This is a genomic window from Serratia sp. KG1D (assembly GCF_037150675.1).
Lineage (GTDB): Bacteria > Pseudomonadota > Gammaproteobacteria > Enterobacterales > Enterobacteriaceae > Serratia > Serratia nematodiphila.
In genome coordinates this window covers 1-57,671 of the sequence record NZ_JBAGIH010000004.1, presented here as the reverse complement: position 1 = coordinate 57,671, position 57,671 = coordinate 1, and the positions used below count along the sequence as shown (strand labels likewise).

The 57,671-nt window shown below is 59.4% G+C and carries 42 protein-coding genes and 1 tRNA gene (1 of these 43 running past the window's edge); 14 read left to right on the top strand and 29 right to left on the bottom strand.

Going from position 1 to position 57,671, the window contains the following annotated elements:
* The 6 genes from aspA to WFM45_RS18305 form a co-directional block, all read left to right on the top strand.
* Positions 1-1,379 carry the 3' portion of an aspartate ammonia-lyase gene (gene aspA, locus WFM45_RS18330; RefSeq protein ID WP_085337532.1) on the top strand. Its footprint begins 58 nt before the window's first position, so 1,379 of the gene's 1,437 nt are visible here — the last part of the coding sequence; its start codon lies off the left edge, out of view; it ends in the stop codon at positions 1,377-1,379.
* Between the two features lie 125 nt (positions 1,380-1,504).
* Positions 1,505-2,806: an anaerobic C4-dicarboxylate transporter gene (locus tag WFM45_RS18325; RefSeq protein WP_076740826.1), complete on the top strand. Its 1,302-nt coding sequence runs from the start codon at positions 1,505-1,507 to the stop codon at positions 2,804-2,806.
* A gap of 109 nt (positions 2,807-2,915) precedes the next feature.
* Positions 2,916-3,239: a divalent cation tolerance protein CutA gene (gene cutA / locus WFM45_RS18320; RefSeq protein ID WP_085337533.1), complete on the top strand. Its 324-nt coding sequence runs from the start codon at positions 2,916-2,918 to the stop codon at positions 3,237-3,239.
* Complete coding sequence (locus WFM45_RS18315) at positions 3,215-4,933, top strand: protein-disulfide reductase DsbD (protein WP_336956747.1); 1,719 nt, start codon at positions 3,215-3,217, stop codon at positions 4,931-4,933. Before cutA ends, WFM45_RS18315 begins: the two co-directional genes overlap by 25 nt.
* 39 nt (positions 4,934-4,972) lie before the next feature.
* Complete coding sequence (gene dicD, locus WFM45_RS18310) at positions 4,973-5,548, top strand: division control transcriptional repressor DicD (protein WP_016929381.1); 576 nt, start codon at positions 4,973-4,975, stop codon at positions 5,546-5,548.
* Between the two features lie 160 nt (positions 5,549-5,708).
* Positions 5,709-5,784, top strand: a tRNA-Phe gene (locus WFM45_RS18305).
* A 234-nt stretch (positions 5,785-6,018) separates the two neighbouring features.
* Here WFM45_RS18305 and WFM45_RS18300 read toward each other — a convergent pair.
* Complete coding sequence (locus WFM45_RS18300; protein WP_060558254.1) at positions 6,019-7,347, bottom strand: MFS transporter; 1,329 nt, start codon at positions 7,345-7,347, stop codon at positions 6,019-6,021.
* Between the two features lie 252 nt (positions 7,348-7,599).
* Here WFM45_RS18300 and WFM45_RS18295 point away from each other — a divergent pair, with 252 nt between their 5' ends.
* Entirely contained in the window at positions 7,600-8,517 is a 918-nt protein-coding gene (locus tag WFM45_RS18295; protein ID WP_134942512.1) for a LysR family transcriptional regulator, read from the top strand.
* A 69-nt stretch (positions 8,518-8,586) separates the two neighbouring features.
* On the opposite strand, the gene WFM45_RS18290 is transcribed toward WFM45_RS18295, so the two are convergent.
* The 12 genes from WFM45_RS18290 to WFM45_RS18235 all read right to left on the bottom strand — a co-directional run bounded on the left by WFM45_RS18290 (position 8,587) and on the right by WFM45_RS18235 (position 19,298).
* Positions 8,587-8,898 (bottom strand): hypothetical protein, encoded by a 312-nt coding sequence (locus WFM45_RS18290; protein WP_336956741.1) that lies wholly within the window; start codon positions 8,896-8,898, stop codon positions 8,587-8,589.
* 478 nt (positions 8,899-9,376) lie between these two features.
* Positions 9,377-10,255 carry an MrpH family fimbial adhesin gene (locus WFM45_RS18285; RefSeq protein WP_139831036.1) on the bottom strand — a complete coding sequence of 293 codons (879 nt, stop codon included), beginning with the start codon at positions 10,253-10,255 and terminating at the stop codon, positions 9,377-9,379.
* 129 nt (positions 10,256-10,384) lie between these two features.
* Positions 10,385-10,936: a helix-turn-helix transcriptional regulator gene (locus tag WFM45_RS18280; protein ID WP_336956737.1), complete on the bottom strand. Its 552-nt coding sequence runs from the start codon at positions 10,934-10,936 to the stop codon at positions 10,385-10,387.
* Between the two features lie 124 nt (positions 10,937-11,060).
* On the bottom strand, positions 11,061-11,585 hold the full coding sequence (locus WFM45_RS18275) for a fimbrial protein (protein WP_060558248.1): 525 nt from the start codon (positions 11,583-11,585) through the stop codon (positions 11,061-11,063).
* A 437-nt stretch (positions 11,586-12,022) separates the two neighbouring features.
* The gene (locus WFM45_RS18270; protein WP_336956735.1) at positions 12,023-12,841 is read right to left on the bottom strand and encodes an MrpH family fimbial adhesin; all 819 of its coding nucleotides are present in this window, start codon (positions 12,839-12,841) and stop codon (positions 12,023-12,025) included.
* 150 nt (positions 12,842-12,991) lie between these two features.
* Entirely contained in the window at positions 12,992-13,480 is a 489-nt protein-coding gene (locus tag WFM45_RS18265; RefSeq protein ID WP_336956733.1) for a fimbrial protein, read from the bottom strand.
* Positions 13,481-13,493: 13 nt separating this feature from the next.
* Complete coding sequence (locus WFM45_RS18260; protein WP_336956731.1) at positions 13,494-14,009, bottom strand: fimbrial protein; 516 nt, start codon at positions 14,007-14,009, stop codon at positions 13,494-13,496.
* Positions 14,010-14,022: 13 nt separating this feature from the next.
* Positions 14,023-14,685: a fimbrial protein gene (locus WFM45_RS18255; RefSeq protein ID WP_336956729.1), complete on the bottom strand. Its 663-nt coding sequence runs from the start codon at positions 14,683-14,685 to the stop codon at positions 14,023-14,025.
* Positions 14,686-14,722: 37 nt separating this feature from the next.
* The gene (locus WFM45_RS18250; RefSeq protein WP_336956727.1) at positions 14,723-15,481 is read right to left on the bottom strand and encodes a fimbria/pilus periplasmic chaperone; all 759 of its coding nucleotides are present in this window, start codon (positions 15,479-15,481) and stop codon (positions 14,723-14,725) included.
* A 43-nt stretch (positions 15,482-15,524) separates the two neighbouring features.
* Positions 15,525-18,056 carry an outer membrane usher protein gene (locus WFM45_RS18245; protein ID WP_336956725.1) on the bottom strand — a complete coding sequence of 844 codons (2,532 nt, stop codon included), beginning with the start codon at positions 18,054-18,056 and terminating at the stop codon, positions 15,525-15,527.
* 47 nt (positions 18,057-18,103) lie between these two features.
* Positions 18,104-18,649, bottom strand: a complete 546-nt coding sequence (locus WFM45_RS18240) for a fimbrial protein (protein WP_033631559.1) — start codon at positions 18,647-18,649, stop codon at positions 18,104-18,106.
* 94 nt (positions 18,650-18,743) lie between these two features.
* Complete coding sequence (locus WFM45_RS18235; protein ID WP_085337544.1) at positions 18,744-19,298, bottom strand: fimbrial protein; 555 nt, start codon at positions 19,296-19,298, stop codon at positions 18,744-18,746.
* A gap of 432 nt (positions 19,299-19,730) precedes the next feature.
* Here WFM45_RS18235 and WFM45_RS18230 point away from each other — a divergent pair, with 432 nt between their 5' ends.
* On the top strand, positions 19,731-20,486 hold the full coding sequence (locus tag WFM45_RS18230) for a winged helix-turn-helix domain-containing protein (RefSeq protein WP_085337545.1): 756 nt from the start codon (positions 19,731-19,733) through the stop codon (positions 20,484-20,486).
* Positions 20,487-20,563: 77 nt separating this feature from the next.
* Here WFM45_RS18230 and WFM45_RS18225 read toward each other — a convergent pair whose 3' ends face one another.
* From WFM45_RS18225 to fes, 11 genes are all read right to left on the bottom strand, one after another.
* Positions 20,564-21,028: a hypothetical protein gene (locus tag WFM45_RS18225; RefSeq protein WP_060558240.1), complete on the bottom strand. Its 465-nt coding sequence runs from the start codon at positions 21,026-21,028 to the stop codon at positions 20,564-20,566.
* A 3-nt stretch (positions 21,029-21,031) separates the two neighbouring features.
* A complete protein-coding gene (locus WFM45_RS18220) occupies positions 21,032-21,772 on the bottom strand; it encodes a winged helix-turn-helix domain-containing protein (protein ID WP_250602497.1) in 741 nt (246 codons plus the stop codon).
* Between the two features lie 318 nt (positions 21,773-22,090).
* Positions 22,091-22,708, bottom strand: a complete 618-nt coding sequence (locus WFM45_RS18215) for a DUF2238 domain-containing protein (RefSeq protein ID WP_156866174.1) — start codon at positions 22,706-22,708, stop codon at positions 22,091-22,093.
* A gap of 121 nt (positions 22,709-22,829) precedes the next feature.
* Positions 22,830-23,849: a 7-bladed beta-propeller protein YncE gene (yncE, locus tag WFM45_RS18210; RefSeq protein ID WP_370456249.1), complete on the bottom strand. Its 1,020-nt coding sequence runs from the start codon at positions 23,847-23,849 to the stop codon at positions 22,830-22,832.
* A 243-nt stretch (positions 23,850-24,092) separates the two neighbouring features.
* Entirely contained in the window at positions 24,093-24,953 is an 861-nt protein-coding gene (locus WFM45_RS18205) for an isochorismatase (protein WP_085337549.1), read from the bottom strand.
* Positions 24,954-24,956: 3 nt separating this feature from the next.
* Positions 24,957-26,585: a (2,3-dihydroxybenzoyl)adenylate synthase gene (locus tag WFM45_RS18200; protein ID WP_085337550.1), complete on the bottom strand. Its 1,629-nt coding sequence runs from the start codon at positions 26,583-26,585 to the stop codon at positions 24,957-24,959.
* A 7-nt stretch (positions 26,586-26,592) separates the two neighbouring features.
* Positions 26,593-27,798: an isochorismate synthase gene (locus WFM45_RS18195; RefSeq protein WP_085337551.1), complete on the bottom strand. Its 1,206-nt coding sequence runs from the start codon at positions 27,796-27,798 to the stop codon at positions 26,593-26,595.
* 212 nt (positions 27,799-28,010) lie between these two features.
* Complete coding sequence (gene entS, locus WFM45_RS18190; protein ID WP_085337552.1) at positions 28,011-29,279, bottom strand: enterobactin transporter EntS; 1,269 nt, start codon at positions 29,277-29,279, stop codon at positions 28,011-28,013.
* A 175-nt stretch (positions 29,280-29,454) separates the two neighbouring features.
* The gene (locus WFM45_RS18185; protein ID WP_085337553.1) at positions 29,455-33,399 is read right to left on the bottom strand and encodes an enterobactin synthase subunit F; all 3,945 of its coding nucleotides are present in this window, start codon (positions 33,397-33,399) and stop codon (positions 29,455-29,457) included.
* Positions 33,400-33,431: 32 nt separating this feature from the next.
* Positions 33,432-33,638, bottom strand: a complete 207-nt coding sequence (locus WFM45_RS18180; RefSeq protein WP_004930023.1) for an MbtH family protein — start codon at positions 33,636-33,638, stop codon at positions 33,432-33,434.
* Positions 33,613-34,986: an enterochelin esterase gene (fes, locus tag WFM45_RS18175; protein ID WP_074469401.1), complete on the bottom strand. Its 1,374-nt coding sequence runs from the start codon at positions 34,984-34,986 to the stop codon at positions 33,613-33,615. Before fes ends, WFM45_RS18180 begins: the two co-directional genes overlap by 26 nt.
* Positions 34,987-35,270: 284 nt before the next feature.
* Here fes and WFM45_RS18170 point away from each other — a divergent pair, with 284 nt between their 5' ends.
* On the top strand, positions 35,271-37,565 hold the full coding sequence (locus WFM45_RS18170) for a TonB-dependent siderophore receptor (protein ID WP_085337554.1): 2,295 nt from the start codon (positions 35,271-35,273) through the stop codon (positions 37,563-37,565).
* A gap of 221 nt (positions 37,566-37,786) precedes the next feature.
* On the opposite strand, the gene WFM45_RS18165 is transcribed toward WFM45_RS18170, so the two are convergent.
* The 3 genes from WFM45_RS18165 to WFM45_RS18155 all read right to left on the bottom strand — a co-directional run bounded on the left by WFM45_RS18165 (position 37,787) and on the right by WFM45_RS18155 (position 44,147).
* On the bottom strand, positions 37,787-39,019 hold the full coding sequence (locus WFM45_RS18165) for a YncE family protein (protein WP_048325759.1): 1,233 nt from the start codon (positions 39,017-39,019) through the stop codon (positions 37,787-37,789).
* A 46-nt stretch (positions 39,020-39,065) separates the two neighbouring features.
* Complete coding sequence (locus tag WFM45_RS18160) at positions 39,066-41,975, bottom strand: condensation domain-containing protein (protein WP_336956707.1); 2,910 nt, start codon at positions 41,973-41,975, stop codon at positions 39,066-39,068.
* Positions 41,976-42,053: 78 nt separating this feature from the next.
* Positions 42,054-44,147, bottom strand: a complete 2,094-nt coding sequence (locus WFM45_RS18155) for a TonB-dependent receptor (RefSeq protein ID WP_015376338.1) — start codon at positions 44,145-44,147, stop codon at positions 42,054-42,056.
* A 533-nt stretch (positions 44,148-44,680) separates the two neighbouring features.
* On the opposite strand from WFM45_RS18155, the gene WFM45_RS18150 reads away from it, so the two are divergent.
* On the top strand, positions 44,681-46,291 hold the full coding sequence (locus tag WFM45_RS18150; RefSeq protein ID WP_103086350.1) for a condensation domain-containing protein: 1,611 nt from the start codon (positions 44,681-44,683) through the stop codon (positions 46,289-46,291).
* A gap of 64 nt (positions 46,292-46,355) precedes the next feature.
* Positions 46,356-49,451, top strand: coding sequence for an amino acid adenylation domain-containing protein (locus WFM45_RS18145; protein ID WP_336956702.1), 3,096 nt, complete (start codon positions 46,356-46,358; stop codon positions 49,449-49,451).
* Between the two features lie 43 nt (positions 49,452-49,494).
* Here WFM45_RS18145 and WFM45_RS18140 read toward each other — a convergent pair whose 3' ends face one another.
* Both WFM45_RS18140 and gltP read right to left on the bottom strand, forming a co-directional pair.
* Positions 49,495-50,838 carry a condensation domain-containing protein gene (locus WFM45_RS18140; RefSeq protein ID WP_336956700.1) on the bottom strand — a complete coding sequence of 448 codons (1,344 nt, stop codon included), beginning with the start codon at positions 50,836-50,838 and terminating at the stop codon, positions 49,495-49,497.
* Between the two features lie 273 nt (positions 50,839-51,111).
* The gene (gene gltP / locus WFM45_RS18135; protein ID WP_015376334.1) at positions 51,112-52,428 is read right to left on the bottom strand and encodes a glutamate/aspartate:proton symporter GltP; all 1,317 of its coding nucleotides are present in this window, start codon (positions 52,426-52,428) and stop codon (positions 51,112-51,114) included.
* A 901-nt stretch (positions 52,429-53,329) separates the two neighbouring features.
* Between gltP and acs the strand changes: the two genes are divergently transcribed.
* The 3 genes from acs to actP all read left to right on the top strand — a co-directional run bounded on the left by acs (position 53,330) and on the right by actP (position 57,340).
* On the top strand, positions 53,330-55,288 hold the full coding sequence (acs, locus tag WFM45_RS18130) for an acetate--CoA ligase (protein ID WP_004930044.1): 1,959 nt from the start codon (positions 53,330-53,332) through the stop codon (positions 55,286-55,288).
* A gap of 91 nt (positions 55,289-55,379) precedes the next feature.
* A complete protein-coding gene (locus WFM45_RS18125; RefSeq protein WP_004930047.1) occupies positions 55,380-55,691 on the top strand; it encodes a DUF485 domain-containing protein in 312 nt (103 codons plus the stop codon).
* On the top strand, positions 55,688-57,340 hold the full coding sequence (gene actP, locus WFM45_RS18120) for a cation/acetate symporter ActP (protein ID WP_033631542.1): 1,653 nt from the start codon (positions 55,688-55,690) through the stop codon (positions 57,338-57,340). Before WFM45_RS18125 ends, actP begins: the two co-directional genes overlap by 4 nt.
* Positions 57,341-57,671 lie beyond the last annotated feature (331 nt).

Genomic DNA, 57,671 nt, shown 5'->3' with positions numbered 1-57,671 from the left:
ACGCTTACTACGGAGTTCACACTCTGCGTGCGATTGAAAACTTCTACATCAGCAACAGCAAAATCAGCGATGTCCCCGAGTTCGTTCGCGGCATGGTGATGGTGAAAAAGGCCGCGGCGATGGCCAACAAAGAACTCAAAACCATCCCGCGCAAAATCGCCGACGTGATCATCCAGGCCTGCGACGAGGTGCTGGATAAAGGCAAGTGCATGGATCAGTTCCCGGTGGACGTATTCCAGGGCGGCGCGGGCACCTCGCTGAACATGAACACCAACGAAGTGCTGGCGAACATTGGCCTGGAGCTGATGGGCCACCAAAAAGGCGAATACCAGTACCTGAACCCGAACGATCACCTCAATAAATGCCAGTCCACCAACGACGCCTACCCGACCGGGTTCCGCATCGCGGTGTACGCCTCCAACCAGAAACTGATCGACGCCATCAACCAGCTGCGCGAAGGCTTCGATCGCAAGGCGAAAGAGTTCGAAACCATCCTGAAGATGGGCCGTACCCAGCTGCAGGACGCGGTGCCGATGACCCTCGGCCAGGAATTCCACGCCTTCAGCGTGCTGCTGAACGAAGAGACCCGCAACCTGCACCGCACCGCGGAGCTGCTGCTGGAAGTGAACCTGGGCGCCACCGCCATCGGCACCGCGCTCAACACCCCGGAAGGCTACCAGCCGCTGGCGGTGAAAAAACTGGCGGAAGTCAGCGGCCTGCCGGTGGTGCCGGCGGAAGACCTGATCGAAGCCACCTCCGACTGCGGCGCCTACGTGATGGTGCACAGCGCGCTCAAACGCCTGGCGGTGAAACTGTCCAAAATCTGTAACGACCTGCGCCTGCTCTCCTCCGGCCCGCGCGCCGGCCTGAACGAAATCAACCTGCCGGAGCTGCAGGCGGGATCGTCCATCATGCCGGCCAAAGTGAACCCGGTGGTGCCGGAAGTGGTCAATCAGGTGTGTTTCAAGGTGATTGGCAACGACACTTGCGTTACCATGGCGGCCGAAGCGGGCCAGCTGCAGTTGAACGTGATGGAGCCGGTGATCGGCCAGGCGATGTTCGAGTCGATCCACATCCTGACCAACGCTTGCTACAACCTGCTGGAAAAATGCATTAACGGCATCACCGCGAATAAAGAAGTCTGCGAACACTACGTCTTCAACTCGATCGGTATCGTCACCTATCTGAACCCGTTCATCGGCCACCACAACGGTGACATCGTCGGGAAGATCTGCGCCGAAACCGGCAAGAGCGTGCGTGAAGTGGTGCTGGAACGCGGCCTGCTGACCGAAGCCGAGCTGGATGACATCTTCTCCGTGGAGAACCTGATGCACCCGGCCTATAAAGCCAAACGCTATACGGATGAAAATGAACAATAACAGACCTACCCGGTAGCCCTGAAAGGCACGCTAAATCCTCTGGATAGCGTGCCTTTTTACTTTTAGGCGCCCACAAAATTTTAACGTTTGATTTTCAATTTCTCTCATTTTAAGGAGTAAACACTATGCTAGCCTTGGAATTGGTTATCGTTCTGCTGGCCATCTTTTTAGGGGCCAGGTTGGGCGGTATCGGTATCGGGTTCGCGGGGGGGTTGGGCGTTCTGGTCCTGGCGCTGATCGGCGTCAAGCCGGGCAGCATCCCTTTCGACGTGATTTCCATCATCATGGCGGTGATCGCGGCGATCTCCGCCATGCAGGTCGCCGGGGGGATGGACTACCTGGTGCAGCAGACTGAAAAACTGCTGCGCAAGAACCCCAAACATATCACCATTCTCGCCCCTATCGTCACCTACTTCCTGACCATCTTCGCCGGCACCGGCAACATCTCGCTCTCGGCGCTGCCGGTGATCGCCGAGGTGGCGAAAGAACAGGGCATCAAACCTTGCCGGCCGCTGTCGACCGCCGTGGTCTCCGCCCAGATCGCCATCACCGCCTCGCCGATCTCCGCCGCGGTGGTGTACATGTCTTCGGTGATGGAAGGCCACGGCGTCAGCTACCTGCATCTGCTGATGGTGGTGATCCCGTCCACCTTCTGCGCGGTGCTGGTGATGTCGCTGCTGGTGACCTGGCTGTTCGACTCCAAACTGTCTAACGACCCGGTGTACCTGAAACGCCTGGAAGAGGGCCTGATCACCCTGCGCGGCAACAACGCGCTGGCGATCAAACCGCGCGCCAAAACCTCGGTGCTGCTGTTCCTGCTGGGCGTGCTGTGCGTGGTGGCCTACGCCATCATCAACAGCCCGGGCCTGGGCCTGGTGGCCAAGCCGCTGATGAACACCACCAACGCCATCCTGATCATCATGCTGAGCGTCGCCACGCTGACCACCCTGCTGTGCCGCGTCGACACCGACATGGTGCTGAACTCCAGCACCTTCAAGGCCGGCATGAGCGCCTGTATCTGTATCCTCGGCGTCGCCTGGCTGGGCGACACCTTCGTGCAGGCCAATATCGATTGGATCAAAGAGACGGCCGGCAGCGTCATTCAGGCGCACCCGTGGCTGCTGGCGGTGATCTTCTTCTTCTGCTCGGCGCTGCTGTACTCGCAGGCCGCCACCGCCAAGGCGCTGATGCCGATGGCGCTGGCGCTGAACGTGTCGCCGCTGACCGCCGTCGCCTCCTTCGCCGCCGTTTCCGGCCTGTTCATCCTGCCGACCTACCCGACGCTGGTCGCCGCGGTGCAGATGGACGATACCGGCACCACGCGCATCGGCCGCTTCGTGTTCAACCATCCGTTCTTCATTCCCGGCACCATGGGCGTGATCTTCGCGGTGGTATTCGGCTTCCTGCTCGGCAGCGTCATGCTGTAACGCTTCGACCGGGGCTGCGGCCCCGGTTTTCCTTCTGGCGATAAACTCGCCTTCTAGCCAATCCGCCTTCAGGGTATAGTGCCCATTCGAACCGATGAGAGGGCTGAAGATGTCTGATTGCGAAGCTGTCGTCATACTCTGTACCGCACCCGATGAAGCCAGCGCCCAGGAATTGGCGGCGCGGGTCTTGGGCGATAAGCTGGCGGCCTGCGCCACGCTGCTGCCCGGCGCCACCTCGCTGTATTACTGGGAAGGGAAGCTGGAACAGGAATACGAGGTGCAGATGCTGTTCAAAAGCGATCGCCACCGTCAGCAGGCCCTGCTCGACACCCTGAAACAACATCACCCTTACCAGACGCCTGAGCTGCTGGTCTTGCCGGTGATAGCCGGAGATAAAGACTACCTGTCATGGATCAACGCTTCATTAAACTGATTTTGCTGCTGGGCAGCCTGTTCTTCCTGCCGCAGGCGGCGCAGGCTTCACTGTTCGCACCGACGGGCGGCAGCCAGTTCGTGCCCGTCGATCGGGCCTTCGCTTTCGATTTCAAACAGCAAGGCAACCAGGTAACGCTGAACTGGCAGATCCGCCCCGGCTATTACCTGTATCGTCAGCAGATCAAACTGGTGCCACAGCAGGCGACGCTCGGCGCCTTTACCCTGCCGGAAGGATTGAGCCACAAGGACGAGTTCTTCGGCGAAGTCGCCATCTTCAAGCAGCAGCTTAATCTGCAGGTGCCGCTGCAACAGGCGGCGGCCAACGCCAACCTCAGCGTCACCTATCAGGGTTGCGCCGAGGCCGGCTTCTGCTATCCGCCGGAAACCCGGGTCATCCCGCTGGATGCCGTCAGCGCAGGCGCTACCGCTCCGCTCCCGGCCGCAGCACCGGCTGAAGCGCCCGCCGCACCGGCCAGCCTGCCGTTTTCGCCGCTGTGGGCGCTGCTGATCGGCATCGGCATCGCCTTCACGCCGTGCGTGCTGCCGATGTACCCGCTGATCTCCGGCATCATTCTCGGCCGTGACCGGCCACAAAGCAGCGGCCGCATTCTGGCGCTGGCGGTGGTTTACGTGCAGGGCATGGCGCTGACCTATACCCTGCTCGGGTTGGTGGTGGCCGCCGCCGGCCTGCAGTTCCAGGCGGCGCTGCAACATCCTTATGTCTTGATCGGCCTGTCGGTGCTGTTCATCGCCCTGGCGCTGTCGATGTTCGGCCTCTATTCCCTGCAGCTGCCTTCCGCACTGCAAACCCGGCTGGCTAACTGGAGCAACACCCAGCGCGGCGGCTCGCTGACCGGCGTGTTCCTGATGGGCGCCCTGGCCGGGCTGATTTGCTCGCCCTGCACCACCGCGCCGCTCAGCGCCATCCTGCTGTATATCGCCCAGAGCGGCAATCTGTGGGCCGGCGGCGGCACGCTGTACCTGTACGCGCTGGGGATGGGCATTCCGCTGGTGATCGTCACCCTGTTCGGCAACCGCCTGCTGCCGCGCAGCGGCCCGTGGATGCAGTACGTGAAAGAGGCCTTCGGCTTCGTCATTCTGGCGCTGCCGGTGTTCCTGCTGGAGCGAGTGATCGGCGATCTGTGGGGCATGCGTTTGTGGAGCCTGCTCGGCCTGGCGTTCTTCGGCTGGGCCTTCGCCCTGAGCCTGAGAAGCGCGCGCGGCTGGGCTCGCGCCTTGCAACTGCTGCTGCTGGCGGCGGCGGTGATCGCCGCGCGGCCGCTGCAGGACTGGGCTTTCGGCGCAGACCAGGCGCAGCAGGCCGCTCAGCCGCACCTGGCCTTTACCCGCATCAACAACGTCGCACAGCTCGATCTGGCGCTGCAACAGGCGCGGGGCAAGCCGGTGATGCTCGATCTGTACGCCGACTGGTGCGTAGCCTGTAAAGAGTTCGAGAAATACACCTTCAGCGATGCGGCGGTGCAGGCGAGCCTGGGCAACGCGGTGCTGCTGCAGGCGGATGTGACCGCCAACAGCGCGGAACAGGCGGCGCTGCTGAAGCACCTGCAGGTGCTGGGGCTGCCGACGATCCTGTTCTTCGATCCGGCGGGCCAGGAACTGACGGCGCAGCGGGTCACCGGTTTTATGAAGGCGGAAGCCTTCAACGCGCATTTGCAGAAAGTGATGCGATAAATGACACTGAAGATCGGAAGCGAATGGGAGGAAGCACAAGTGCAACGTGAACACGTCCTTGATACCGCGCTGGGCCTGTTGGAACAACAGGGCCTGGCGACCGCCACATTAGAGATGCTGGCGGAAAAACTCGACGTTCAGCCCGGCGATCTCAAACGGTTCTGGCCGGATCGCGAAGCGCTGCTGTACGACTGCCTGCGCTACCACGGCCAACAGATCGACACCTGGCGCCGCCAGCTGCTGCTGGACGAAAATCTGAGCCCGCAGCAAAAGCTGCTGGCGCGCTATGACGTGCTGGCGGAATACGTGCAGCAAGACCGCTATCCCGGCTGCCTGTTTATCGCCGCCTGCAGCTTCTTCCCGGAAACGGACCACCCGATCCACCAGCTGGCGGAGCAGCAAAAGCTGACATCGCTGGAGCTGACCCGCGAATTGCTGCGTGAAATGGACGCCGACGACGCCGACATGGTGGCGCAGCAAATGGAGCTGATTCAGGAAGGCTGCCTGAGCAAACTGCTGGTAAAACGCCAGCTCCAGGACGTATCGGTCGCCAAACGGCTGGCGGAAGACATCTTGCAGGTGGCGCAGTGCCGCCGCAACGGGGCGCTGAGCTGAATCGGCAGAGTTGGTGAAGCCGCCACCCCGAGGCGATAGCCACAACAGGCGCATTTTTTGCGCCCTTTGCCTGAAAAGCCAGCAACCGGACGCATTTTAGCGTCTTTCACGCATAAAGCCGTTGACGGCTTTATGCCAATACGGTTTAATGCTGCCCGTTGCCCGGATAGCTCAGTCGGTAGAGCAGGGGATTGAAAATCCCCGTGTCCTTGGTTCGATTCCGAGTCCGGGCACCATCTTCAGAAGAACCCGCCTATGGCGGGTTTTTCGCTTTCTGGAGTACGGACTCTCCATCGAACTGCGTTCGATTATTCGGCCAAAGGCCTCACCCTGCGGGCCAGCGCTAAAGCGCTGTTCAACGCGGCGCCAGCGCCGGTTGTCCGAGCCCGGGCACCCTATTTAGAGAACCCAGCCTATGGCTGGGTTTTTGCTTTTCAGAGACAGAACTCTCCATCCCTCCCATGGCTTTTTCAGGATGCTGCCAGGCGCGGATTGACGAAAAGCAGGCAGACCGCTGCCAGCAGCGACGGCAGCGCGAAAGCCATAAAGTTTTGCTGCAGCGTCAATTCACTATCAATCAATACACCGCCCATGAAGGGCCCCAGAATCGCGCCAATGCGACCAATACCTAACCCCCACCCAAGACCCGTTGAAGTCATGGTTCCAGGATAGAAACGGGCGACATAGGAACTCATCGCGATTTGCGTACCAATAGTGCTTGCACCTGCAATAATCAGCAGCGAATACAGGATGTACACCGGCGTCTGAGTACCCAACAACACTAAAGTGGCGGCACCCAGCAAAAAATACCCAATAAGAATACGTCTTCCATTCATTCGGTCCATCAGCCAGCAACTGCTCAACGCCCCGACAATGGTGCCCAGATGCAGCGCAAACAGGAACGACAGGCTGGAGCCTAATGGATAGCCAGCCTGCAACATCAACTTAGGCAACCAGGAGGTCATGCCGTAGATGACAAACAGCGACATGAAGAAAACCAGCCAGAACATCAACGTACTTAAGCCTCTGCGTTCAGCAAACAGATCCTTCAGGGTCGCCTTTCCCGCTTTTATACCTGCCGAGGAAGAGCTGATAAACTTCGTACCGGGTTGATGGATATAGTCTGGCGCGATCTTTTCCAAAAGGCGTTTTAAACGGTCATGCTGTTCGGTTTTCACTAGAAATGCCGCCGATTCGGGCAGGTGGCTTAACATCCACGGCAAAACAATGAGTGGCAAAGCGGCAATATAAAATATAGATTGCCACCCCGCGACCGGGATCAAATAAATGCCTGACAGCGCCGCGAGCATGCCGCCGATGGAATAACCGCTAAACATCAGCCCAACCATCAGGCTCCGCTTACTTTTAGGTGAATATTCGCTGGTGAGGGCCGTAACGCTGGGCATAACGCCTCCCAGCCCCATGCCGGCGATAAAACGACACCAGCCGAATTGGCCGGCATTAACGCTAAAGCCGCAAAGAAAAGTAAATAAGCTAAAGGTGATAATACACAAACTAATGGTTTTCTTCCTTCCTATTTTATCTGAGAGCGGACCCAATAAAATCGCGCCGAGCATCATGCCTACTAAGGTATAACTGCCCAGCAGACCCGCCTGAGCCGCAGTGATGCCCCAGTTCACCATGAGCTCAGGCAGGACCACACCCAGTACAGCAAGATCGAAACCGTCAAAAACAATAATAAAAGCGCACCATAACACCGTAAGTCGGTGCATATTATTCAGTTTCGCATTATCTATTATTGGATTGATATCCACGACACAAATATTAGCCTGAGACATATGCCCTCCTGAAAATGAAATCAGCACCAACCATAAATATCAGAGCAAACAACCAATAACAGGTTGAGCTTATGTATTTCACTTATATAGACGAATTGAATTCAGCTAAAAAACTTATTCTTTAATAAAAAGAAAAAACCACCTATGATGAGTGGCCAATACATATTTTATTTTCATCCGCGACGATATCGCTCATGGGCGCGCTCGTCTAACACCCATTTTGCATCGTATTGATACCTTAAAGGCATAATCGTGGAGCTGCGTCATTTACGCTATTTTATCGCCGTCGCGGAAGAGCAGAATTTCAGCCGGGCGGCTGAGCGGCTGCATATCAGCCAACCGCCGCTCAGCCGGCAAATTCAGCAGTTGGAGGCGAGCCTGGGGGTGAGGCTGTTTAAACGCGGCTCGCGTCCGCTGGTGCTGACCGCGGCCGGGCGCTTTCTCTATGGGCACGCACTGCAATTCCTGGCGCAAAGTCTCGAATTGAAGACCATGACCCAGCGCGTGGGGCAAGTAGAGCGCCCGCTATCGCTCGGTTTTGTCGCCTCAACGCTCTATGACATCCTGCCGCAGCTGATTCGCCGTTTCCGAACCGCTCACCCCGAAGTGGGTCTGAGCCTGCATGAAATGACCACTCTGGAACAGACCCGGGCGCTCAAGGAAGGGAAAATCGATGTAGGATTCGGCCGCATTCGCCATGAAGACATGCATATACGCCGCATTATCCTGCGAGAAGAGCCTCTGATGGCGGCCTTAGCGGCCGATCACCCGCTGGCGCGTTCGGAGGGATTAACGCTGCGCGCCCTACAGGCGGAAACGCTGATCGTTTACCCGCAAACGCCGCGCCCAAGCTTTGCCGATCAGGTGCTGGCGACCTTTCGCGATCGTGCGTTAGTCCCCAGAAAAATCATGGAGGTGCGGGAACTGCAGGTCGCATTGGGGCTGGTCGCCGCAGGTGAAGGCATCGCGTTGGTTCCCCACTGCCTGCACAGCCTGAAGCGCCCAGACGTGGTCTACAACGTATTGAACGAACAGCGCCTGGTTTCCCCGATCATCATGAGCATCCGACAGTTGGATGAATCTGAAGATATCAAGACACTGTTGCGGATGATTTACACCCTGTATGACGAACAAGGCATTGCCTACATCAAGCCTGAACGGCAAGATTGAGATACCTATGGCGGGCAAAACGAAGAAAAAGCCCGCCATAGTCGTGGCGGGCTTGACTACATACACTCCTTATTGGCAAATCGAAGCGTATTTCTTCATAAACGGGCTGGCGCAAATTGACGCGTAAATGTCTTTTTGCAGTTGGCTGGCGCTAGAATCCGGCTTTTGCGAACCGCCAACGTTTACACCGGTGCCATTGTTGCCGTTAGTGCTGCCGTTAATGCTCACGTCAACGGAAGTTCCGCTGCCGCTATTGCCATTGAGACCGCCTTCAATCACCAGCCCTGCCTGCGCCAGCTGCGAACACATCAGCAGTGTGCAACCCAGCAATGCGATTTTTTTTCTCATAATGTCCTTCTCCTTGTTTATTGAATTATCCATTTGTATTTATTTCCCTGTGCTGCAGACCCTGTACCGATTTCCTGTTGCGGCTAACGCCCTCTTTCACCTATCGCCAATCGCCTTTTCTTCATTCGCTGATCGTGTTTGAAAAACGCATATAAACTCAGAAAAAACAAAAAAACCGCCAGATAAAAAAGATCCAATTTACCTTCCCTGGGTACATCTCGGCACCACACAAATATAATATTCACCTGATAAATGGCCTTTCAGAACTCATAAGCCATCTCGCGTTATGAGCCAAAAAAAGCAGGATTCACTCCTGCTTATCGATAAGAAATCATTAGAAAATCCCTAGCAGACTCGCCCACTGCCGGGTAGCAGTCTAATTAGAACTTGAAACAACAGAGAGCACTAGGGTAACAACAAATAAGCAATAGACCATCCCTAATCAAGGTTAGGAATACTCTTCCCTTCAGGATACTCTCTGTAAATTAGGTAAAGCATTAAGATTACTTTTTCATTGAATGGATACCACAATTGTAGCGCTCCCTTGAAAATCACCCACTTCACCAGAGTAATTAGCCAGCGTTGAGATTAAATTGACTTTCGTACCGGCCGGCCCGGCGTCAATAAGGGCACCTTTTGAAAAGGGTCGCCCGTTGATCGTTACGATGCTACGGAAGTTACTGGCTTTACTCAGGCTAATAAAGTCAGTGGCATTCGCTTCTGCTGCGACAATACGCACCGGAAAAGTTTCATTGCACCAAACGGTAATCTGTGCCGAAGCCTGGCTGCCGTTAACTTTGTCTGGCGCAACCAATCCATGTCGAATCTCTACCTGGGGTTCGCGAATATTACACTGAGTAGGGAGCACAACAGGCGCATCGCAAGCCGGATAGTGATTTGCATCTAAGGCGCCGCCAGGAATAGAACCTTTTATCACTGCATGGTCAGAGTATTGCAAGTAAGTACACAGTCCCCAACCGCTAGTTGAGTTAACGATATATCGAGGCGAATTCGGTCCGACCCACCCTTTTTGTTGAGCCCTCAGAGCCAATTCGCCAAGCGTTTTGCTGTCTCTAATCCAACCGTCCCCGTAATCACCAAATACATAAACATCATAGCCATCTCCCCACCAAGGCAACCTATACCGCAGATGGAGCGCGCAGCTGGTACAACCGTACATAGGGTTAGGCCTGAGATCATTGGTATCCCATTGCTTAATATAAACGCTCCAGATCCCCTGAACAGCCGGCCCCTGCCCTGGTGAATGTGTGGGTATAAGCTCCACTTCTGCCGCCGTTTTCCAATCAGCTACGGCGCTGATTGGAAAAAATAGCAAGGCTGCCACTTTCAGCGCCAGTATAAATCGCAACTTAATGCTGTCCTTTAACATCATCGTGCTCCAATATCAAAAACCAACCACCCCATGCGGTTATTAACAAGATATCTCAGATCGGTACTATTTCCCAATACCCGACCACAAATAGAAAGAGCCGCGGATGAAAAACAGAAATGAAAAATATCAACTTTCAGTATATTCATCACTATGAAGCAATAACCAATAAATAAACTCATGATGCCGAGTTAACATTAACTTTCTCATTATCGAGCGTTTATGGCTATGAATCGTCTTGACGCTTAACCCCAGCAACCTGGCAGTATGGGATTGATCGAATCCATTACGAAGATAACCGACCACCTGCCGCTCTCTGCCGGTTAAGATTTGCCGCTTAGCGGTAGCCGCGAACGCAGAACCGGACAATGCTTCAGACAATAACTCAAACAGCTTGCTCTGATTATCTGTTCGGTACAGCACGCCAGAGATCCCCCTCGCAGCTAAAACAGGCCGTTCCTTAACGGTAAGGATAAACGGTGCGCCTGAAAGATTCGCCCTGCGCCAGCGCTGCGCACGCCGCAGAGAAGAAGCAACAACCATGTCGGTATGCCCCTCACCGTCCGGTGATAAAAAATTGACGGATTTATTGCGATGCTGCGCATACTTTTCAATACTGAGTCGAAGCCCCTCAGCAAAATAGCGATTCTCATCATCTATTACGATATTAAATGTTCCCATGCAACACCTCTTGTCGGCCATGATAATTCTATTCCATACAGAATTGGCATTCTGCTCGGCCTGTTTTAAAGTTTTCCACCGGATATATTACGATAATTATTCTACTCGTATCGCTTACAGTCTATTATTCGTAATCAAGTAAAAATGTAGCCGTACTGACAAATTCTCCTCTGGCGATACTCTTGTTTTTAATAGCCTCAGGCTCACCACGCACATAAGCTTTAAGCGTAATTCTATTGCTCCCTTCCTGTAGTCGCAGTTTCCCCGAAGGCTGATTCAAGGGTAATAGCTCACCTGAAACATTCTCCAGGCCAATGGCGATGCCGCTCGCACCACCGCTACTGATAGCCAGCAACCCCGGCAGCGCAACGCTTTCCGTACCGCTGAAGGAAACGCTTACCGTTTCGCCAAGGCTGAGATCGCACTCCGTCAGCTGTATGGAAAACTCTTTCCCCGCCGTACGCTGATTGAGATAAAGATATTTATCAATCACCGTGCCAAAATCCAGCTCGATATTTTCCTCTCCAGGGGGAATCACGCAAGGCTCCGCCACCAGCTCGCCACGGTAGTTAACCGCCACCGTAGGCGGGGCTCCCCAACCGGTGTGGCTCATACACAGCAGAGCCATCGCTAACGCTGTCTTTTTCATCCCTTCCTCCTGGTTGATATCGTATAAAAACGCTTATATCCGCGATGTGCACAGTCATAATCAAGATCGAGTGATGCCCTCTCCTCCGTCACAAATGCTCATCACCAGCCATATATTTGTCCGATTCGCCAGGCAATTAATTAAAAAATCGGAAACATTACTACTCGCAAATGCCACTCTCAGATTTACAAGCACACTGTTGCTTCGCCACATATATCTGTTCAACCAGGTCGTCACGCAGTACCGCGATAACGACGCGGCACAGAGGGAGAGATATCTCGTTACCTATCGGTCTCCAAAATATTCTAGCCTATGGACACCTAACGTATTTATAGCAGCGCCTTGTGTGGCAAGGTAAGCAGCACCTTTAAACTCCATTATAGAAATATCAGTGCTTCTGTTTCTTATGAAAGTCACGCTAAAAATATCCATACCGATTACGGTAAAGAAACAATGATCGCTTTAGAGCCCTGAAATACCCCAATACTGCCATCATACCCCATCAGCGTGGAGCTTAAGGTTAACGTCACCCCTTGCGGCGTTGCCTGAACGACTTTCCCTTCACCTAAATCCTCGCCATCTATTTTCAGTTCACTCCGGAACTGTTTCCCACCATTAAAGTAAACGCTGCCGACTCTGTCTGCCGACATAATTCGCACCGGAAATTTGGAACTGCACGTCACATGCAGCGAGGTGCTGACAGTCTGACCATTCACCTCCTCGTCGCGCAGCACGCCATGGCGCAGCTCAATCTCTTTTTCCGCCAGGTCACAATAGGAGGGATCGACCACCGGCGGAACACATTGCATCCCTCCAGGAAAACGAGCTGGCCCATAGCTTCCGTTTCCGCCAGAAATCTTCCCCCAATAGCCAAAAAAGACACATACATCTCGGGCAGGAAAGCCTTGTCGACTATAGAACTCCCTATTAAAGAATCCTGAATTAGCAAAGCTTTGCGCCAGTTCCCCCATGGTCTTGCTGGTCGTGAGTCCTGGGAAACTCACTTCGTTCATGGGAGAACCCGTCGTCCCAGCGGCTACTACCCAAAAGGTGACGCTACATAGATAAGAGCAACCATACAGCGGATTCGGCGTGACATCGCCAATATCCCAGTAAGTGACTTTGGCAAAATACTGTTTTTCTCTGGGTGAATATCGAATGTCAGAACTCCACCCCGCCCAAGCGCCGGAAGTATATAAGAGCAGTAATATAAAAAAACTTCTTACTATATTTGATCTGGTTAACGTGTTAACCATGATATTGAGCCTCGTTCACTGAATCTATTAAGCATATGAGGCCTGAGTCCGCTACCGAGGATATCAATTTCAGGCAACCATAGTCACACCGGCACAAGCATCTTGCTCTCTTTCCCGTCATTTACCCTCGCGCAGTTAACAGCGGCGAACTCACTCATATTTAAGCAGGAACGATGCGGAAGCATTGAACGCACCCGGCACCAGCTCCGTATTCACTTTCCGGACAGGCACCACCTGGAAATTAAGATCCATATCAGCCAGACCGTTAATCGCACCGCCGACGCCAAGATCAACAAAAGCGCCATTTTTTTTCCACTGCGCCTTAATCCCCAACCCCTTGACGTTAGTGGCCAACGCCGCCGTATCAAAACTACTGGGTTGACCGACATAGTAAATCTTATAGGCAACATCGAATTCCGCCGGGCAACTCACCTTCACCGAAAACGACTTCTTGTAACGCTCCCCATCGATTTTATTAACGCCCACCGTTTCAAAATCCACGTTTATCGGTTGCCCATCATTGAGCTCACAGGGTACATCCTCGCGTAGCGTCCCTTTGAAACTCATGTTTTCCACTGCTATCCCCTCTCGAGCAGTGATACCCAATAGGATGAGGCAAACTATGCCAAGCTTTTTCATCGTTGCCTCTCCTCTATTGATAGGCTAGCAGCAGGGTGGCGCCGGCAGTAAAGTCACCGCCGGGCAGCTTCGCATTCGCTCTTTTTACCGGAACGGCCTCTAATGGCGGAGCCTGACTACCCGAGTAGGTGAACTTCAGCCAGCTATTAATGGGCAATGGCTTCCCATCAGAACGAAACGCCACCCCGAAGTCGCTGATATTAGTCCGCAGCGCGGAAGCATCGAACGCGGTCGCACCGCCTTGGATTTTCATCTGCATGGCATTGGACTTAATGCCCGAACATTTCAGCGTATAATCAACCGATTTCTTATAATTGTTGCCATCCACCTTGACCGTCAGGATCTCGCCGAAGTCCACTTCGATGGTTTTATTGTCGTTAATCACGCAAGACGGTGTTTCCAGTACGGTGACGCTGACCGTTACAGTGGTCGCCGCATTGGCCAATGGTGACATTCCCATACAGAGAAGACACATCGCCGCATTGCGCCAAAGGCTGCAACTACCGGCCGGGTTGAATATGTGCGCCATACTTCTCAACTCCTTAGTCATAGCTCAGGCTAAAATCCACCGTGGCGCGATAGGCTCCGGCCGCCAGACGGGCCGCCGTGCGTTCCGGCGCCACGCTATAGCTCAAGGTATTCTGCCCCGGCGTCAGCAGCAGCGGTTCCCCGCGGCTGCCCAGCCGCACATCCTGTCCACGGCTGTCGGTAAGACGCAATCCCAACCCGGCAACACCCTGAGCCCTGACCAGCTGCGGATTATCCGCATCCTGCCCGGCGCGGAAAGTGACCGTTACCGCCGGTTGATCATTGGCCCAGGTTAAGGCGCCGGTACGTGAATCCCGGCTGCCGGCCGGGCTGCGCAGGCAGTCTCTCAGCCGTAACTCAAAGGCTACCGGCGCGCCGCGGTCACCAATATTCTGCAGGTGCCCGGTGCCGATCTCCCCCAGGCTGATAACCTGCCAGGCGCTTTCCATCTCCAGCCGACAGGCGCTCTCCGTTAGCGCACCGCGCACCTGCAGCACGCCATTGGCGCCGTCTGTGTACCAGTTATCCGCCACCTGCCCTTGCGCAGCCGGCATCAGCCACAGCATCGCCCCGAGGGTGAGGGGCACCATCAGCGCCAGCCCGCCCAAGGTGCCGTAATACCGACAGTCGTGACGCTCCGGCAGGTGTTTTCTCAGTTTCTCGCTCATCCATTGCATCTTTATTCCTCCCGATGACCCGCCGCAGCCGGTGGTGTTACGACTTGCTCTTTTCCGGCACGACCTGGCAGGCGCTGCCGCTGCAGTTAAAGCTCAGCTGCGGGCGACCGCCGTAGTCGTTGATATAGGTCAACACCGGGCCGTTACCCAACGTGCTGGCGTTGACGCCGAGCGGCGCACTGCTCTTCGGCGGCACCATCAACGGCTCGAAACCTTGCACGCCAGCCACGCCTTTCCTGGCCCCTGCGTCCACCAAAGTGACGTAATAAGGCGTCGGGTTATTCACCACATACTTGTCGCCCTGTTTGCTCAGCGTCAGCTGCTCTTGCCATGGCGCGGCATTCTGCTGCGGTGCAATCGCCGACGGGCGATAGAACAGCTTGATGCGCGTCTGCAGCGCAATCTGCAGCGTATTCGGCTTGTCGCTCTTCGGCGGGATCTCACGCAGGTTGAAGTAGTAGAGCGATTCCCTGTCCTGCGGCAGCTGTTTGGTCGCCGGCAGCGCCTGGATCTTCACCTGGCTCGGCTTGCCCGGCTCCACGCGCTGCACCGGCGGCAACACGGCCAGAGGGCTCTGGATCTTGTTGCCCTTTTCGTCCTCCAGCCAGCCCTGCGCCAGGTATGGCAACTGCTTGTTCTGGTTGCTGATATTCAGGCTGACAGACTTTTCGCTGCCGTCGAAGATCACCCGGGTGCGATCCAGCGCGATAGCGGCCTGCGCCTGCGGCGCCAGCAGCGCGCCCAACAGCGCGGCGGCCAGCAATTGATGTTTGCTCATGGTAAAGTTCTTTTTCATACGTTTATCACTCTTACAGATTCAAATAGGGTGTTCGCGTTCATTACGCCTCTGGCTCATTGGCCGGCAACGCCCGGCACGGCAGCAGCAGGTTGCTCATCATGTCAGCCGGCAACGCTTGCGGCAGGCTGATGGCGCACTGCGCCGCGCCGTTCCAGTGCACGGTCATGCTTTCACCTGGCCGGATGCCGCTCAGGTAGACGCTGCCGCCGTCGTTCACAATCCCTGTATCCTGTTTGCTGGCGTTCATCACCGTGGCGCCGAACGGCGGCGTGCTGCCGTCCGCCAGCCGGATAACCGCCATCGCCTTCTCCCCGGCGAGCACATCAAACTTGCGATAACCGATTGCGCCTTCGGTCAGGGTGGCCTGCACCACCGATTTGGTGGCCTCGGCGTTATCCCCCAGTTGGTTCAGATCGATGCTGGCCTTGTTGCGGTAGTAGCTGTTAACGTCCGTCACCACCGCCTTGCCCCAGCGGTTGGTATCTACGGTGCTGCCGTAACCGCGCACCGGCACCCCGGCCACGCCGCCGGTATCCAGCAGCAGCCGGGTACTGCCCGACATGCCGATGCGGTGCAGCGCTCCGCCTTCTGCCGTTAAGGTCGCACCGCCCTGCGCGCTGAAGCCCAGCGCGCTGTAGCTGCCCTGCTGATAGCTGGCATTGGCGCTCAACTGGGCCACATCGCCCTCACGGCTGTAATAGCCGCTGAAGTTGGCGCCGTTTCTGGCGCTGCCGACGTTCAGCTGATAGTTGCTATGCTCATCCAACCGATCGTAATACCCCACTCGCTGGCTGCTGTCGTGACGGTTTACCGTCGCGCTGTAGCTAAGGTTGGCTCCCTGGCCCCACGGCAATGACAGCGACAGGTACATGCCGTCGTCGTTGGTGTTTTCGTACTTGTTGCGGTACCCGGTCAACGACAGGCTCAGGTTGCGGAAGCGGCCGATATCGAAATAGCGCGACAGCGTCAGGTTGTAACGGTCATTGGCCGGTCGATCCCAATAGGTCTGGTGGTCATAGTTCAGGTACAGGCTCAGGCCTATATCCCGGAACTGCTGATTAAAGGTGATGGTGTACATCTCCTTGTTGTTGCCCACCCGGCCGCCATAGTAACGCGCGTCCAAATACTCGCTCATGCTCATAAAGTCCTGCTCCGAGAAGCGGTAGCCGGCGAAGGTCACCTGGCTGTCGGTCTCGTCGAAGGTCTTCGAATAGCTCAGGCGGTATGAACCGCCGCTCAGCGTGCCGTCCTGCTGCGGCAGCCGCGCCCGCGACTGGGTGGCGTCGAACGACAGCGCGCCCAGCGCCATCAAATCGCGGCCGATACCCAGCGAAGCCGCGTTGTAATCGCCGCCAAACAGGCCGCCGCCGTACAGCGACCAACCGTTGCTCACCCCCCAGGAAAACTCGCCGGTGCCGAACAGCGGCCCATTGCTGTGGTGCTGCCAGTCTGAAGGCTTGCCCGCCGCCATTTTGAAGCGCCAAGAGCCGGGGCGCGTCAGGTATGGAATGCTGGCGGTGTTCATTTTGAACGCCTGCACGCTGCCGTCTTGCTCTTCCACCCGCACGTCCAGCTCGCCGGAGACCGCCTCGCTGATGTCCTGGATGCGGAACGGCCCCGCCGCCACCTGAGTCTCATAAATCACCCGCCCCTGCTGGCTGATGGTGACTTTGGCGTTGGTTTTCGCCACCCCGACCACTTCCGGGGCATAGCCGCGCAGGTTCGGCGGCAGCATGTTGTCGTCAGACACCAGGCTAACGCCGGTGAAACGGAAGCTGTCGAACAGGCCGGAGTTGAGGTAGTCCTCACCCAGCGTCAGGCGCGAGCGCAGCGCAGAAACGGCCCGATAGGCGTAGTAACGGCTCCAATCCAGCCGCTGATCGGTACCCTGGCCGCTGCCGGTTTGGTGATTAAGCTGCCCCTGCCAGTCAGCGCGCAATCGCCAGGCACCGACGTTGGCGCCGGCGGTGCCGTTGCCGCTCATGCTGTTACTCTGCCCACCGCTCCGCTCCTGGCGCTGAGTCTGGCCGTTAACGTTATAGTCAAACAGCAGGCCCGGAATGCCCTCATCCCAGCGCGACGGCGGATCCCAGTCAGGCGAGGAATATTCCAGATAGGCCTGCGGAATGCTCAAATACAGCGCCGCCGTGGCTAAATCGCCGCGCGCCTCCATGCCCTTCAGGCTGGCGATATCCAGACACTCGTCCTGATGCCACCAACGCAGTCCTTTTGATGCATCCGGTTTCAGCCCCAGCTGTTCCACCAGCGCCGGTGAAATACAGGCCTGGCTGCCCTGAGCATCGTCATCCGGCGGATAAAAACTGACGCTCTGTTCCGGCAATTCATTGTTATTAAGATGAATCACCATGGCATAGGCGCCCGGCATGATATAGCCGCTGCGTGAAAACTGGCTCAGGTCGATATTTTTTCTATCGTTCACGTCCAAGATATCGGTATTAAACTGAATGCCATCCTCGGCTTCTGCCTTTGGCGTTAAATGCGCCAACGCCAGAAATATACCGATACTTAGCGCATGAGGACGAAACAGCTTCCATGCAGGAGAAAAAAACATATCCACGACCCTGTTTATTTAATAGTATTTATCGGCAGAGCTCAGCCTCAGTAATAGTCCATTTTAAAACGCACCGCAGAATAATACTCCCCTGCCTGCAGTGGCTGATTATTAGCGACCAGCCGCATTTGGTAGTTAAGCAGCATTCTTTCCGGCAATATTTCTCGAATGGGCAATGGGTTTCCTGGGTGGGCAATATTTCCTTCTGCATCGACGATTTGCAATCCGATGCCTTTTGCCCCACCATGCATCTCAAATAACTCCCCGTCGGCATCCCCGTCAAAAGTCACCCGAAAACCACTCCAGTCCGGCAATTTACTCTCAGCCCGAGATAAAACACAGTTAATTAGCTCAATGGAGAAATAACGAGCGCCCCCGCTGCCGTCGCGAATAATATCTGCAACCGGTGTGACATCCATATCGATTAGCTGTTCCCGACTGCCGGCGGCAATAGCGCAGGCGGTATTGATAATGGCTCCTTGCATATTGACCTGCCCCCATCCTTGACTGGGGCGAGCGGCCTGAACGTTATCCGCGATTAACATTAAGGACAATAGGCAAGGAAGCATTAATTTTGCAGGAAAATAACTCATTGAATGTTCCCTATTCACAGAATTTCCACCGCTCGAATCCCGGGAAAAGCATGCGGGCAAGCCCGCATGCTGCATTATCACTGCACAACCGGACTTACTGGTAAGCCAAGGTGAAGTCAGCCACGGACTGGAAATCGCCCGGGGTGATAACAGCGTTAGAAGCCTTGTTACCCTGCAGGTAAGCGGAGAAGCTCAGGGTGTTATTGCCATTGCCCAGCGTTTGCGCTGAAGAAGCTTTACCCAGCTCGATCACCTTGCCGGAACCGTCGGTGATGGCAATGCCGGCGCCTTTAGCGGTACCAGTAATGCCCAGCAGCTTAGTGTCCTCTACTGAAGCTGCGCCGGTGAAGGTGATAGCTACAGCATTATTCTTGCCAACGCCATTTACATCGCCTGGGTTCAGGTCGCAGTTTTCCAGCTTAATCTGGAAGTTTTTCGGCGTGGACTGGCCACCGTTTTTCAGCGCCACGTTGGAAACCTGGCCCAGGTTAACGGTCTGGTCTACGGTTTCCGGGGTAATTGAGCAAGGTGCGTCAATGATCGCGCCTTTAAAGGTTACGGTGCCGTGGCCCTGGTCTTTTGCTGCGTGAGCCACAGACGCTACGCCGAAAGCCAATACTGCTGCCATCATGATTTTATTCAGTTTCATATTAAATCCCTTACATTCCTTAGTAAGAAAGAGGTACTCATTGACGTCAATTAGATCAACAATTCACTCTTGATGTTTAACGCGCCGCTTTATTTTGCCGAGCGCAGGTTCTTTCGCTGATACCTGCCTTTCAGCGTTCCGTATCAGTGGCAACAAATTTACCCCGTCCAAATCAAAAATAAAACGTTATATCGCAAAAAGACAAAAACACAGGATTTATTAATGAAAAATACACATTAAATAGATTTAAATACTAAAAAATAGAAATTAAATGACCTTATTTATTTTTTAATACTTATACACTTAGACCCTGGTTAATATAATTATATGGAAAGATGGAAAAATCCTATTGACCATTAATACCAAGGATTGAAAAAACAGCACACAGGTCTCAGAATAATCTCTCGACAGGTAAGTTGACAGGTTAAAAAAATGATTTTCCATATAAATAACAACGTTCTCTATGATGAAGATGAGAACACATTGTCGCATATTGATAATGCGGCGACTAAAATAGTCTTACTTAGACCCAGCGCCAGGCTGTTATCACTGTTCATCCGTAACAATAATGTGTTATTAATGCGTGAAAGGTTGCTTAATGATGTCTGGGTTGAGCATGGCCTTAAGGCCTCGAACAACAATCTGAATAACTATGTATCAGGGTTGCGCAAATCGCTGGCGCAGTTCGGCGAAGAGGCGCTTATTGTTACCTATCCGCGTCAGGGGTTTAAGTTCACCGCAGATATCATTCATGAAGTAAATAACAATGAGGAGGTGAAAAAACCGGAAAACAATCCAGAAGGAGATATTGAAGTCAGTAAGATGACTAAGAAAGAAGCGCGGCATAATGGCGTCAATAGCCCATTCAGGCGCCTTCTGCTGGCATTTTTAGCCTGCCTGGTGCCGTTTGCCGCTATCGTGCTTTATCAAAACGCCACCCGTATCAGCATGTATCCTTTGGGCGACTACGAGCGCTGCCAAATATACAGCATGAATTCGGGGAGCGGCCACTTATCCGAAATCAAGCGATTTATCCAGCGCGCTGGTTTTAATTGTAGAAGTAAAGCTGACGTGTATTACTATGATAACATTCGTGATGAAGCGTCGCAGAAGGGCAAAGAGCTGTTAACCTTCTGCCCGCGAGAAAAAAGCAGCCCGTGTATCTACAATTATATCGACAAAGAATAGCATTGGCATTGCAAGATGTTACCTTACCAGGCCATCTCACTCTCAGGATCCCCTTGCCCTAGCCAAGGGGATTCATCTTAGGGTGTAGCACACACAAATAACGGCGCATGGTTATCGGCAAACAAGAAATGCCGGCTATCAATTTGCTCGATACGCCAGTGTATTTGCATACCTTCCACCGGTAACCGCCGATTAAAATCCTCAAGCCTTATCGAGTCATGCGGTTTCTTGATATTTTCCTTCACCCACAGCGTATAGTTATTGCCCTGCCGCCGATAATCCATAACCAGAGTGCGTGAGATAACATAGTGATCCTTGCCATCATAGGCTCTGCCGTTCAACAATATGTTGATGCGCCGCGGGCCATCGGGAACCACATTTATCAGAACAATGCGTCCAATGCTGCGGCCGGCAATGTTGTCAGTTACATGTTCAACCGCCCGGCACTCCGGGATTTGCGGTCTGAAAAATAAAAAGTAACCGGCAACGGCGCAGCCCCCCATAGCCAGTAACGCCGCAATCGCGTAACCATATCGTTTCATCGTTTACAGGCCCCAGCTTTCATAGAAACTCTCGCATTGCACCTTGTTATCCGCCATTTGCGACTCTGGGCAGTAATAGAAATAGGACGTTCGGGTTCTCCCGGAACCGTTTGGCGCCAGTGTTTGCGTGTCGTAGTAGAGCAGCGTCGCCGGTTCGTTGCAGTGAATCTGCGGCCGCCGCTTCAGCATGTCGCGCAGATGATCCAAATCGACCTTGTTGATTGCCGGCTTATGATAAGTGGTGATAAGGCGCACGCTGCAGCTGTCGATGCGCCCCCCGTCGATCGTGCTGATCGGCTGATAACCTGCATCGCGCCACGCCCAAATACCGCTGCCCAACGCCAGAACCAGCAAAGCCGCCAGTGCGGCGGCTTTGAAACGCGTATAGCTGCGTACAGCGACGGAGCCTACCTCAGGGGGGGCGCCCACCTCCTGGCCCATCTCCGGGGCCGGCTCCTCTGCGGGCGCCTGGCTGTCCGCGGTTTTGATCGTAGCGGCGGTGAACATAAAACCTTGCCGCGGCAAGGTGACGATGATCTCCTCCTCGCCAAGCGAAGAGAACGCCTTGCGTAAAATTGAAATGGTGTTGTTGAGGTTGTTACCGGAAGCGACCTGGCCATGAGCCTCCCACACCTGCGTCAACAACGTCTCTCTGGATAACACCAGATTGTTGTTTCTGACTAATGTGGAGAGCAGGCGGTTCAGCGTGGCCGTCAGCGTAATCGGCGGGATATCGTCATTCACCGAGACCAATTCCGATCTATCTTCGTGATATTTAATATTATTATTAATTATGTATCTCATAATTCCCTGCGCTACAAACCATGTCAACGCCAATTCCCCACCAAACAACATGATATTAGCACAGCAATTCTAATAAGAAAATTCTTACGAATTAAATATAAATTCATATAAAACAATAGAATAAGAACAATAAATCATAGAGAATAGCGGAACCTTGGGCGCAGCTAAGGCTCCCTGCCTTCGCTTGATGCGACAACGTTCATTGCGATATATATAAAAAACCCGCCATAACGGCGGGCTAATTCGGTTTGAAATTTATCAAACTAAGCGAACGATTTGCCGCTCCTGCCAACGCCCGAACAGCAACAAGCCGCATATCGCCCCCAGCAGCGCGCAGAACATGTCGGACTGGGTGTCCCACGGGTCGCCCTGGGTGCCGAGAAACTCGTCGGCGCCCTGACCCAGCGCCAGCGCCGCCCACCATTCGATCAGCTCATACAGAGCACTGATGGCGAGCGCGATGCAGCACACCACGAAGCCCAGCATCTTGCGCCCCTGTACATAACCACCGCGCAGCAGGATTTCGCGCGCCGCCAGCGCCGGCACCAGCCCCTGGAAGAAGTGCCCCAGTTTGTCGTACGGGTTACGGCCAAGACCCAGCCACTGCTGCACCTCAAACCCCAGCGGCACGCGGGCATAGCTGTACATGCCGCCGAAAATCAGGATCAGCGCGTGGAAGAAAATCAGCGTGTAGAGCAGCGGCGTCAGCGGGTAACGGCGATGGGTCAGCCACAGCAGCGGCAAAACGATCAAGACCGGCGCCACCTCCATCAGCCAGGTGGTGCGATCGTAAGGGCTGATGCCGCTGTGGATCAGCGCGGCCAGCAGCAGCAGAGTGATAACGGACAACAACAGCGGAGAGCGTGAGACGGGCATAACCAACGTTCCTTCGGGTCAATAAGGCAATCCACACTTTATACCGCAGATCGCACGGCGAAAAAAAACAGGCGGAGCGTCGCCGCTTCGCCTGTTCGGTGTGCGCTTACCCAGCGTAGGATTATTTCAGCGCGACGCGGATCACGTCATCCGGCGCGGTCGCTTCTTTCTCGCGGCTGGAAGCCTGTTTGACGCTGACGTACAGCGTCTGGCCATCCGGCGACAGCGCCAGGCTGTTCGGGTGGGTCGGCGTCTTGATGGTGTTCAGCACCTTGTAGCTCTTGGCGTCGATCACGCTCACTTCGCCCGCCTGGCGGTGGGTGACGTAAACTTCATTGCGCGCCGGGTTGAACAGCACCGCCAGCGATTCCGGCACGTCGATCTTGCTCAGGATGTTGCCGTTGCGGGTATCCACCACCAGCACCTGCGGCTGCTTGGAATCGGTGATGAAGGCGCGGTGAGTGGCGGTATCCAGGCTGATGTTCAGGAAGAAGTGCTCTTTAGACTCATCCAGCTTCTTGCGCGACAGTACCTTGTTGCTCTGGGTATCGATGGTCACCAGCTCGCCGTCGGCGTTGGTGACGTACAGGCGTTTGGCGGCGGCGTCCAGCGCCAGGCCAGTGCCGTATTTGCCGGTGTCGGTCACGGTGGCGCGCAGAGTCAGATCCTTGCCGTCCACCACCCAAACCACGCTGGAATCCCCCAGCCCGGTGATGTACAGGGTATCGCTGTCGGCATCCGCCACCAGTTCGCGCGGCGCCAGCGGCTTGACGGTCTCGGAACGCTGGCGCGCGTCCAGCACCAGGCGGCCTTTCACGTCGCCGGTCTTGGCGTCGATCGCGGTTACCGAGTTATTGACGGTGTTACCGAAGAACAGCGTGCCGGTCTTGGCGTTGACGGCGGCGCCGAACGGCTTGATGTCGTTATGGATAATTTGGGTCACGTCCAGCGTGGTCGGATCCAGACGGTAAACGATGCCGCCCTTGTCCAGCTTGCGGCTCTGCGAGGTGGCCAGGTAGAGCGCGTTCTCGCTCGGGCTGTAGGCCATTTCATAGGCGCCCTTGCCAACCGGCTTGCGCAGCACTTCCGGCGCGGTTTGCGCCTGCAAAGTGTTGGAGAACAGCAGCGTAGACAGCAGCATCAGCGGAAATGCCGCGCGTTTTCCCTTGGTAATCAAAGTATTCATCAAAATCTCCTTATATCCTTCATACTTGCAGCTACATCGGCGTTGGCTGCGCTCGCTCGCCCCAGTCACTTACCTGAGTAAGCTCCTGGGGACTCACGTTCTTGCCGCCTTGATGCAGCTGCAATTATTTTGGATATGGCTCAAAAGAGCGGCGTTTTATGTCAAACCAGACGGCCGCCGCATTATCGTTATTAAAAATCAGGCTTTCTCTTCGGAAAGCAGCGCCCACCAGCTGTCGATGGTCGGGTTACGCGCCAGCGCGATAAAGTCGATGTCGCTGCGGATCTTGCGCCAGCGGGTCGCCAGTTCCATGATGCGCACCGAATCCAGGCCGTAATCGATCAGGTTTTCATCGTTGCCCATGTCTTCGCTGTCTTCGTCCAGCAGCGGCAGGATCTGCTGACGCAGCGCATCGATGCTGGCGATGCCGGCCGCCGGCAGCAGAGACGCGGTGGTCACCACCCGGCCGCAGCGGCCGGCGGTGTAGCGCAGCGCCATCAGGTGTTCGTCGCGCGAGAAGTCCGCCAGGCCGTCGGCCACCATGAACGGCTGGATGTTGCGCATGAAGGCGTCGATGGCGGTGGTCAGGCAGCCGATGTGCGCATACACACCGCAGATGATCAGCTGATCGCGGCCGGACTCCTGCAGGATCTCCTGCAGCGGCGAGCGATGGAAGGCGCTGTAGCGCCATTTCACCAGCACCGTGTCGTCTTCGTCCGGCGCCAGCGCAGCGGTCACCGCCTGCTGCTCAGGGTGTTTGTTCAGGCCCGGCCCCCACATGTCGTTCAACAGCGCGCGATCTTCATCGCTCTGCTGGTTCGGCTGCGCGGTATAGAACACCGGGATGCCCTGCTGCTTGCAGTAGCTGCGCAGGTTGGCGATGTTCTCCACCACCTGTTTAATCAGCGCGCTGTCCTCGCCCCAGAAGTTGAGGAAATACTGCTGCATATCGTGGATCAGCAGCGCGGCGCGCTGCGGTTCTACCTGCCAGGTGACTTTATTTTGCGGCAGTTCGTCCGCCGTCGGCAGCGCGTAGTCATTAAGTTTTGGAATGGCCATCGATTAATCTCCCTGAGCCTGAGTCTGTAGTTGCGCGTCGAGCTGCTGGCGCAGCCGTTTTTTGTCCACTTTGCCGACCGGGGTCAGCGGCAGGCTGTCCACCTGAATAAAGCGATCCGGCAGCTTGAAGTCCGCCACGCCCTGTTCGCGCAGGTGGCGGCGCAGCACCACCGGTTTCAGCGGCGCGTTGGCGATGATATAGGCGCAGCTCTTCTCCCCCATCAGCGCATCCGGCATCGATACCAGCGCGGCGTTGATCACGTCCGGATGACGCAGCAGCAGGTTCTCGATCTCCTCGGCGGCGATCTTCTCCCCGCCGCGGTTGATCTGGTCTTTCTGCCGCCCCTGCACGGTGATGTAGCCGTCTTCGCTGATGCTGATCAGATCGCCGGAGCAGTAGAAACCGTCGGCGTCGAAGGCGTCGGCGTTGTGCGCCGGGCTCTGGTAGTAACCGCGGAAGGTGTAAGGCCCGCGCGTCATCAACCGTCCGACCTCGCCCGCCGGCAACGGATTACCGTCGTCATCCGCCACCCATACCTCGTCGTCCGGCGACATCGGCCGCCCTTGCGTCGCCAGGATGTGGCGCTCGTCGTCGTCCAGCCGGGTGTAGTTCACCAGCCCTTCCGCCATGCCGAACACCTGCTGCAGTTGGCAGCCGATTTCATTCTGAATGCGCGCCGCCAGCGTCTCGCCCAGCTTGGCGCCGCCCACCTGCAGCAGTTTCAGGCTGGCGAGCTGGGCATTGCCGCCCCACTCTTCGATCGCCTGCAGCCACAGCGTGACCGCCGGCGGCACCAGCGCCGTCACGTTGATTTGGTGCTGTTCGATCAGGCGGAAGCATTGCCCGGCGTCCGGATCGGCGGCGAACACCACCCGCCCGGCGCCATAAAACACGCCCAGCACGCCCGGCGAACTCATCGGGTAGTTGTGCGCCACCGGCAGCGCGCACAGATAGCGGGTCTGCGCGTCGAAACGGCAGATCTCCACGCTGCGGCGAATGCTGTAGTAGTAGTCATTGTGGGTGCGCGGGATCAGCTTCGGCGTACCGGTGCTGCCGCCGGAAAGCTGGAAGAACGCCACCTGATCGGCCGCGGAAGGCTGCGCGACGAAACCATCGCTCGCTTCTTCCAGCCAGGCGGCCAGCGCCAGCTCGCCCTCGGTCTGGCTGCGCAGCGCCACGACACGCAGCGAAGGATGCGCATCGCGGAAGGCGTTCAGGAACTGATCGTCGGCAAACAGCGCGTGCTGGCGATCGGCGATCAGCAGCGCCGGTTTGATCTGCTCGGCATAGGCGTTCAGCTCGCTGCGCTGATGGCTGAACAGCGCGTTGACCGGCGCCACGCCAATTTTCAGCAGCGCGAAAAACACGATATAGAACTCCGCCACGTTGCCCAGCTGCACCAGCGCTGTGTCGCCGGATTTTACGCCGCGGCGCAGCAAAGCGGCCGCCAGACGATCGGAACGCTGCTGCAGCTCGCGGTAGGTCAGGCTGCCCTGAGCGTCGATAATCGCCGGGGCGTCGTTGTCGGCCTGGCGGTCGAGGATCTCGGTCAGCGGCTTGTCAGTCCAGTAGCCGCGCTCGCGATAGCGGCTGGCGAACTCCGCCGGCCAGGGGGTAAAGGCAATGCTCATCTTGTCGTTATCCTTGATTTATACCAAAGGCACGCAGAATGGTGCTGAGTTTGGTGCCTGTTTCATGCCATTCAGATTCGGGTGAAGAGTCTTCCACGATGCCGGCGCCGGCGAACAGCCGTACCCGGTTGCCGTCAACGGTGCCGCAGCGGATAGTCACTACCCACTCGCCGTTGCCTTCGTCGTCGCACCAGCCGACGATGCCGCCGAACAGGCCGCGATCGAACGGCTCCAGCTTGCCGATCAGGGCGTGCGCCTCGGCCGTCGGCATGCCGCACAGCGCCGGCGTCGGGTGCAGCAGGCAGGCCAGCGACAGGGCGTTTTCGTCTGGAGACGCCGCCTCGCCGTCGATCGGCGTGGAGAGATGCCACAGCGTGGTGGTGGTCAGCAATTCAGGGGTGTGCGGCACGTTCAGGTAGCGGCAGCGGCCGGCCAGCACGTCACGCATGCTTTCGGTGACGATGCGATGCTCGTGGCGATCTTTCGCCGAGGCCATCAGCCGCTCTCCCACTTCGCGATCGCGCTGCGGGTCGGCCTCGCGCCGGGCGGAACCGGCCAGCGGGTTAGAATAGAAACGGCCGCCGTCCTGGCGCAGCAGCAGCTCCGGGCTGGCGCCCAACAGCGCGCCCTGCTCCAGCGGCACATGGAAATGGAAACCATGCGGGTTCTGGGCAATCACGCGCGCCATCAGCGCATGGCGATCCACCGGCTGACGCGTTTCGATCTCCAGCAGGCGCGACAAGACCACTTTGTCCAACTCACCGGCCTTCATCGCGTCGACGGCGTCGCTGACCATGTTCATGAACGGCTGCTGCGGCGGCAGTTCCGTTACCCCGGCCAGCTCCGGCCCGTCCGCCGCCGGCCTAACGCCGGCCATAAAGGCGGCGCGATCGAACCAGCGGCTCTGCTGCGGAATAAACAGCGCCGAAGGCTGCCGGGTATCGAACGGGATGGCGCCGCACAGCAGCGGTTTTTTGATGCCGGCCTGGCGGGCCTCGGCAAACGCCTGCCGCACGCTGCGCTGGAACTCGCCGTTCAGATCGGCGCCGTCCGCGGCCGGCAGGCGAATGCGGCTGAAACAACCGGTGGTGGTCAAGCTGCGGAAAGGGGAGGTAAAGAAGAAGCCCGACGCCGGAGAAAAATCAGCGGCGAACCGGTGTTCTTCGCGCTCCTGCATTTCCTTTCGATTGATGTCGTTCACGGCAGTACCCATCGCTTCGCCCTCAAGGATTTGAAGTGATAACCAATATAATAATGATTATCATTTGAGTTAATTCCGCGCTAAATTACTCGCCGATATTTGCTATGTCAATAAACGTAAGCACTTCTTTCATTTCGAAATCATGACATAAACGCTGTGGGTTTTACGCATGCCGATGATAAGCATTGCTATTTGATCCCACAGCGTCGAATTAACGCATCGAGTTACTTTTCACTGGCCGGCTGAGGCTCGTTCTGCGGCTCCGGTTTGTGCAGCGTCACCTGGCGCAAACCGGTCATGGCGAACAGCAACAGGATGCCGAGCGCCGCCGCGCCGAAGCCGAAACCGCTGGCGCTCATCGCCGGCAGCATAAAGGCGCCCATCGCCCCCAGCAGCAACGCGCCCAGCGCATCGCCCACCACGTTCTGCGCCGTCCACAGGCCATTGATGCGGCCAAGGAAGTTATCCGGCGTCAGGCTCTGGATCAGACCGTATTGCAGCAGCGAGTTCAGCGCGCTCAGGTAGCCGAACGCCACCAGGCACAGCAACGCCAGGCTGTACCACGGCATCAGGCCGAACAGGCCGATGGCGGCGAACGCCGCGATCGCCGTCAGCAGCATCACCCAGCCGGGGCGCGCCACGTGCGCCACGCGCCCGCTGGTGAACGCGCCGATGGCGGCGCCGAGCGGCACGGCGGCGTACATATAGCCAAGGTGGGCAGCGTCGATGTGCCAACCTTCCGCCATCGCCGGGTACAGCACGCGCACCGCGCTGGCCATGGTCAGCAGCGCGCCGATCAGCGCCACCATGCCGATCACCTTGTTCTGGAACAGGAAGGCGAAACCGCCCGCCAGCGCGCGCAGCGGGTGTTCACGCGGCTGCGGCGGCGGCATCAGCTGCGGCAGGCTCAGCAGCGGCAGCAGCGTCAGCAGGGTGCCGAACGCCGCCAGACCGTAGTTCCAGGCGATGCCCATATGGGCGATCACCAGGCCGCCGATCGCCGGAGAAAGAATCGAGCCGAAGCGCACCGTCAGCATGCTGATGGCGCCCGCCTGCACGATGTTTTCGCGGCCCACCAGCGCCGGCGTGGCCGCCAGCAGCGCCGTCACCCCCACCGCGCCAAAGAAGCCGTCCCACACCGCCAGCAGATAAATGGCCGCCAGCGAAGGCGACGGCAGCAGGGCGTTGAGACACAGGCCGACAAAACCGACGCCGCAGGTAGAGCGCGCAAACAGAATCAGCCGGCGTCGCTCATAGCGATCGGCCAATACGCCCCCCATCAGCAGCCCGGCGAACATGCCGCCGCCGGCCAGCGTCACCGCCAGCCCGACCTGCAGGGTGGAACCGGTCAACGCCTGGATCTGCACCGGGATGGCGATCGCCATCAGCCCCAGCGCCACAATGGAGATAAAGCGCGCGCAGAACACCGCGCGGAAAGCCCGGTTGGTTTTCAGCAGGCTGAAATCAAGCAGGATGGAGGGTTTGCTACTCATCGGTTGTTCACCACATCTTTAAACGGGGATTCTGCAGTTGCGGAGCGCTATGCTAGCACAGATGACGAAATCAATAATGATAATAAAACTCATTGATATTCAATTGTGAGCAACCGCAAGAAACGCCGCCAAACGCGGGGCAATCCCCGTGCCTGGCGGCGGGATGAGGGCGTCATTACAGCGTGCGCAAGATCCGGTTCAGCAGCGGCCCCAGCACTTTGAACGACGCCGGCGAAACGATATCGACATGCGCGCAGTCCAGCTCGTGCGCCTGCAGCGCATCGACGTACTGCGACCAGGTTTGCTGCACGTCCATCCCTGCCTGCAGCGTGCGTTTGGCGACGAACAGCGTCGCCTGGCCGTGGAAACGGGCGGTCCGCGTGTGCGACAACAACCGCACCGAATCGGCGTAGTTGGCTTCGATGTTGTCGAACATCGCGGTGCGCGTCTCACCCAGCGCCGGATCGAGCGTGTCCTGCGACACCGCCAGGAACTGCTCGCGCTCGCGCTGCACTTCCTTCAACACGTTGTCGTCCAGCATCACGTCCCAATTTTGGGTCTCCGGCGGATAGGTATCCAGCAGGCCGAGGAACGCCACCTGCTCGCCGCGCGCCTGCAGCCGGGCGGCGATGCCCTGCGCCAGCGTGCCGCCGAGCGAATAACCGATGAAGTGGTACGGCCCGTGCGGCTGCACCTGCAGCACCGTCTGCAGGTGCGCCTCCACCACCTGGTCCATGTCTTCGCTCAGCGCCAGCGGGCCGTCCGGCCGCGGCGACTGGATGCCGACCAGCGACCAGTGCTGATCGAGATAGCGCGGCAATACGCTGAACTGCCAGGAGAAACCAGACGCCGGATGCAGACAGAACAGCGTCGGCCCCTCGGTGACGCGCAGCGGCAATACGCTGTCGAAGCCGCTGCGATCGGCCTCTTCCTGCGTGCGATCTTCCGCCAGCAAGGCGGCCAGTTGCTCAACGCGCGACGCTACCATCACCTGGCCGACGGACACCGCCTTGCCCAGATCGCGGCGCAGCTCCGCCGCCAGGCGCATCGCCAGCAGCGAATGGCCGCCGAGCGCGAAGAAATCGTCGTCGGCGAACACCTGTTCGCGCTGCAGCAAACGGGCGAATACCGCCGCGATCTCGCTTTCCAACCCGGCCTGCGGCGGCCGCCCCGCCTTGCGCTCACCGCCCTGCGGCTGCGGTAAAGCCTTGCGATCCAGCTTGCCGTTGGCGCTCAGCGGCAAATCGTGCATTTCCACCAACGCCACCGGCACCATGTGCGGCGGCAGGCGGTCGGCCAGCGCCGCACGCAAAACCTCCGCATCCCAGCTCACACCGGGTTGCATCACCAGATAGCCCACCAGTTGGCGCGCATCGCCGCCGGCGTCCACCGGCGTGCCCTGCAACACCAGCGCATGCGTCACCGCCTGGCGCACGCCCGGCAGCGACAGCAAGGCGTGATCGATTTCACTCAGCTCGATACGCTGCCCGCGGATCTTCAGCTGATCGTCGCTGCGGCCCAAATATTCCACCGCGCCGTCCGGCAGCCAGCGCGCCACGTCGCCGGTGCGGTACATCCGTCCGCCCTCGCCGAACGGGTCGGCGACAAAGCGGCTGGCGGTCAGATCCGGCCGGCCAAGGTAGCCGTGCGCCAGCTGCACGCCGGTCAGATACAGATCGCCCGCCACGCCCGGCGGCACCGGCCGCAGGCGCGCGTCAAGAATGCGCAGCCCGGTGTTCCATACCGGCAGGCCGATCGGCACGTTGGCGCCGGTCACCTTCGCCAGCGCGTCGCCGTAGGCCGGATGCCAGGTCACGTCCACCGCCGCCTCGGTCGGGCCGTAGAGGTTGTGCAACGGCACCGCCGTGCGGCTTTGCCACAGGCGGCACAGCTCCGCCGGCAGCGCTTCACCGCTGCAGAACACCTGGCGCAGCGCGGTGCAGTTCGCCACCGCCGCGTCATCGTCCAGGGCGGCGACGAAGGCCGCCAACATCGACGGCACGAAGTGCAGCGTGGTAATGCGGTGTTGCGCGATCAGCTGTTGCAGCTGCTGCGGATCGCGGTGCGCCTCAGGCGGCGCCATCACCAGCCGGGCACCGACCATCAGCGGCCAGAAGAATTCCCACACCGAGACGTCGAAACTGCATGGCGTTTTCTGCAGCACCGCGTCGTCCGCCCCCAGCGGATACTGGTGCTGCATCCACAGCAAGCGGTTGACGATCGCCTGATGGCCGACCAGCACGCCTTTCGGGCGCCCAGTGGAACCGGAGGTAAAGATGATATAGGCCGCATGATCCGGCGTCGGGCCCGCGATCGCCACCCCGGCGGCGTGATCGGCCGCCAGCGGCGCGTCATACAGCAAGATTTCGCCCTTGTCGGCGAAGCGCGCCTGCTGCGCCGGGCTGGTGATGACCAGCCGGGGCGCGGCGTCTTCCAGCATCATCGCCAGCCGCTCGTCCGGATAACCGGTGTCCAGCGGCAGGTAGGCGGCGCCCGCTTCCACGATCGCCATCAACGCCAGCGACAGGAACACCGAGCGCGGCAGCGCCACCGCCACGATGTCGCCCGGCCGTACGCCCTGCACAACCAGCTGGCGCGCCAGCGCCGTGACCTGTTCGCGCGTTTCGCGGTAGGTGAAGCTGAAATGCGCATCCGCCAGCGCCGGCGCGTTCGGCGTGCTTTGCGCCTGCTGCGCCAGCAGTTGGCTCAGCGTGGTCGCCGGCAACGGATGCGCCGTGTCGTTGACCCGCGCCAGCAGCGCGCGATCGTCGGCGGTCAGCATGTCGGCTTCGCCGATCGGCAACGTTGCCTGCGCGGCGAACTGCGCCAGCAGCAGCGGCAACCGCTGCAGATGCGCCAGCAGTTCCTGACGGCTGTAACGCTCGGCGTTGGCCAGCAGCTCAACCTTCAGCTGATGGTGTTCGTCGATAAACAGCGCAATCTCCAGATCGCGCACCGGCCCGGAGGCCAGATCGTGGGTAATGCCTTCGATACCGGCGAAGTCCAGCTGGTAATCGAACATTTTGAAGTTGAAGACCGTGCCGTACAGCGGTTCGCCGTCGCCGACACGCCCCAGATCGCGCTGCACCTGTTCGGCATCGTAGCGCTGATGGCGGCGCACCGTTTTCAGCTCGCGGCTGATGCGGGCGGCGGCCTCATACAGCGTAGCCTGCGGCTCGAGGTGCATCTCCATCGGCAGCACGTTGATCACCGGGCCGGCGGCGCACAGGGCGGCCGATCCGGTACGGCGCATGAAGATAAAACCGGCGCTGAAGCACGGTTGGCCGCTCAGACGCGACACCCATAGCGCCACCAGCGCCACCGCCATATCGGCGGCGTTCAGCTTCTGCTGCGCGCCGCACTGCACCAGTTCGGCGAAGGCCTGCGGATCGCAGCGCTGTTCCAGCCGGTGGATGCGCGGCGTGGGCGTTTGCCCGGCCAGCGGCTGCGGGCAGAGCGTGGCCGGTGGCGGCAACTGCCGTGCTTTTTCACGCCAGAAATCGGCGTCGCGTTGCCAGGCCGGGGCCTCCCGGTAAGCCTGGTATTCCGCCACCACGTCGCTGAACGCCGTGAAAGGCGTCGGTTCCAACGCGTCGCCGCGGCAAAGATGGGTGTAAATCGCCGCCACGCGGCGCGCGATGGCGGTGAAGCTGAAACCGTCCACCAGCAGATGATGATAGCGCTGATACCAGAACCAGCGGTCATCCGCCAGGCGCATCACCACATGGCGATACAGCGGCGCGCCGCTGCCGGCGCGCAGATCGCTCGCAAGATCGATGTCCATCAGCGCGCGCGCGGCGGCTTCAGGGTCCGGCGACGTCGTCAGATCAACAAGTTCCGGCTCGTGCACCGCCAGCGTGTCATCCAGCCATTGCACCGGCACGCCGTCGCGTTCCGCAAAACGCAGGCGCAGCATGTCCACCTCGCCCAGGCCCTGGATGATGGCCTGCAGCAGAGGCTCCACGGCGACAGGGCCGTTGAGTTCGATGGCGTGAGCCACCGCGTAGGCATTGCGATGCGGGGAGATTTGATCGGCGACCCAGATGCCGGGTTGTGCCGCGACCAGCGGCCATTCGCCCGCAAGCGCCGGGCCGCTGAGAGAGTTAGGGGTGTGTGACACTGCTTATTGCTCCCGTGATTACCTGGCGCCGGTCACGCCTCGCGTGCTGCGACCGGCAGAATATCTTGCCAATGCTGTTCCAGCCATTCGGCGCACTCGAGGCGCGCCGCCGGGCCAAAGACGATCGTCCACTCGGACGGAATGGCGCGGAAATCCGGCCACAAACTGTATTGTTGTTGTACGTTGCGCAGCACCAGGCTGCGCTGCTGTTGATCATCGAACGGATTCAGGCTTTCCATCATGTGTTCCTCGTGCCGTCGCCGATGCCGGGTAAGCGGTGGCGAAAGCGGAAGCCCATACCGCCTGCAGCCCATCGGTCAGGCCGCTGCGCCAGCACAGCGCATCGTGCCCGCCTTCCACCACCCGGTAGTGCACCCGATGGCCGGCGTCGCTCAGGCGCGCCGCCATTTCGCCACTGACCCGATGCACCAGTTTTTCCTGCGAACCGGCTTCCATAAAGACCTTCAGCGCGCCGTGGTTGCCCAGGCCGTGCCGTTCGACCTGTTGCATCAGCCAGCAGGCGTCGTCGGGAATGCTCGGCAGCTGCAGCATGTCGCGCCGCGGCCACCAGTAGGAACCGGACTGGGTGATCACCGCGCCGAAGCGCTGCGGCCAGCGCAGCCCGGCATACAGGGAGGCCAGGCCGCCAAAGCTTTGCCCCGCCACCACCGTATCGGCCGGCTTGTCGCTGTGCGGCGCCCAGTCGGCCAGCTGCGGCATCAGTTCTTCCTGCACCGCCAGCCAGAAATCGTCCTTGCAGGTTAATTCTCGCGCCCGGTGCGGCAGATCGATGATGTCGATCAGCACATACACCGCTTCCGGCAACGCCCCCTCGCGGGTCAGCTGCATCAGCGGCGCCCAAACCGGCATCTGCTTCGCCCAGAACTGACCGTCGAGCAAGATCGCGAGCGGGCGCTCGGCCGGCTTGCTGTCGCCGGTGGTGTAGATCCAGACATCGCGGCTGTTGCCCAGGCGCTCGCTCTGCCAGGTATGACGCTGCAAACGCGCCGGCAGCGGCGGCGTGCAGCGCCCGCTGGCGATCTCATATTCGTCGAACGAACGCCATACCGGCTGCGGCGGCGCATCCGGCATGTGCAGCCCGGAGACGCTGTGGCCGCTGGCGCTTTGCCAGGAACGATACGGGTTGAGCAGATCGGGTGTAGCGCTGGCGAACACCTGGTGCCACCAGTGACGCAGGTTGTGCATGTTGGCGTGCGCATCGTCGCCGCTGAACGCCGGCGGCCGCTCGTCAAAGCAGGGGATAAAGCAGTAGCTTCCGCGCCAGGCGCCGCTCAGTTCGGTCTGCCAATACCACACGTCGGTGCCGGCCAAACGCTGCAGGCTTTGCGGCGGATTCGGCTGATGGTGGTCGGTCAGGCAGTTAATGTTGATCCATACGCGACGGTAGGCGGAGGTCAATTCGCATCCCTGGGGATCGCGCCAGAAAAAGGTGGTGCGCCAGCGGCCGTTACCCGCCGGTTCTACCCATGGCGTACCGCGTCGTGCCACCGTCAACCACCACCCTGGACTGCCCGCATTGCTGCTGGCCAATAATCTGCTGCTTTCTGACTGTAGTTCTGTATTCACAACGCCTACCCATTTTGTAGTTGGCGGCACCGGGAACGTCGACTTTTCCCTATCGCCGGCCACCGCCCGAACGCACTGTACGCCAAATACTATTGATAATAATTTGCATTTGCAATAGTGTGTAAGGCTTGGAGATCGTGCTGGTATTGCGCGCAACGGACAGGGATCGGGGATACATCAATGGCATCCCTTGCCGCAGCCGATTTTCTATTTCCGACTACACAAAAACTACAACCGCCCTTCCCCCCATTCGGCGAGGGATGGCAGCAAGGTAGGACACTCAGATGAAAAGCAAGCTATCACGTTATTCTTTAGCCACTCTTATCGGCTTGGGATTGGGCGCGTCCGCGTTCGCCAACGCCGCGCAGCAAACCGACACCACCACCACGGAAGAGAACAGCGGCGCCACGGATAAAAAGCCGCGCGGCGAAGACACCATCGTCGTGACCGCCGCCCGGCAGAACCTGCAGGCGCCGGGGGTGTCCACCATCACCGCCGACGAAATCAAAAAACGCCCGCCGGCGCGCGACATCAGCGAACTGATCCGCACCATGCCCGGGGTTAACCTGACCGGCAACTCCACCAGCGGCCAGCGCGGCAACAACCGCCAGATCGATATCCGCGGCATGGGCCCGGAAAACACCCTGGTGCTGATCGACGGCAAACCGGCCTCCAGCCGCAACTCGGTGCGCCAGGGCTGGCGCGGCGAGCGCGACTCCCGCGGCGATACTGCCTGGGTGCCGCCGGAAATGATCGAACGCATCGAAGTGCTGCGCGGCCCGGCCGCGGCGCGCTACGGCAACGGCGCCGCGGGCGGCGTGGTCAACATCATCACCAAGAAAGCCGGCGATGCGCTGCACGGCTCGCTGAACGGCTACTTCAACGTGCCGCAGCACAAGCAGGAAGGCGCCACCAAGCGCACCGACTTCAGCCTGTCCGGCCCGCTGAGCGATTCCCTGAGCTTCCGCCTGTTCGGCGGCTACAGCAAAACGCAGGCCGACGCCTGGGATCTTAACGAATCGCACAAGTCCGAACGCGTGGGTACCTACGCCAACAGCGTCCCGGCCGGGCGCGAAGGGGTGGTCGATAAAAACATCGACGCCTTGCTGCACTGGGACTTCGCCCATCTGCAGTCGCTGGAGTTCGAGTACGCCTACGGCCGCCAGGGCAACCTGTACGCCGGCGATACCCAGAACACCAACACCAATGCCCTGGTGCAGAGCAACTACGGCAAAGAAACCAACCGCATCTACCGTGAGACCTTCGGCCTGACCCACCGCGGCGCCTGGGACAACGGCGTGAGCACCAACAACTACGTGCAGTTTGAACGCACCCGCAACACCCGTATCAACGAAGGGCTGGCCGGCGGTACCGAAGGCATCTTCGATGTCAACAATACCGGGTTCGGCACCACCAAGCTGGACGACTTCCTGGCGCACAGCGAAGTCAGCGTACCGTTTGAGCTAGGCGTCGCCCAGACCGCCACGCTGGGCACCGAGTGGAGCCAGCAGCGGATGAAGGACGGCTCTTCTATCGCACAATCGCTTGAAGGCGCTAAAACCGGGGGAGCAATTGAAGGCATCTCTAGCAGCAATCGCAACCCTTATTCCTCCGCACATATCTTTTCACTGTTTGCCGAAGACAACATTGAACTGACCGACACCACCATGCTGACGCCGGGCCTGCGTTACGATCTGCATTCAGAGTCCGGCAGCAACTGGAGCCCGGCGCTGAACCTGTCGCAGGAACTGGGTGATTACTTCACGCTGAAGATGGGGATCGCACGTTCGTACAAAGCACCTAACCTGTTCCAGACCAACAGTAACTACGTGTTATACAGCGCGGGTCAAGGTTGTACGGCCGGTGATACCTTCGACGGCTGCTACCTGCTCGGCAACGACGATCTGAAGGCGGAAACCAGCGTTAACAAAGAGATCGGGCTGGAGTTCCATAACGACGGCTGGCTGGCCGGCGTGACCTACTTCCGCAACGATTACCACAACAAGATTGAAGCGGGTACTTCTCGCATCGCTACCAGCAGTAAAGGTACAGCCGTCTACCAATGGGAGAACGTACCGAAGGCGGTAGTTCAGGGGCTGGAAGGCTCGTTGAACGTGCCGGTTAGCGAGACCGTCACCTGGAGCAACAACGCCACCTACATGATCGAGAACAAGAACAAGACCACCGGCGATTACCTGTCGGTGATCCCGAAGTTCACCGTCAACTCGACCCTCAGCTGGCAGGCCACGCAGGATCTGTCGATGCAGTCCACCCTGACCTGGTACGGCCGTCAGAAGCCGAAGAAGTACAACTACCAGGGTAAACCGGCCACCGGCAGCGAAACCCATGAGGTCAGCCCTTACGCCGTCGTCGGCGCCAGCGCGACCTATGACCTGACCAAAAACGTCAGCGTCACCGCCGGCATCGACAATCTGTTCGACAAACGCCAGTTCCGCGCCGGCAACGCGCAGAACGTCGGCAATCCGAACACCGGCGCGATCAACATCGCCGGCGCGGGTGCGGCCACCTACAACGAACCGGGCCGCACCTACTACATGAGCATCAACACCCACTTCTGATGGCATGACCCAACCACAAAGGGGTGCTCAGCACCCCTTGAGGTAAATGACAAAGCGGATGACGTTGCCGGGCTTTCATTAGGCGACAGATAGAAAATAAGGAAAATCAATTCATTGATTTTCGGCCGATAACCACAAAGGAGGAAAAACCACGCTTTTTCCTCCTTTGTCAGCCACTAGAAAGGGCGCCGCGGCGCCCCTTTTTTTATCTTTCCATTGCGTTACCTGGTGTGCAGCTGAATGCGCACCACGCTTTCCGGCTTGCCGGCCTTGGTGGAAGCGCCGTCGTTTTTCACCGTCACGAACAGCGCGTCGCCTTTCGGATCCAGCGCCAGGCTGTTAGGGTGCGGCGGCAGGTCTACGGTTTGCAGGCGCTTGAGCGTCTTGGCGTCAAACACCGTCAGCGTCCCGGCGCCGTGATCCACGCGCACGCCCTTGCGGTTGGCGACATACAGCCGCTGGCTGCGCTCATCGAGCAACAGGCCGATCGGCACCTCATCCGTCAGCTCACTGGCCAGCACCTTGCCGCTGTCCGCATCCAGCGCGAATACCCGGTGGCCGCTACTGCGCTTCACATAGTCGTGCCCCAGATGATGATTGCGGTAGTCGTCGCGATCGATGCCCTGATCGACGCCCAGCAGGCGATTGCTCGCCGGGTCATACACCAGGTTCAGCAGCTGATCGGCCTGCACTTCGTGCGTGGCGGTGATCGCCAGCGTGTCGGCGTTCAGGGTGATCACCTGCCCCTGCATGTTGGAGACGAATACCCGGCGGCCCTTCTCATCCAGCGTGATGCCCACCGCGTTGTAGCCGAAGCCCGGGATCACTTTCTCCAGCTTGCCGGCCTTGGTATCGACCACGTACAGCACGCTGTCGACGCCGAAGCCCAAGCCCGGCAGGAACAGACGACCGCTTTGCGCGTCATACTTGAGCTCGCGGAGGCGGTACAGGTAGTCCTCGGTGATTTTAAACTTCTTCAGCTCCGCCAACAGGAAATCCAGGCGCTTGCCGCTGATGCCCGCCTGCTTGTAAGCCTGCTCCAGCACCGCTTTGTCCAGCAGCTTGATGCTGCCCAGCGCGTGGTTGGTGGTGGTGTCCACCACCCCGACTTCGCCGTTGAAGGCCTGCGTCAGGTACAGGCGATTGCCCGCGTCGTTCAGCGCCACGCCGAAGCCTTTCACCTGCAGCGGGATCTCCGCCTTGATCGCCAGGGTGTTGGGATCCAGCCGCAGCACGCGGGAGCGCGCCTCTTCCTTCCAGTCCGGCGCACTGACGAACAGCGCCTGTTGCGAGGTGCTGTAGGCCATCTCCACCACCGTCGACGACAGCGCCTGGCGCTTGATGTCCTGCGGTTTGATGCCGGCATCGTCGGCCTGCGCGGCGCCGGCGACCACCAGAGAGGCCGCCACCAGCAGCGACAGTAACGCGCGCGGGGTTGCTAGGGTTCCAGACATCCTTTTATCTCCTTGAAATCATGCTTTCGGTTAGAGTGAAACAACGTCATGCCTGCGGCCCGGGCGGCAGCGCCGCCAGAGCGATATCGCCAGCGATGTGCTGCGCAAACTGGGTAAAGACATGCTGAACGCCGTCGGCGATCAGATTGGCCTGCTCCCGGCTGTAGTGATCCTGGCGGTAGGTCATCATCACCCGCAGGGATTTCGCCCCCGCCAGATCGTCTTCCATCACCTCAAACTGCAGGCCGAGCAACGATTCGGCTTTCTCCGGCTCCACCTGACGGTAGGCGATCGCGCTGCCGTCCTGCAGCCGGAACTCGCCGTTCAGTTTGATGCGGCTGTGGATCTGGATGAACACTTCAAACATGTGGTTCTTGCGGTCGGCGTCCACGCCGAACAGCCCTTCCTCCACCAGATCGATCGGAATGTCGGTGTATGGCAACGAGCCGTTGACGGTGTTTTTCACCTGGCTGACCAAGCCGGCCACCGTCAGCCCTTCGTCGAAGCGCACGCGGTGCACCACCACGGTGGTGAAGTAGCCGACGGTATCGAAGAACTCGGCGTCGTTACGACCGGAGGTCGAAGTGCCCACCAGCAGATCCGCCGGGCCGCCCAGCAGGCGCAGCGCCGAGGTGATCCCGGCATACACCACGTTGAACAGCGAAGCGTTATTGCGGCGAGCGAGCTGATACAGGCCCTCCGCCACAGCGGGATCGACCTCGAACTCCAGCCAGCCGCCGTTGACGTCCGCCGGCGCCGGCACTGCCGGGTGGGTAGAGGGTTCTTGCCGGAAGATCGGCTGGCCGACCGGCGCGCCGCGCAGCGCATCGAGCCAGTAGTCCAGATGTTGCTGCTGCACCCCGGAGGCCCGCTGCTGCCGGGCGAAGGTGTGGAACTGCGGCGGTTGCCCGCTCCACTGCGGCGCCTGGCCGACGACGCGATGGCGGTAGGCGATGCCCAGCTCATCCATCATCAGGTTGAGCGACCATTCATCCAGCACCACATGGTGGAACAGCAGCGACAGCAGCTGCTGGCCGTTGTCCGCATCGCGCAGCAGCGTGACGCGCAGCGGCAGCTCGGCGGCCAGATCGAACCGGTGCTGGCCGGCGTCGGCCAACAGGGCGGCGGCGTTGCCCGCCGGCGTCTCGTGGGAGAAGCGGAACCACTGATAATCCGGCAATTCTGCGGCCGGCACCACCACCTGCACCACCTCGCCCTGCTGCTCGACAAAGCGTGAACGCAGCACGGTATGGCGAGTCATGACGTCGATAAACGCCTGATGCAGCGCCGTTTCATCCACCGCATCGAAGAAGCGTAAAGAGAACGGCAGGTTGAAAATCTCGTCATGGCCGAAGGCTTCATACACCTTCCACAGCGATTCCTGCGCCAGCGACAGCGGCGCCTGCGCGCGATCATGATCGTCGGCGGCGGCCACCGCGGCATTCGGTTGCGCGACGTTCAGGCGTTTGGCGTAGCCCGCCAGCCCGCGCGCCGTCGGATGGCTGAACAGATCGTTAATGTTGATTTCGATCTGATGCAGGCTCAACAAGCGGCCGATCACCCGGGTGGCGACCAGCGAATGGCCGCCGCGATCGAAGAAGTCTTCATCCAGGGTCATTTCCGGCGCCACCAGCGCCTCACGGAACTCCTGCAAAATCAGCGGTGCAACGCTTTCGTCCGCCTCGCCGTTCGTCGCCGGCGCGGCCATCGCCGGGGAAGCGGCCTCAGCCGCCGGCAAGGCGACGACAATCCGCTGCCCGGCCAGGAACGCGCTGAACTGCTCCAGCAGGAACGGCGCCGCGTGCGGAGACAGACGCGGGTCGGTGACCAGCTCCAGCGTCAGCGCTTCCGCCTCGGGCAAGCCCAACAGCAGCGCCAGTTCAAACGGCGTATGCAGCGGCGGCAACAACAGGCGTTCGGCGTGAACGCCTTCCATGCACCAGTCCGCAGCCAGATCGTCACGCCAGGCCACCAGCAGCTGCGCCCGCTGCGGATCCGGCTGTTCGGCCACGGTCTGCGCCAGCAGCCGCTGCCCGACGTCGCCCTCGCCATGCAGCACGGTCAGGCGCATCAGCGGCGGCGCCGTCAGGCCAAGCTCCAGGCCGACGAACTCCGCCGTTTCTGCGGCCGGCACGCACAGCTGCACCGCTTGCCCGCCGGCCTGTGCGGCGACGAACTCGGCAAACCGCGCCGCCACCGCCGCCAGCAAGGCCCGCGGCGTGTCGTTGGCGGACAACAGCGAGCGATCAATGCGCGTGACCACGCGCGCGCCCACCGGCGGCAACGCTGCAGCACGCGGCACCGGGCTGCGGTAATCCTGCAGCGAGACCGCCTGGCGCGCCCAGGGCAGTTGCGGCTCCGTGGTTTCCGCCAGCTCGACCGGCTCCGCCGCGAAAGGCAGAGGCATCACATCCCCGTTGTAACGGGCGGACAGCATCGCCGGCAGGTGGCGCCAAGGCAGCGTTTCCGCCAGGATGTCATGCAAGACCACGCCCAAAATCACGTCATCACCCGGCGTGAGCAACAGCAAGCCGCGCAGCGGCGCTTCGTTTTCCAGTTCAAACGGCGTTGCCTGCGCCTGCAGCAGGCAACCCATGGCGTGTTGTTCGTCCGCCACCTGACGCAGGCTCACCGGCAACGGCGCCGAGCCGGCGGGGCGTTTAACCAGCCCGTTTTCGTCATCAAAAACATAGCGCACGTCCACGCCCGGCGTCTCCCGCACCAGCGCCTGCAGCGCCGCCGCCAGCCGGGCGATATCCACTTCCCCCGTCAGGCGCCAGGCCAGCGCCCGCTGCCCGCGTGCGTCACCCTGCTGCAGATGGGCGAACCATGCCCGCTCTTCGGCTTCGCTTACCGACCGCTCGCCGTTGGCCGACGCCGCGCCCAGCGCCTGAAACGCGCTCTCCAGCCGCTGGGCCTCTTCATCGCTCAGAATGCTGTCAAAATCACCGATCACTACGTTATCTCCTTTGCCCGGCCGTGCCGGGATAGCGCACAAAACGGGGGACATGCGTCCCCCGTCACCGCGATAGCGTTAGAAAGTCAGCTCAACCGCCGCGCCGATCAGGCGGCCGCGCTGGAGCGTCGCCGTGTAGATGTCATTGCTTCGGATCATCTCGCGGCGGTCGGAGTCAAACAGGTTCTTCGCATACAGCGTGGCGCGGCCGTAGTCGAAGGTGTAAGCCAGCTGGGCGTTGGCCGTCCAATAGGAGCCGATGCGCCCGCGCGAGTCGTTGTCGTATTGCGAATAGTAGGAGTCGGTGAACGCCACGTTGCTGCTCAGCTCCCACCCTTTCAGGAACTGATACTTGGCCCCCATGTTGGCGGTGTAAGCCGGCGCGCGCGCCAGCTCATGCCCTTCCACGCCGCTGCCCGAGAACTTTTTGATGTCGGTTTTCAGCAGGCCGAGGTTGCCGAACAGCTCGAAGTCCCAGCGCGGCTGCCAGGTGGCGCCGATTTCCGCCCCGTAGGTTTCCACCTTGTCGGCGTTGCGGATCACGCTGGAGTTCTCACCCAGCGAGTACGGCAGCTGCATGTCTTTGTAATCGTTGTAGAAGATGTTACCCGTCAGCACCACGTTGGCGTCTTTAAGGTGATGACGGGTGTACAGCTCGTAGTTCCAGACATACTCGGAACCGTAGGTGTAGCTGACCACCGGCGTGCCGATCGTGATGCCGCCACCGCCGGCGTTATAGCCGCGTGCGATCTTGGCGCCGTAGGTTTGGGTATCCGTCGGTTTCCAGGCCACGTCCAGCTTCGGCAGGAACACGGTGTAGGTTTCATCAAAATCGATGCGCACCGCCTGGCTGCCGCCGTCGCGGCGACGGTGTTCGCGTTCCAGACGGCTGGCGGCGGTCACGTCCACCTGCGGCGTCAGCGCATAGGTCAGCTCGGCGAACGCCGAATGGGTATCGGTTTTATCCTTGAAGGTCGAGCCGCCGAAAATGTTGACGAACTCATCCTGCGTGCCGTGGAAGTAACGCAGCCCCGCCAGCCCGTGCAGGCGGCTGTCCGCGCCACCGAAGCGCACCACCGGCTCCACGTGAACTTCCTGGCCGTCGATCTCGGCGTATTGGATGTTGTAAGCGGTAGGACGGTTGATGTTGAAATCGGTGTAGATAACGCGGTTTTCAAACGTCAGCGCATCGGAGGCCTCCCAGGCCAGATCCCAGATGGTGCTGTTCATGTTGCTTTTGAACACGGCGCGGCGCGGATCGTGACGCGGATTGGTCGGATGCGGCTGCGGGTTGAGGCTTTCGTTTTGCGGTGCGGTGCTGCCGAAGTGGTTAAAGGTCAGCTTGGTGGTCAGATCGCGCAGGCCGGCCGGATTGAACAACAGCTTGGCGCGGGCGGTGGTGGCTTCCACTTCACGCGGATCGCCCACTGGCGCATAGGCCGGCAGGTCAGCCTCGCTGCGGCGGCGCTGGCGATCGACGCTGACGCGGAACGCCAGCTGATCCTCCACCAGCGGGCCGGACGCCATGGCGGCCAACTGTGACGAGTGCTGGTTGCCGGCTCCGCCCTTGAAGGCGCTTTCCCATTCGAAGGTCGGGTCTTTACTGGCCATGACGATGGCGCCGGCGATGGCGTTGCGCCCCTGGATGTAGCTTTGCGGGCCGAGGAACACTTCGACGCGATCCAGATCCCACAGCGACTGCGGGCCGAACGCCTGTTCGTTATAGGTCAGCGAACGGCCGTCCAACGACAGATTGAGGCGCGGGCGGGTGCCGCTGAGGAAAGCATTGGCCCCGACGTTCGGGCCGGAACCGTCGATACCGCGCACGGTCGGCAGTTCGTTGCCGATGCCCAGATCCACCACGTTGGGGGTCATGCGCAGCAGATCGGGGATCTGCACCGCGTCGGGCATCGAGGCGATGCGGTTGCTGTCGAACACCTGCACGCTGGAGCCGGTGTCGAAAATGGAACGTTTGATCTTCTCACCGGTGACCAGCAGCGTTTCCGCGTCCTGGTAGGTTTCGTTGCTCTTCGTTTCCGCCGCGTTGACGTTACCGATCGCCAGTGAACACACGCCTAAAAATACCGAGGAAAACGCCCCAATGGCTCTTAACCCCGCCTTTTCCCCGTTTCCTACGCTTTCATGCCGTTGAGCCGCAAAATGCTTGCCCATAGATGTCTTCTCCTTTCATCCCAGAGGTGCACAAAATTTGATTTTTTTTACACAACCTACATCGACACTCACACAGACCATGACGCTGCGGCCTTCCCGGCCTTGCTGTTGCTTATCCCTGCGGCAAACCCATGTCTTTCGCGGCCGAACGGGCGCGGCCCGTCCACGGCCAAGCCGCCGGCGGAGCGGCCGACGGCTTGTATAAAAACGTAAAATAATGTTAAGAATGATAATATTTTGCATTTTCTAATGCAAATCATTATCAATAAAGGTGTGAGAGCGGCCACGATAACCGCCAGAAAACCTTATACTTTCGCAGGAAAAACAAGCGCTGCAATAACAAGCAATCATTTCAATACTAAGAATAATATAGATAAATTATTCACACCCAACGCCCTCTCTGCCCGGCATCGCTAAAACGCCTTATAGATAGCACCCGTGCGCCAAATGGATCAAATAATAATAATTTTCATTCCTATTAACATTTGGATATATTCTTGCAGTCTCGTTGGCTGAATCAAAATGGATACCCGATGAAAGCGTTAACCACGATGCAGGCCGCCTATTGGGTTGGCCGACAGTCCGCTCCCCCTCTGGGCGGCATGGCCGCCCATCTGTATGCGGAGTTCGACGGCGGCGAGCTGGATATCGCTCGGCTGCGCCAGGCCGTCGAGGCGTTGTACCTGCGTCATCCGCTGCTGCGCCTGCGCATTACCGACGATGGCCGGCAGACGATCGCGCCTCCCGGCCCCCGACATACCTTGCATCTCGACGACTGGCGACATGCCGATGAAGCAACGCTGGCGGCCGCGCTCGCCGCCAAACGCCAGGCGAAAAGCACCCAGTTGCTGCCGCTGGAACAGGGCGTTCCCTGCGATATCAGCCTGAGCCTGTTGCCGGAAGGACGCAGCCGCCTGCATGTCGATCTCGACATGATCGCCGGCGATGCCATGAGCTTTCGCCTGTTGATGGAAGATCTGACGGCGTTTTATCACCAGTGTCCGGCGGCCCCAGCCCATGACGCGCCGCCGGCCTACTTCGATCACCTCGAACGACGCGACGCCGACGTGGCGCTGCGCCAACGGCGCGAACGCGGCCAGCGTTGGTGGCGTGAACGCCTGGCACAGATGCCGCCGGCGCCGCGCCTGCTGCGCACGCCGGACCGTTGCCGCAGCGATCGTTTGGCCATACAGCTGAATGCAGAAGAAAGCCGCGCGCTGGAAAACGTCGCGAAACGGCATCACACCTCCCTCTCGACGCTGTTTCTGGCGCTGTTCGCGCTGGCCGTCGGCCAGGGTTGGAACATGACACGCTTCCGGCTCAACGTGCCGCTGTTCCACCGCGAGAGCGAACGGGAGGACGCACATCGCCTCATCGGCGATTTCTCTAACCTGGTGCTGCTCGGCGTGGAACTGAACCCGACGGAAAACCTGAACGCCTTCTGCCGGCGCCTGATGACGCAGCTGGCGGAGCTGATCGAGCATGCGGATTACCCCGGCGTCAGCGTGATGCGCGATCTGTCGCGCCTGCACGGCAGCCTGCAGCCTTCGCCGGTGGTGTTTACCGCCGGTTTCGGCATCCGCGGCAAAACGCTGTTTTCCGAACGGGTCACCAACACCTTTGGCCGTCTCGGTTGGGTGATCTCTCAGGGGCCGCAGGTGGCGCTGGATGCGCAGGTCGCCCACGTCGACGACGGCATTCTGATCAACTGGGACGTGCGGCTGGACGCGTTCCCCGAGCAGGTGCTGCCGCGCCTGCTGGCCTGTTACCGGGCGCTGCTGCACCTGGCCGCGCGGCAAGCGGGGGCATTCGATCGCCCGCTGTCGCAGTTGCTGGCGCAATGCACGCCCGACGCGCTGGCGCAGCAGGCGCCGGTGCGCCAGGTGCTGCACCGGCTGCTGGCGCGGGTGGCTCCCGAGGCCAGTGTGCGCGACCACGACGATATCCGCCGGTTGGCCTTGCCGGATGCCGGGGTGAACGCGCTGCTGACGGTGCTCAACAAGTATCTGGCGGCGGCGCTGACGGCGCAGGATCTGACGGCGCATCCCTCCCCGGCTGCGCTGGCGGCGTTGATCTGCCAACGGTCGCCCGAGGCAGGAAGGCATGCGAAAACGCTGCTCGCCGCGCTGGCGCCGCAGCACTGAGATCGGTTTCCGGGCGCACGGCGCCCGGCTCGTTTTAATCGGTTAGCGACTATAGGGAAGTACCATGGAGACACCATTAACCGCACTGCAGCAGGCCTACCTTCTGGGCCGCAGCGATCGATGGCCGCTCGGCGGCGTAGCGATGCACGACTTTCGCGAATACCGCGCCCGGCAGCAGGATGTACCGCGCCTTGAAGCGCGTCTGACCGAGCTGGTACAGCACTACCCGGCGTTGCGCACCTGCATCGATGTGCAGCGCGGCACGCAGCACGTACGCCCGGAGGTGACGCTGCATCTGGATCGCCACGATCTTCGCTCCCTGGGTGGCGAAGCGGCGCAGCGCCAGGTCGAACAACTGCGCGAGCGTTACTCCCACCAGCGCCACGATCCGAGCCAACCGCTGTGGCGCATCGCCGTGATCCAACTTGCCGAACAGCAGGATCCGACGGGATCGCCGTACGATACGCTGATCTTTACCAGCTTTGATGCCTTGATCCTCGACGGCCAGGGGATCTCCACCGTGATCGCGCGCCTGTTCGACGATCGCCCTCTGACGTCGACCGCCGCCGCACTGCCGCCCCCCGCCGCATCGGCGACGCAGCGCCAGGCCGATGCCGCCTACTGGCGTGAAAAGCTGCTGGATGTCACCACCCCGTCGGCACTGCCGTGGCGCGCCCCGCTCGCCAATCTCACCTCATCACGCTATCGCCGCGCCACCTTGACGCTACCGCGCGATACGGTAAAACAGCTTGGCCGCCTGGGATCGCCGCATGCGCTGCTGCGCAACAGCCTGCTGTCGGCGCTGATCCTCGATACGCTGGCCCACTGGACCACCGATGGCGAGCTGTGCGTCGGGGTGCCGGTGGCGTTCCCCGCCGCCGACGGCGCCCTGGGCAACGCCTCCAGCTTCGTGGCGGTGCGCTATTCCCGCCACGGCGAAGATTTTATTCAGCGCGCGCAAGCCCTGCAGGACGATGTGCTCGGCGCGCTCGACCACCTGGCGTTTTCCGGCGTCGATCTGGCGCGGCAGTTGCTCGGCCAAAGCCAGGGCGGCCCGGCGCTGCCGGTGATCCTGACCAACTGCCTGGGTTGGGAAACGCTGCCGGCCGAGGCGCCGGTGCGCTTCCACGACGGCCTGACCCAAACGCCGCAGGTCGCCATCGACATTCGCCTGACGCTGGACAGCGAAAAAAATCTGCAGCTGTGCGTGGACTACGCCGAACAGGCGCTGCACGGCGAGCAGGTAGAAGCCATGCTGGCCGCGTTGCAGCGACGCATCCTGCACAGTTGCCAACGGGCCGACCTGGCGATCGCGCCGCGGGACTTCATCGATCTGGCGCATTATCGCCACAATGATAGCGAAGCGAATTACGCGCCTTATCCTTATCTGGCGCAGCTGGCCGAGCGGCTGTTTGGCACACAAAACGGCGGCAACGCGCTGATCTGCGGCGAACAGACGCTGACCTACCGCGAACTGGGCCAGCGGATCGCCACGGCGATCGCCAACCTGCAAAGCCGCGGCGTGCAGCCGGGCAACGTGGTGGCGTTGTATCTGCCGCGCAGCCCGGAACAGATCATCTTCAGCCTCGCCTGCGCCCTGCAGGGCGTGATCTGGGTGCCTATCGATATCAACTCACCGCCGGAACGCACCGCCTACCTGCTGGAGAACTGCCGGCCGACGTTGGTGGTGCACGGCGGCGATCTGGAGACGCCGATCGGCGTGACGCCGGCGATCCTGCTGGCGCCGACGGATCGCGCGCCTGCGCTGCCGGATGAACAGACGTTGGTGGAACGCAGCGCCAGCCTGACCGCAAGCTACTACCTGTATACCTCCGGCACCACCGGCAAGCCCAAATGCGTGGTGCTCAACAACCGCGCCACCGCCAACGTTATCCACCAGACCCAGCAGCGCTGGGCGGTCACCGCCGACGACGTGTTCATTTCCGTCACGCCGCCGCACCATGACATGTCGATGTTCGATCTGTTCGGTTCGCTGTGCGCCGGCGCTACGCTGGTGCTGCCGGCGCCGCATCAGGAAAAAGACGCCATCAGCTGGAACCAGCTGGTGGAAAAACATCGGGTCAGCCTGTGGTGTTCGGTGCCGGCCATTCTGGAGATGCTGCTCACCTGCAAAACGGCCGACAGCCTGCGTTCGCTGCGCCTGGTGGCGCAAGGCGGCGACTACATCAAGCCGGCGACGGTGCAAACCCTGCGAACCCTGCGCCCGGATCTCGCGCTGTTCTCGCTCGGTGGGCCGACCGAAACCACCATCTGGAGCATCTGGCACCCGATCGCCCCGCAGGAGAGCGGCACCGTGCCTTACGGCCGCCCGCTGCCCGCCAACCGTTATTTCATCTGCCATGACGACGGCAGCCACTGCCCGGCCGGCGTGGTCGGCCGCATCCATACCGCCGGGGTCAATCTGGCGTTGGGCTACCTGGAGCAGGGTGAGCTGAAGCAGCACGATTTCATCACCCTCGAAGGGCCGGACGGACAACCGCTGCGCGCTTTCCGCACTGGCGATCAGGGCTACTACCGTGCGGACGGCAACATCATGTTCGCCACCCGGGTGAACGGCTATGTGAAGATCCGCGGCGTGCGCGTCTCGCTGCCGGAAATCGAAGACGTGCTGCGCCGCCATCCGGCGATCCGGGATATGGTGGTGGTGGATTATCCCAGCGGAGAGAACAACGAAGCGGCGCTCGGTGCCCTGTATCTGACCCGCGACGGCAAACCGCTGCCGCTGTCCGAGATCCGCGCCTTCGCCACCGGCTATCTGCCCTGTACCCATATTCCCACGCGCTTTATCCACGCCGAGGCGCTGCCGCTGTCTGCCAACGGTAAAACCGACCGCCATCGCATCCGCGCCGACCTGAGCCACCAGCAAACCGCGCCGGCGTTGAACGCCTGCGCGGCCCCGCCGCCGCACGCGCCGCTGGCGCGCAGCGCCGAGATACTGACCATTTACTGGCAGGCGATCGGCGTGACCCCGCGCCCGGAATGGGGGGAAGAGACGGCGTTTATCGCCATGGGGCTGAAGCTGCCGCATATCAAACAGGTGGCGTCACGCCTCAATGACGCTTTTGGCACCCGTCTGGTAAGCAGTTCGCTCTTGCCGTGCAAGAACGCGCGCGAAGTGGCGGCGTTGCTGGCCAGCTGAAGCCCTGCCACTCGGGCGGGAGCATCCTCCCGCCCGCACTTTCTCAGGCGGGCAACGCCGTCAGGGCCGCCAGCGGTTGCCCCCAGGCTTCCCGCTGCAGCGCACGCAACAGAAATTCTTGCAGCGCCTCGCCATAGTCCAGCGCATCCTCCGGCGGAAACTGCTCCAGATAGATATCGATATCCACCTGCAGATCGCGGGCGTCGGTGCGGCCGCGATAAGTCAGGTTGAAACCGTCGCCCGAGCCGCCGGCCAATACGCTGCGCGTACCGCTGCAGCCGGTGAAACGGGGCGCATCGAAGGGCTGCACATTAATGAAAGGGGAAATAAAGAAGCGCGAGTTCGGAGCCACTCCGCGATCGACGGCCAGTTGCCGCAGGCGGTAGCCGGCGTGGCTGCGCAGCTCACGCAGTTGCTGCGTCAGCGTGGTGAGAAAGCTCCCCAGCGTCTCCGCTTGCGACGGTGACACCAGCAGCGGCAGAGTGTTGACCGCCAGCGAAGGCACGTTGGTGGCGGCCTGCCCGCGGCGATTCAGCGCCGGCATCCACATCGGCAGCGTATCGCCCTGCCGGGTGTCGCGGGGCATCACCTGAAACAGCCAGGCCGCCGACAGCGCCACCAGCAAGTCGGGCCAATTGATGCCGCTGCGCTCCGCCAACTGCGCCAGTCGTTGCGATACCGCCGCCGGTAGCCGGTGGTGGGTGCTCAAACGCCGTACGCCATAGGCCTCACCGCCCTTGCGCACCGTCGGCAGCGCCTGTGACGGCGGCAAATAGGTCTGCCAAAAGCGCCGATCGCGCTCGCATCGCTCAGAATCAGCGTAGGCCAGCTCGGCCTGTTGAAAGGGTCCAAATGCGCCCAGGGGGATACCCGCGTTGCCCTGGCCGAGGTAGTGCGCATATAACGCGGCGCAGCGGTGTTCGATCAGGGCCATACCGAAGCCATCAATCAGAATATGGTGCGCACGCACGTACCAGAGGTAGCGCTCCGGCTCCAGTTTGAGCAGCCAGGCTGCGGCTAGCGGCTCGCTATGCAGCGCCCGGCGCTGCGCGATATCTTCGCGCATCAGGTTTTGCGCCGCCTGCCAGGGATCGCCGTGCGTTTGCAGATCGATGCGTTGCAATGGCGGTGTGCACTGTGGATCGTAACGCAACGACGGAGGAGCGTCGCCATGCCGCTCACCAAAGCGCAAGGCAAACGCCTGCGTCTCGGCGAGAGTGGTGGCGATCGCCCGGCAGAGCGTCTCTTCCTCTACCGCGCCGCACAGTTCGGTGCAGTGTGCGACGGTGGACAGGGGCTGCCCGGGGTGCAAGGTGTGTTCTTCCCAGAAATCAAGCTGCGCTGGCGCCAGCGGCAACCATTCAGAGGCCAAAGCGGTGTCCGACATGTTACCTACCTTTGATAAGCCTGAATAAAGACGCCGAACGGGCGTAACCCCACCGTTCAACGGCTTTGCGTGTCTCCATACATCATTAAATGAAAATGATAATAACATCTATTATCATTTTTATTAATTTGGTAACACTTTAGATTCTGTTAAGCGGGGATGCAAGTCGCGCAGTAGGACAGAGAAAAGAAAGTGGCCGGTTGAAGAGCCATAAAAACAAAACGCCCCGGCACAACTGCCTGGGGCGTTTTCAACGTCGGCGATACTCGGTAATTAGGCCTGGTTGGCCGGCTTCACCTTCTGCGCCAGGAACTCCGTTTCGTAGGCCAGCGCCTTCTTGCGATCGAACTGGTGCTCCCACTTGGCGATCACCAATACCGCCAGCGCGTTACCCACCACGTTCAGCGCAGTGCGCGCCATATCCAGGATACGGTCCACGCCGGCGATGAACGCCAGGCCTTCCAACGGAATGCCGACGCTGCCCAGGGTGGCCAGCAGCACCACGAACGAGACGCCCGGCACGCCGGCGATCCCTTTCGAGGTCACCATCAGCGTCAGCACCAGCACGATCTCCTGCCCCAACGACAGCTCGATGCCGTACAGCTGGGCAATAAAGATGGCGGCGATGCTCTGGTACAGCGTCGAGCCATCCAGGTTAAAGGAGTAACCCGTCGGCACCACGAAGCTGGTGATCGACTTGGGCGCGCCATAAGCCTCCATCTTTTCGATGATGCGCGGCAGCACCGTTTCCGAACTGGCGGTGGAATAAGCCAGGATCAGTTCGTCTTTCAGGATGCGGATCAGCGTCCAGATGCGCAGGTTGCACAGCCGGGCGACCGCCCCCAGCACCACCAGGGCGAAGAACGCAATGGCGAAGTACACCAGCACCACCAGCTTGGCCAGCGGCAGCAGCGAAGCGAAACCGAAGTTGGCTACCGTGACCGCAATCAGGCCAAACACCCCGATCGGCGCATAGCGCATAATCATGTGGGTGACTTTGAACATGCTCTCGGACACTGCCTTGAACACCTTCAGCAGCGGCTCTTTGGTCTCTTTCGGCAACGACGACAACCCCAGGCCGAACAGCACCGAGAAGAAGATAATCGGCAACATGTCGCCCTTGGCCATCGACGAGAAGACGTTCGACGGGATCAGCGACAGAATGGTCGCCACCAGACTGTGCGAACCGCTTTGCACCTGTTCGGTGGTTTTCTCGTACTGCGAAATGTCCACCGTGGTCAGCGTCGACATATCGATGCCGTGGCCGGGTTGGAAGACGTTGGCCAAGGTGAGCCCCACCACGATGGCGACGGTGGTGATCACTTCGAAGTAGATAATGGTTTTCAATCCGATGCGGCCCAGCTTTTTCGCATCCCCCACGCCGGCAATACCGACGATCAGCGTGGAAATAACGATCGGCACCACAATCATCTTGATCAGACGAATAAAGATATCACCCGCCGGGCTGAGAATATTGCTCACCAGCCACTCACGAGATTCGGTCTGGTTATGCAATACCGCGCCAACAATAATACCCAGTACCAACGCGATCAGGATTTGCCAAGCCAGGCTAATTTTTACACTTTTCATACCCAAAAAGTCCTCAAAGACTCTTTGCGCCGTACAAAGTCGCAACACGGCGAAAAGAATACTTAATCATTTATTACAGGCTTATGTTAATTCAGTGGAAGCGTTCACCTGCCCTGGGTGCCACGCAGTATAAATCTGTATCATCCGGGCGGCATGCTCTGCAAGCCTTGATTTGTCAGGCTTGAGCGCTGAATCGAATCACAAAAATTTCGCGGAACTATTTCAAATGGCATAATTGCTTGTTATTAAAAAAATAATTTTTCATATAATGAAGTACATAACCACGCCGACGACGATTTTTTGAACGCGATTAAAATGCGTTATTTTTCGCTCATTCTGCATATTTAATCCGCATCATATGTTTATATTTTGTTACTCAAAAGTCAAATAAATGAGAATTGGCCGAGTGACACTTTCGTCCATAAATGCAGCGCCACTTTATATTTCGATTAAAAATCGAACGACACCGCAGGATGAATGCCACAGGGTATTTCCCGAGTTTTCATCAGGAATTAAGCGTTAATAAAACGTTATTTCACGCGGTGCAGTCCATCGTTATATCGTGCTAATGCCAACTTAGAATATTAATAGCGAAAAACAACCCAAAAAGATTTATAGCGAGAAATAATGGCGACCCTGATCGTATCTATTAATTTCACGGCAGTTGAGTCCGTTTTGGTTTATTCTTTTTTGTTCTTTATATAAGTGTTTTTGGTTAAAAACGTGGGTTTATGAGGATTTAAGCGCCAAAGAGATAGATACGCCCTGCAAATGCGACAGAACGATTACAAATCAATATCTTTGTTGCGTGATCTGCCGCGCAAAAAAGAAACAAAGAATCGTAGCAAACTATACTTAACCTTCAGTTGACATATCATTAACAACTTCAAGGAGAAAAGCTATGAGCCAACTGCATAAACACGCTATTCCTTCTGCAATTGCAGAACGCGCCCTGATTAATCCGGCACAATACCAACAGTATTATCAACAGTCGGTTCAAGACCCAGAGGCTTTCTGGGGTGAGCATGGCAAAATCCTGGATTGGATCAAACCCTATACCAAAGTTAAAAATACCTCGTTCGATCCGGGCCACGTCAGCATTCGCTGGTTTGAAGACGGCACCTTGAACCTGGCGGCCAACTGCCTGGACCGCCATCTGGCCGAGCGCGGTGACCAAACCGCCATTATCTGGGAAGGCGATGATCCGACCCAATCCAAAAAGGTGACTTACAAACAGCTGCACCACGATGTCTGCCAATTCGCCAACGTGCTGAAACAGCTCGGCGTTAAAAAAGGCGACGTGGTGGCCATCTATATGCCGATGGTGCCGGAAGCGGCGGTCGCCATGCTGGCCTGCGCGCGCATCGGCGCCGTACATTCGGTGATCTTCGGCGGCTTCTCGCCGGAAGCCGTCGCCGGGCGCATTATCGACTCCAACGCCAAACTGGTGATCACCGCCGATGAAGGCCTGCGCGCCGGCCGCGCCGTGCCGCTGAAAAAGAACGTCGACGATGCGCTGAAAAATCCCGGCGTGGTCAGCGTGGCCAACGTGGTGGTATTCAAACGCACCGGTAAACCGGGCTACTGGCAGGAAGGGCGCGATCTGTGGTGGCATGAGCTGACCCAGGGCGTCTCCGCAGACTGCCCGCCGGAAGAAGTGAACGCCGAAGATCCGCTGTTCATCCTGTACACCTCCGGTTCGACCGGCAAGCCGAAAGGCGTGCTGCACACCACCGGCGGCTACCTGGTCTACGCTGCGATGACCTTTAAGTATGTGTTCGACTACCACGACGGCGACATTTACTGGTGCACCGCCGACGTGGGCTGGGTCACCGGCCACAGCTATCTGCTGTACGGCCCGCTGGCCTGCGGTGCCACCACGCTGATGTTCGAAGGCGTGCCTAACTATCCGGGCGTCAATCGCCTGTCGCAGGTGATCGACAAACACCAGGTCAACATTCTGTATACCGCACCGACCGCCATTCGCGCGTTGATGGCCGAAGGCGACAAGGCGATCGAAGGCACCCGACGCGATTCGCTGCGCATCATGGGCTCGGTCGGCGAACCGATCAACCCGGAAGCCTGGGAGTGGTATTACAACAAGATCGGCAACGCGAGATGCCCGATCGTCGACACCTGGTGGCAAACCGAAACCGGCGGCTTCATGATTACCCCGCTGCCGGGCGCCACTGAGCTGAAAGCCGGTTCCGCCACGCGGCCGTTCTTTGGCGTACAGCCGGCGCTGGTCGATAACGTCGGCACGCCGCAGGAAGGCGCCTGCGAAGGCAACCTGGTGATCGTCGATTCCTGGCCGGGCCAGGCGCGCACCCTGTTCGGCGATCATGATCGCTTCGAGCAAACTTACTTCTCGACCTTCAAAGGCATGTACTTCAGCGGTGACGGCGCCCGCCGCGACGAGGACGGTTACTACTGGATCACCGGCCGCGTCGACGACGTGCTGAACGTCTCCGGCCACCGTCTGGGCACCGCCGAGATCGAGTCCGCGCTGGTATCGCACCCGAAAATCGCCGAAGCGGCGGTGGTCGGCATTCCTCACAACATCAAAGGCCAGGCGATCTACGCCTACATCACGCTGAACCACGGCGAAGAACCGACGCCGGAGCTCTATACCGAAGTGCGTAACTGGGTGCGCAAAGAGATAGGGCCGATCGCTACGCCGGATGTGCTGCACTGGACAGACTCGCTGCCCAAAACGCGCTCCGGCAAGATCATGCGGCGCATCCTGCGCAAAATTGCCGCCGGCGACACCAGCAACCTGGGGGATACCTCCACGCTGGCGGATCCGGCCGTAGTCGACAAGCTGTTGGAAGAAAAACAATCAATGAAAGTGCCGTCATAATTTACGCCGCTTCAGGCCGCTCATTCGGATAACGCGCCGTTGAGCGGCCCTGGCGCGGCGTACTCTCTCAATACCGACTGGAGACACTCTGATGAATGACACCATTTATCAAGGGATTGAAGAAAACCCGCGCTTTAAAGAGCTGGTGAGAAAACGCGGCCGGTTCGCCTGGCTGCTTTCGCTGATTACGCTGGCGCTGTACGTCGGCTTTATTTTGTTGATCGCCTTCGATCCACAATGGCTCGGCACGCCGATCGCCGCCGGATCGACCATCACCCGCGGGATCCCGGTCGGCGTCGGGTTGATCGTGATCTCTTTCGTCTTGACCGGGATCTACGTGTTTCGCGCCAACGGCGAGTTCGATCGCCTCACCGCAGAGATTCTGCGCGAGGTGAAACAATGAAGCGCTTATTGTCCGTCGCCGCGCTGCTGTTACTGCCGGGCCTGGCCTGCGCCGACGCCATTGGCGGCGAGGTGCATCGCCAGCCGCTGAACATCCAGGCGATCGTGATGTTTATCCTGTTTGTCGGTGCCACGCTCTACATCACCTATTGGGCCTCCAAACGCACCCGTTCCCGTCAGGACTACTACACCGCGGGCGGGCGCATTACCGGCCTGCAAAATGGCCTGGCGATCGCCGGTGACTTCATGTCCGCCGCCTCGTTCCTCGGCATCTCCGCACTGGTCTACACCTCGGGCTATGACGGCCTGATCTACTCCATCGGCTTCCTCATCGGCTGGCCGATCATTCTGTTTCTGATCGCGGAACGCCTGCGCAATCTCGGCCGCTATACCTTCGCCGATGTCGCCTCTTACCGTCTGCAGCAGAAACCGATCCGCACCCTCTCGGCCTGCGGCTCGTTGGTGGTGGTGGCGCTATATCTGATCGCGCAGATGGTCGGCGCCGGCAAACTGATCCAGCTGCTGTTCGGGCTCAACTACCACGTGGCGGTGATCCTGGTCGGCATTCTGATGGTGCTGTACGTACTGTTCGGCGGCATGCTGGCCACCACCTGGGTGCAGATCATCAAAGCGGTGCTGCTGCTGGCTGGCGCCAGCTTTATGGCGCTGATGGTGATGAAGTCGGTCAACTTCGACTTCAATACCCTGTTCGCCGAAGCGGTGAAGGTGCATCCGAAAGGCATCGCCATCATGAGCCCCGGCGGGCTGGTGTCCGATCCGATTTCCGCGCTGTCGCTTGGCCTGGCGCTGATGTTCGGCACCGCCGGCCTCCCGCACATCCTGATGCGTTTCTTCACCGTGAGTGACGCCAAGGAAGCGCGCAAGAGCGTGTTCTACGCCACCGGCTTTATCGGTTACTTCTATATTCTGACCTTTATCATCGGCTTCGGCGCCATCTTGCTGGTCAGCGCCAACCCGGCGTTCAAAGACGCCACCGGCGCGCTGCTGGGCGGGACCAACATGGCGGCGGTGCACCTGGCCAATGCCGTTGGCGGCAACTTCTTCCTCGGCTTTATCTCGGCGGTGGCGTTCGCCACCATTCTGGCGGTGGTTGCGGGCCTGACGCTGGCCGGCGCCTCGGCAGTGTCCCATGACCTGTACGCCAGCGTGATTAAAAACGGCAAGGCGACCGAGCGCGATGAGCTGAAGGTCTCCAAGATCACCGTCGTGGTATTGGGGCTGGTCGCCATTGCCCTGGGGATTTTGTTCGAGAAGCAGAATATCGCCTTTATGGTCGGGCTGGCGTTCTCCATCGCCGCCAGCTGTAACTTCCCTATCATCATCCTGTCGATGTACTGGTCGCGTTTGACGACCCGCGGCGCGATGATTGGCGGCTGGCTGGGTCTGTTAACGGCGGTGATTCTGATGATCCTCGGCCCGACGATCTGGGTGCAGATCCTCGGCCATGAGAAACCGATTTATCCGTACGAATACCCGGCGCTATTCTCGATGATCGTGGCCTTTGTCGGCACCTGGCTGTTCTCGATCACCGACAGCTCGCTGGCCGGGCAGCAGGAGCGGGAACGCTTCCGGGCCCAGTTTGTCCGTTCGCAAACCGGGCTGGGCATCTCCCAAGGCAGCTCGCATTGATCGAATAATAAGTGAAAAAAGCAAACACACCCTAATCAAAGGCCCTTCGGGGCCTTTTCTCTGGCTCGCTGGCGGAGAATAAGAAGGAGGGGGAAAAACCGCGCAGCGTAGCTGCGCTTTTTTACGTTTTACGCATAGCAAAAAGCCCTGAACGTCAGTTCAGGGCTTTCGGCTTTGTTTGATGCCTGGCAGTTTATGGCGGGCGTCCTGCCCGCCCCCCTTCGGGCCGTTGCTTCGCAACGTTCAAATCCGCTCCCGGCGGATTTGTCCTACACCATTCGTCTCAGGATGCCCATGCTCGTGCAGAACGCCAGATAACAGACAAAACAAC

Coding starts and splice junctions, on each gene's coding strand:
- WFM45_RS18325 (WP_076740826.1), top strand. CDS start 1,505: ATGCTAGCCTTGGAATTGGTTATCGTTCTGCTGGCCATCTTTTTAGGG.
- cutA (WP_085337533.1), top strand. CDS start 2,916: ATGTCTGATTGCGAAGCTGTCGTCATACTCTGTACCGCACCCGATGAA.
- WFM45_RS18315 (WP_336956747.1), top strand. CDS start 3,215: ATGGATCAACGCTTCATTAAACTGATTTTGCTGCTGGGCAGCCTGTTC.
- WFM45_RS18300 (WP_060558254.1), bottom strand. CDS start 7,347: ATGTCTCAGGCTAATATTTGTGTCGTGGATATCAATCCAATAATAGAT.
- WFM45_RS18290 (WP_336956741.1), bottom strand. CDS start 8,898: ATGGATAATTCAATAAACAAGGAGAAGGACATTATGAGAAAAAAAATC.
- WFM45_RS18285 (WP_139831036.1), bottom strand. CDS start 10,255: ATGTTAAAGGACAGCATTAAGTTGCGATTTATACTGGCGCTGAAAGTG.
- WFM45_RS18280 (WP_336956737.1), bottom strand. CDS start 10,936: ATGGGAACATTTAATATCGTAATAGATGATGAGAATCGCTATTTTGCT.
- WFM45_RS18275 (WP_060558248.1), bottom strand. CDS start 11,585: ATGAAAAAGACAGCGTTAGCGATGGCTCTGCTGTGTATGAGCCACACC.
- WFM45_RS18270 (WP_336956735.1), bottom strand. CDS start 12,841: ATGGTTAACACGTTAACCAGATCAAATATAGTAAGAAGTTTTTTTATA.
- WFM45_RS18265 (WP_336956733.1), bottom strand. CDS start 13,480: ATGAAAAAGCTTGGCATAGTTTGCCTCATCCTATTGGGTATCACTGCT.
- WFM45_RS18260 (WP_336956731.1), bottom strand. CDS start 14,009: ATGGCGCACATATTCAACCCGGCCGGTAGTTGCAGCCTTTGGCGCAAT.
- WFM45_RS18255 (WP_336956729.1), bottom strand. CDS start 14,685: ATGCAATGGATGAGCGAGAAACTGAGAAAACACCTGCCGGAGCGTCAC.
- WFM45_RS18250 (WP_336956727.1), bottom strand. CDS start 15,481: ATGAAAAAGAACTTTACCATGAGCAAACATCAATTGCTGGCCGCCGCG.
- WFM45_RS18245 (WP_336956725.1), bottom strand. CDS start 18,056: ATGTTTTTTTCTCCTGCATGGAAGCTGTTTCGTCCTCATGCGCTAAGT.
- WFM45_RS18240 (WP_033631559.1), bottom strand. CDS start 18,649: ATGAGTTATTTTCCTGCAAAATTAATGCTTCCTTGCCTATTGTCCTTA.
- WFM45_RS18235 (WP_085337544.1), bottom strand. CDS start 19,298: ATGAAACTGAATAAAATCATGATGGCAGCAGTATTGGCTTTCGGCGTA.
- WFM45_RS18230 (WP_085337545.1), top strand. CDS start 19,731: ATGATTTTCCATATAAATAACAACGTTCTCTATGATGAAGATGAGAAC.
- WFM45_RS18225 (WP_060558240.1), bottom strand. CDS start 21,028: ATGAAACGATATGGTTACGCGATTGCGGCGTTACTGGCTATGGGGGGC.
- WFM45_RS18215 (WP_156866174.1), bottom strand. CDS start 22,708: ATGCCCGTCTCACGCTCTCCGCTGTTGTTGTCCGTTATCACTCTGCTG.
- yncE (WP_370456249.1), bottom strand. CDS start 23,849: ATGCTGCTGTCTACGCTGCTGTTCTCCAACACTTTGCAGGCGCAAACC.
- WFM45_RS18205 (WP_085337549.1), bottom strand. CDS start 24,953: ATGGCCATTCCAAAACTTAATGACTACGCGCTGCCGACGGCGGACGAA.
- WFM45_RS18200 (WP_085337550.1), bottom strand. CDS start 26,585: ATGAGCATTGCCTTTACCCCCTGGCCGGCGGAGTTCGCCAGCCGCTAT.
- WFM45_RS18195 (WP_085337551.1), bottom strand. CDS start 27,798: ATGGGTACTGCCGTGAACGACATCAATCGAAAGGAAATGCAGGAGCGC.
- entS (WP_085337552.1), bottom strand. CDS start 29,279: ATGAGTAGCAAACCCTCCATCCTGCTTGATTTCAGCCTGCTGAAAACC.
- WFM45_RS18180 (WP_004930023.1), bottom strand. CDS start 33,638: ATGGAAAGCCTGAATCCGTTCGATGATCAACAGCAGCGCAGCCTGGTG.
- WFM45_RS18170 (WP_085337554.1), top strand. CDS start 35,271: ATGAAAAGCAAGCTATCACGTTATTCTTTAGCCACTCTTATCGGCTTG.
- WFM45_RS18165 (WP_048325759.1), bottom strand. CDS start 39,019: ATGTCTGGAACCCTAGCAACCCCGCGCGCGTTACTGTCGCTGCTGGTG.
- WFM45_RS18155 (WP_015376338.1), bottom strand. CDS start 44,147: ATGGGCAAGCATTTTGCGGCTCAACGGCATGAAAGCGTAGGAAACGGG.
- WFM45_RS18150 (WP_103086350.1), top strand. CDS start 44,681: ATGAAAGCGTTAACCACGATGCAGGCCGCCTATTGGGTTGGCCGACAG.
- WFM45_RS18145 (WP_336956702.1), top strand. CDS start 46,356: ATGGAGACACCATTAACCGCACTGCAGCAGGCCTACCTTCTGGGCCGC.
- WFM45_RS18140 (WP_336956700.1), bottom strand. CDS start 50,838: ATGTCGGACACCGCTTTGGCCTCTGAATGGTTGCCGCTGGCGCCAGCG.
- gltP (WP_015376334.1), bottom strand. CDS start 52,428: ATGAAAAGTGTAAAAATTAGCCTGGCTTGGCAAATCCTGATCGCGTTG.
- acs (WP_004930044.1), top strand. CDS start 53,330: ATGAGCCAACTGCATAAACACGCTATTCCTTCTGCAATTGCAGAACGC.
- WFM45_RS18125 (WP_004930047.1), top strand. CDS start 55,380: ATGAATGACACCATTTATCAAGGGATTGAAGAAAACCCGCGCTTTAAA.
- actP (WP_033631542.1), top strand. CDS start 55,688: ATGAAGCGCTTATTGTCCGTCGCCGCGCTGCTGTTACTGCCGGGCCTG.